The following is a 47,639-nucleotide window of genomic DNA, read 5'->3' as shown; positions in this document are numbered from 1 at the left end:
ATGTTAATGGTGAATATCAATCCAATTTATTTTGATTTAGATAAGTCCAACATTCGAGAAGACGCTGCAATTGAGATAGAGAAAGTGATTCGAGTAATGAAAGAATATCCAGAGATTCATATAGATTTAGGATCACATACAGATAGTAGAGCGCCAGAGCAGTATAACTTAAAGTTATCAGAGCGTAGAGCAAAATCATCAAGAGATTGGATGATTGCCAGAGGAATTAGTCCAGAACGTATTACTGCTACAGGTTATGGAGAAAAGCAATTGGTAAATGAATGTTCAGATAATGAAGATTGTACAGAAGCCGAACACCAATTAAACAGAAGAACAGAGTTTGTAATTGTAAACCCTGAAGCTATTAAGTAAAAAAATACCGTATGATATAATTAAAAATCATTTAAAGTCTTGAGCTCTGTTATTCAATTCTTTAAATGATTTTTTTTGTAAATTGTTTTGTTAAACGAAATATAATTGTAATTGAAACGTACTTCAATAATTTTTTATAGTGCCCTTGTTTTGTTCTTTTGTACAAAAGAAACATTCGCTCAAAACTACGATTTAGTTTCGGTATCGGGTGTTGTTTCTGGAGATGAAACAAGTAATGCACTTTTTAAGGCGTATTCTAATACAATCCCTTCGTTAGCTTATATTCGAGCTCAAAAAATTAAAGGGCCGCAAGACGGTGTATTTACGCAAAGTGGCGACAATATTAGGTACACAGCTATTTCTTCAAAAGATGGTATGCCTTCAAATTTAAGTAGTATTCGATTCTGTTTTTTAGAGTCTGATAAAAAAACACTTATTACACCTTCTAATTTTAGGTTTGTTATTAATGATATTGATGGACCAAATAATGAGGCTTTGGCTACTAATTGCACACCTAATCTTAGATTTTTAGGCACATCAAATCCAACCAATTTATCGGTGTTAAATACCGATGAAAATATTATTGCAGCTGGAAGTAGGGAAGAAAGTGATGGACCAACAAGTAGGGTTATGTTTGAGTTTGATGGCGTTGCTATTATTGAATTAGATAACTATGCTAATGATGGTTATTTAAAAGATTTTGACATGAATGGTGATTATTCAATTTCACAACCTGTGTTGGTAAAATGTAAAAAAGAGTCCAATAATTTAATTGTAAAACGAGATACAGTTATTGTTGATAACGATAAAGATTTTAAAAGTGAACGAAATCAGGTTATGATGAACACCAAACCTATTTATTTTGATAAAGATAAATTTAATATTCGTGAAGATGCTGAAGTTGTGTTAAATGAAGTGTTAAATTTATTGATAAAATATCCTGATTTGATTATTGAAATAGGCTCACACACCGATGCTAGAGCAAATGATGACTATAACCTTGAATTATCTAATAACAGGGCGCAATCTTCAATAAAATGGTTTATAAATAAAGGTGTGAAGCCTTCACGAGTAAAAGGAAAAGGTTATGGTGAAACACAGCTTGTAAATAATTGTTCAAACGGTGTTCATTGTACAGATAAAGAACACGAATTAAATAGAAGAACAGAGTTTGTTATAGTAAACCCTGAAGTTTTAGAAGCAAAATAATAGTGCAAAAAAAAGCAGTCATTTTTATTTAAAATGACTGCTTTTTTTATGTATTGATTTGTTTACAATTCAAATCCTAAATCAACACCTAAATTTTTAGCTATTAATTTAGTTATTCTAGATTTTAATTGTGGAATTTTAATTTTTTCTACCACATCATTTCCAAAGGCAAACAACAATAATGCTTTCGCTTCTTTTTTAGGAATACCACGTGATTGCATATAAAATAAAGCACTTTCATCTAATTGACCTATTGTACAACCGTGAGAACACTTTACATCATCAGCAAAAATTTCTAATTGTGGTTTTGCATTAATTGTTGCGCCATCACTAATTAAAATAGTATTGTTTTGTTGAAAAGCATTTGTTTTTTGAGCTGCTTGTTGCACCAATACTTTTCCGTTAAAAACACCTGTAGATTTATCGTCATAAATACCTTTGTACAACTCGTGGCTTTCACAATTTGGATATTTATGATTCACTAAAGTATGATTATCTACGTGCTGTTTATCTTCTAAAATAGAGATTCCGTTTAAGTTTGAAGTAATATGCTCACCTTCATGGTAAAACTCTAAATTATTTCGTGTTATTTTTCCACCAAAAGAATACGTATGTACAGAGGCTACACTTTGTTGTTTTTGCGAAACAAAAGTGCTGTCAATCATAGATGAGTTTTTAGTATCATCTTGAATTTTATAAAAATCAACAATTGCTCTTTTATGAACAAAAACTTCAGTAACAGCGTTTGTTAATGTTGTGTTTTTTGAAAGGTTTTGATGACGTTCAATAATTTGTACATGTGAATTTTCACCAACTATTACTAGGTTTCTTGGTTGAAGCAATACTTCTTTTTCTTTTCCTGTAGAAAAATTTAGTATTTGAATAGGCTTTTGTACAATTGTATTTTTAGGTATGTTTATAAAAGCACCTTCTTTAGTAAAAGCGGTGTTTAACTCTGCTAAACTATTATTTTCTTTTGCAATGGTATTGAAATAATTATCAATAACCATTTTATATTTTGGTCTTGTTAAAGCTGAAGATAATACACAAACATCACAATCGTCATGCGTAGTACTAGATAAAAATGAATTGAAAACACCATCAATAAAAATAAGTGTATACGATTCAATATCATTTAAAATATATTCTTTAATATCTTTAAACCCAATAGATGTGTCTGTTGAAGGAAATAGGCCTAAATCTTTTTTTAAGATAGATTTTAAGCTTGTGTATTTCCATTCTTCATTTTTTTTAGTAGGAAAACCTTCCTTTTCAAAATTTTGAATAGCTTGTAATCTTGTAGCATGTGTTTTAGAGTCTAAATCTAATCCACCTTTGTTTTCAAAAGCTAAAAATGAAGAAACTAATTTTTCTTTTAATTCCATAGTGTTTTATTTCAACCAGTCGTAACCTTTTGCTTCTAATTCTAATGCTAATTCTTTTCCTCCAGATTTTACAATTTTACCATTGTATAAAACGTGTACAAAATCAGGTACAATATAATCTAATAAGCGTTGGTAGTGCGTAATAACAACTACAGCATTGTCTTTGCTTTTTAATTTGTTTACACCGTTTGCAACAATTTTTAGGGCATCAATATCTAGTCCAGAATCAGTTTCATCTAAAATAGCTAATTTAGGTTCTAACATAGCCATTTGAAAAATCTCATTACGTTTTTTTTCACCTCCAGAAAACCCTTCGTTTAATGAACGTGATAAAAACTTACGATCAATTTCTAATAAATCTGCTTTTTCACGAATTAATTTCAGCATATCTTTGGCTGGTAATTCTTCTAAGCCTTTAGCTTTTCTACCTTCGTTGATTGCTGTTTTAATAAAATTTGTAACAGTAACTCCAGGAATTTCCACAGGATATTGAAATGATAAGAAAACACCTTTATGAGCTCTTTCTTCAGGAGCTGAATCTTCTAGGTCTTCACCATTTAAAATAACAGAACCTTCAGTTACTTCATAATCTTCTTTTCCTGCAATAACAGCTGAAAGTGTACTTTTTCCAGAACCATTTGGTCCCATTATCGCATGAACTTCACCTGGTTTAATATCAAGATTTATACCTTTTAAAATCTCTTTATCATTGATACTTGCGTGTAAATTTTTTACTTCTAACATTCTTTATATTTTTTATCCTACGGATCCTTCTAAACTAATTTCTAATAATTTTTGTGCTTCTACAGCAAATTCCATTGGTAATTTATTTAGTACTTCTTTACTAAATCCATTTACAATTAATGCAATTGCTTTTTCAGTATCTATACCTCTTTGGTTGCAATAAAATAGTTGGTCTTCACCAATTTTACTTGTAGTTGCTTCGTGTTCAATTTGAGCAGATTTGTTTTTTACTTCAATATATGGAAATGTATGCGCTCCACATAAATCACCCATTAATAATGAGTCACATTGTGAGAAGTTACGAGCATTTTTTGCTCTTGGTCCAATTTGAACTAAACCTCTATATGAGTTTTGAGAGTGCCCAGCAGAAACTCCTTTTGAAATAATAGTACTTTTTGTGTTTTTACCTAAATGAATCATTTTGGTACCAGTATCTGCTTGCTGGTAATTGTTTGTAACGGCAATTGAGTAAAATTCGCCAACGGAATTATCACCTTTTAAAACACAACTTGGATATTTCCAAGTTACGGCGCTTCCTGTTTCTACTTGTGTCCAAGAAATTTTTGCGTTTTTTTCGCACAAACCACGTTTGGTTACAAAATTATAAACACCACCTTTTCCTTCGGCATCTCCAGGATACCAGTTTTGTACAGTTGAATATTTTATTTCTGCATCATCTAAAGCAATTAGTTCTACTACTGCGGCGTGCAGTTGATTTTCATCACGTGATGGTGCTGTACAGCCTTCTAAATAACTTACATAACTTCCTTCATCAGCAATTACAAGTGTGCGTTCAAATTGCCCGGTACCACCTTCGTTAATTCTAAAATATGTTGACAATTCCATTGGGCAAGTAACGCCTTTTGGTATGTAGCAAAAAGAACCATCAGAAAATACTGCTGAATTTAATGCGGCATAAAAGTTGTCTGTTTTTGGAACAATGGTTCCTATATATTTTTTAACCAACTCAGGATGTTCTTGAATAGCTTCAGAAATAGGCATAAAAATAATACCTTTTTCATTCAATGTTTTTTTGAATGTAGTTGCAACAGAAACCGAGTCAACTACAATATCTACAGCCACGTTAGATAAACGCTTTTGCTCATCAATAGAAATTCCTAGTTTGTCAAAAGTTTTTAATAATTCTGGATCAACTTCATCTAAACTTTGCAATTCTTTTTTTTGAACTGGTGCAGAGTAATAGCTTATATCATCAAATTTTGGCTTTTCATAATTTACGTTTGCCCAGTCTGGTTCTTCCATTTCTTTCCAAATTTGGAAAGCTTCTAATCGCCATTTTGTCATCCAATCTGGCTCATTTTTCTTTTTAGAAATAGCAATTACTACTTCTTCACTTAAACCCACAGGAAATTTATCAGCCTCAATATCAGTGTAAAAACCGTATTCGTACTCTTTAGTTTCGAGTTCTTTCTTTAAATCGTCTTCAGTAAACTTGTTCATACGTTTTATTTAATGATTGAATAAATTTTATGTTTCAATCAGTCTTACTGTAATAATAATTCATAAAAATAAGGAATTACTAAGAATTAGCCTTTGTTTTATGCATTAAATCTATAACAGTTGTTATCTAAAATTTTATTTTTTTATGCTATAATGAAAATGATTCTCCACAACCACAGGTTCTTGTAGCGTTAGGATTGTTGAAAACAAACCCTGTACCATTTAATCCTCCTGAATATTCTAAAGTTGTGCCTACCAAGTATAAAAAGCTTTTTTTGTCTACAATAATTTTAATGCCATTGTCTTCAAAAACTTTATCGTCATCTTTATTTTCTTTGTCGAAATTCAATTCATATGAAAGTCCAGAGCAACCGCCACTTTTAACACCAACTCTAACAAAGTCTACTTCAGCATTAAAACCATCTTCTTTCATAAGCTCAATCACCTTCTTTTTTGCTATGTCAGATACTTTTATCATAATGTTTATATAGATTAATTCTAAATTAGTGCAAATATAAGCACAAAAGTTGATACTTGTAGCTATTTTATAATGAATATATTAAATACTACTATAGTGATTTCTTATTGAAATGTTTGATAGAAACCTATTATCTTTGCAAAATGATAGAAGATAAAAACCAATCACGTACTAGTATTTCAGAATTAGGAGAGTTTAAATTGATTGATCATTTAACTCAAAATTTTAATATAAAGCATGAAACTACCGTAAAAGGTGTTGGTGATGATGCTGCTGTTTTAGAGCAAAAAGATAAGCAAGTATTGGTAACTACTGATTTGTTAATTGAAGGAGTGCACTTTGATTTAAGCTATATGCCTTTAAAACATTTAGGTTATAAAGCGGTGATGGTAAATTTATCAGACGTTTATGCTATGAACGGAAACGCTTCGCAAATTACAGTATCAATTGCTGTTTCAAACCGTTTTCCTTTAGAAGCAGTTGAAGAATTATATGAAGGAATTCATTTAGCTTGTAGAGGCTATAATATTGATTTGGTTGGTGGTGATACCACATCATCTGTAACCGGATTAATTATTAGCATAACTGCTATTGGTGCTGTTGAAAAAGAAAATGTTGTTTATAGAAATACCGCTAAACCAAATGATTTATTAGTGGTAACAGGTGATTTAGGCGCTGCTTATTTAGGCTTACAAGTACTAGAGCGTGAAAAACAAGTGTTTGAAGTAAACCCAAACTCTCAACCAGATTTATCTGAATATTCTTATTTAATTGAGCGTCAATTAAAACCTGAGGCAAGAAAAGATATGGTGAAATTGTTGAGCGATTTAGAAGTGAAACCAACTTCTATGATTGATATTTCTGATGGGCTTTCTTCTGAAATTTTACACCTTAGCAAACAATCAAAGGTTGGGTGTAATGTGTATGAAGAAAAAATTCCATTAGATCCGCAAGTTATTTCGGTATGTGAAGAGTTTGAATTAAATAGTACTACTATTGCCTTAAGTGGTGGTGAAGATTATGAATTGCTATTCACAATTTCACAAGAAGATTTCCCTAAAATTAAAGGAAACCCACACTTAACTGTAATTGGTCATATAACAGATGAAAGTATGGGTGCTAATTTGGTAACAAGAGCTGGCCAACAAATTGAATTGACAGCGCAAGGTTGGAATGCTCTTAAATAAGCATTTTATTTAGTTTCTTTTTTTTCTAAAGCCTTTGTTTTTCCTGAGTAATTCATAACACTTCTGTTATTACTGTTTATAATAATAGTTGTGTTTCCTTCAGCAAAAACTTTGGTTGTTACATCATAATTGTCATTTTCACCATCTACTTTAAATTTTATAGTAGCAGTTTGTTTTTTGTCATTAAAAGTAACTTCATATTCTTTTAACTCATTTTTAAATTCAATTCCGCCACTACCTAAACCGTAACCAGATCCTGAAAAACTTGTGCCAAAAAATGGGAAAAAACCATCACCAGTGGTGTTGTCAATTTTCATGTATGTAGGATTAGACATTAAATTAATTCTTTTCCCTTTGCTTGATGTTGCCCATTCACCAGTAAATTCATACTGTTTAGAATTTATTAATTCTTTAATTTTTAGATAATCTTCTTGCTTTTTTTCAGCTTTAAGTTCTTTTTTAGATTGACTAAAAGTAGGTTGAACCATAAAGGATAAAAGTAAAATTAGAATGCTTAATTTTTTCATGATTTTAGTGTTTTAGAGTTTAAAATTAAATAAAAAAAAGAGATTGAAAGAACACTTTTAAAAAATTAGCATTTTTTTATAAAATTTTTAAATGCTATAATTAGGGCTGTTTTATTTTCAAAATGACTCATATGTCCGTCAGGAAATTCGGTAATTTCAACCGTCGTATTTTTTACTTGTGAAAGTAATGAATCGTAAGCCAATGCAGGATCTTGTTTTCCTATAATTAATTGAATAGGAACGTTTGAATTGGTATAAATACAGGTTAAATCTTCGCGTATTTTCATTCCTTCTAAAGCAGCAATTATTCCTTGTGGTGAAGTTTTTAAAGCTTCATTTGTAACTTGTGTGATTTCAGAAGTAAAAGTTGCTCTATTTTTTTCTGAAAATAACATTGGAATGGCAATTCTTATAAATGTTTTATGGTTTTGTTTTACAGCTTGTATAGCACGATTTCTATTTTCTTTTTTTTCAATACTATCTGGTAAAGCTGTAGAATTCATTAATGAAATTCCTTTTACATTTTTTGGAAAAAGTTTAGCAAAAGCCAACGCCACATAACCGCCCATGCTGTGACCAATTAAAATATATTTCCGAAGTTTTAAATGGTTTAATACAGCTTTAACTAGTTGGGCCTGCATTTCCATAGTATGGATATAACCTAAATTTTCGGTTTTTCCATGTCCCAATAAATCAATGCAAATAACTCTGTTTTTTTTTGAAAGTTCTTCAGAAATAGTGTTCCACATACAACTGTTTTCTATAAAACCGTGCAATAAAACAATTGCTTTTCCTTTACCAGTTTCAGAAAAATGAATGTTTATATTTTTGTAGTTCAACGTATAATTCATAATAGAAAATAACAGATGCAAAAAAGATAATTTTGAAGTTTAATATTCAAAATTATCTTTGGTAGCTATTTTTAAAAAAAAACTAGTTTTTTAATCCTTTTACTGCAGAAAAAGCTTTGTCAACCACGTCGTCTTCTACTAAAATAGTAAACTCATTAGTGGTTGAAACTACTTCATACAATGCAATTCCTTCCCAAGCCAAACGTTTAAAAAATTGGTAGTACAAACCAGCAATTTTTGTATTTTCTTTTGGAAGCCCAATGGTAATTGCAGATAAATTATGTTGTACAGAAGTACAAGTTTCAATTTTGTAATTCTTTTCAATATTGTCTTTTAAAGCCGAAGTAATAAGTATGTTACTTTCGTGTACACCTCGCGTAAATGTGTAAAAAATATGCGGATCATCTTTAATAACTTGCAATGTTTTTAAATGAGCCTGAACCAAACTTGGAGAGTTTTTAAAAGTGTAATCAGATAGGTCTGAACGAACCGTAATATCACCTAAATTTTCAAGGACTTTATTTAATTTAACTTTATTGCCCATTTCTTTTGGCGGACTATAACGTCTTAAAGCCATCATAATAGCTCCAGCTTTTATTGGCTTGCGAAGTAATTTAGAAATAGGTTCTCTTAATTCTTCTGAAAGCGCACTATAGTTTAAAATGTTGCGCGTTAAAGCGTCTTCTAAAAATGGTTGTGAAACTAAAATTTCTTCAACACATGTGGCGATAGTTCTCATATTGTTAAATAGTTAACAGTTTGTGCAATATTAGTATATATTTTTTAAATAATCATTACAAGTTGAAAAACATTTTACATTTGCATTTCTAAAAGCAAAAGTAATGAAAGTTTTAAAATTTGGAGGAACTTCAGTTGGTTCTATAGAAAACATAAAAAGTGTAAAAGAAATTATTACTGATGGAGAAAAGAAAATTGTGGTACTTTCAGCAATGTCTGGTACAACAAATTCTTTAGTTGAAATTTCTGAACAAATAAAAGCAGGAACTGTTGATGCTGCTTTGCAAAGTGTTACTGCTTTATCAAAAAAATATGAAGAAGTAGTAGATGAATTGTTTGAGGTTTCAGCTTTAAAGCAAGAGGTTAGTAATTATATTGATCAAGTATTTGCTTATTTAACTACTTTAACTGCTGAAGATCATACAGAATTATTGTACAATAAAATTGTATCTCAGGGAGAATTAATGTCTACTTATATGTTTACTAAATTCTTAAATCAAGAAGGTGTAAATGCGCGTTTATTGCCAGCTTTAGAATTTATGAGAATAGATAAATTAAATGAGCCTGATGAATTTTATATAAAACAAAACTTACAACGTATAATTGATGAAGCATTGCCTGCTGATATTTATATTACACAAGGATTTATTTGTTTAGATGCTTATGGAAAAACAGCCAATTTACAACGTGGAGGTAGTGATTATACAGCAACTATTATTGGCGCTGTGGTTGAAGCTGACGAAGTTCAAATTTGGACAGATATTGATGGAATGCATAACAACGATCCAAGATTTGTTGAAAACACCCACGCTATTTCAAATTTAAGTTTTGATGAGGCGGCAGAGTTAGCTTACTTTGGTGCAAAAATATTGCATCCGCAAACGGTAATGCCTGCTCGTGAAGCTAATATTCCTGTTCGTTTAAAAAATACCATGGATCCGCCATCATACGGTACTTTAATTTCTCAAGATTATGAAGGAGAAGGAATTAAAGCTATTGCGGCAAAAGATGGAATTACAGCAATAAAAATTAAATCGGCACGTATGTTACAAGCACACGGTTTCTTGAAAAAAGTTTTTGAAATTTTTGAGAAATATGAAACGCCAATTGATATGATTACTACTTCTGAAATTGCAATTTCATTAACTATTGATAATGCTACTAGTTTAAACGCAATTGTTGAAGAACTAGAAAAATTCTCAACTGTTGAAGTTGATAGTGAGCAAAGTATTATTTGTTTGGTTGGGCATTCTGTTGTAAAACATCATGATACGCACCATTTATTTCAAGTGCTACAAGATATTTCAGTTCGAATGATTTCTTATGGTGGAAGTGATAATAATATTTCATTATTGGTAAATACAAATGATAAAATATCAGCATTGCAACATTTAAATACATATATTTTTGAAGGAACTTCAGTTTAAAAACAGCATAAATATTAAAGTACAAAAAAGGCTCGGAAAATAATTCCGAGCCTTTTTTGTGATTACTAATTTTAAATAACTTGAAGTATGCTAGTCAAAAATTAAGTTTATTGAAAGCTTTTAAGCATTCATTAAAGTTTCAATTTCGTCTGCTTCAATAGGAATATCTCTCATTAAATTAAACGGAGCTCCAGTTTCTTGAATCACTACATCATCTTCAATTCGTATTCCCATATTTTCATCAGGAATATAAATTCCAGGCTCAACAGTAAAAACCATACCGGCTTTCATAGGTGTTTTTAACGCTCCGTAATCGTGGGTATCTAATCCCATATGGTGCGAAGTTCCGTGCATAAAATATTTTTTATATGCAGGCCAATTTGGATCTTCATTTTGAACATCGACTTTGGTTATTAATTTTAAATCTAATAATTCTGAAGTCATTATTTTACCAACTTCTTTATGATATTCGGCCCATAAAGTACCAGGAACTAGCATTTTTGTAGCTTCGTTTTTCACTCTTAAAACGGCATCATAAATAGCTCTTTGTCTTTCAGTAAAGCGTCCGTTTACAGGAATAGTACGTGTCATATCACTAGAATAATTTGCATATTCAGCTCCAACATCCATCAACAACATATCACCATCTTTACATTCTTTATTGTTTTCAATATAATGTAAAACGCAAGCGCTATAACCAGAACCTATAATTGGCGTGTAAGCAAAACCTTTAGACCTATTTCTCAAAAATTCGTGCATAAACTCAGCTTCAATTTCAAACTCCATTACGCCAGGTTTAATAAAAGGTAATACTCTTCTAAAACCTTTGTTGGTTATGTTGCAAGCAGTTTGCAAAATTTCAATTTCTTCAGGCTCTTTTACACCTCTAATCTCTTGCATTATTTGTCCGCTTTTTTCCCATTTATGAGCTGGAAAATCTAGTTTGCACTGTTTAATAAAACGGTCTTCACGTGTTTCAATTTCTACAGCTTGACGGTAATGTTCATTTGTGTTGAAATACACAGACTCTGCTTCAGTCATTAAGTCAAAAAACACTTTTTTAAAATCTGAAAGCCAATAAATAGTTTTTATTCCAGAAACTTGTGTTGCTTCTTCTTTTGAATATTTAGCACCATACCAAATTTCAATAAGTTTACTAGTTTCTGTTAAAAATAAAATTTCACGGTGGTTAGGGTCAATGGCATCAGGAAAAAGTAGCAAAATACTTTCTTCTTGATCTGCACCACTTAAATATAATAAATCGCTGCTTTGTTCAAACGGAAGTGTGCTATCTGCACCGGTTGTAAAAACATCGTTTGAGTTAAAAACAGCAATAGACTTTGGTTTCATTTGAGCTGTAAATTTTGCTCTATTTTTAATAAAAAGTTGATTGCTAATAGGATGATATTTCATTGTATATATTATTTAGGTCTTAAAATATGGAAGAAATAAAGGGCTTAAAGTTGTGATATTAAGCGGTGTGCCTCATTCCGAAGATTTTATTACGTTATTTAGTAACAAAGTTATAAATTTGTTGGAAACGAACCCTTTTTAATCTAATATTATTTATGCGAAAGTTAATAGTATCTCTACTTGTTATCTGTTTTTCAACCGTAGTATTTTCACAAAAAAAACCAGCTTACAAGTTGTATAACAAAAAAGGGAAAGTAGTTTCCTATAAAAAAATGATTAAAGCAATGGGTGAAGCAAATGTGGTGCTGTTTGGTGAGCATCACAACAATCCTATTGTGCATTGGTTACAGTATGAAGCTACAGTTGATTTAAGTAAATCGAATAAATTAACATTGGGAGCTGAAATGTTTGAAGCAGATAACCAAACACAGTTAAACCAATATTTAGCAGGGAAAATAGATCATAAAGCATTGGATACTGTGGCTAGGCTTTGGAGCAATTTTACAACAGATTATAAACCGTTGGTTGATTTTGCGAAGGATAATAATTTAAAATTTATAGCAACTAATATTCCAAGGCGTTTTGCCAGTGGTGTTTTTAGAGGTGGTTTTGAAAATTTAGAAACGCTTTCTAACGAAGAGAAAACTTGGGTAGCACCTTTACCAATTAAATACGATGCTTCTTTGCCTGGCTATGTTAAAATGAAAGAAATGATGGGTGGTCACGGAGGTGATAATTTGCCAAAAGCTCAGGCTGTGAAAGATGCAACTATGGGTTATTTTATTCTTAAGAATAGAGAAGAAGGTAAGTTATTTGTTCATTACAATGGTTCCTATCATTCAGATAATTACGAAGGAATTAATTGGTATTTAAATGCAGGTGATCCTAATTTAAAAATTATAACCGTGAGTGTAGTTGAACAAGATGAAATTGAAAAATTCAACTCAGAAGAAAAACTAAAAGCCGACTTTATTATTGTAGTGCCAACAACAATGACCAAGACTTATTAAACATTATTAAATTTTTATTATGAAAAAATTAGCCTTTTTAATTTTGCTGTTTTCAACAGTATTAAGTGCGCAAACATCGTTAGTTCAAAATGTGCCATTTACCAATATTGGACCATCAATTATGAGTGGTCGAGTAGTAGATGTTGATGTGAACCCAAATCAGCCAACAGAATTTTATGTGGCCTATGCTTCAGGTGGTTTGTGGTATACAAATAACAACGGAACAAGTTTTACGCCGATTACTGAACATGCGCCTACACAAAATATGGGAGATATTGCTGTAGATTGGAATAGTGGCACTATTTGGGTAGGTACAGGTGAAAGTAATTCATCACGTTCTTCATATGCTGGGATTGGGATGTTAAAAAGCACTGATAAAGGTAAGACTTGGGAAAATGTTGGGTTGAAAGATTCTCAACATATTGGCCGAATTATTATCAATAAAAAGAATCCAAACGAGGTGGTTGTTGGAGTTGTAGGTCATTTATACACACCAAATGCTGAACGTGGAATTTTTAAAACTACTGATGGTGGAAAAACATGGAAAAACACCTTGTTTATTGATGAAAATACAGGAGTTATTGATGTAAGTGTGTCACCAACAAACTCAAATATTTTATATGCCGCTTCTTGGGAGCGTGATAGAAAAGCGTGGAATTTTAATGGTGATGGTGAAGGCAGTGCAATTTATAAAAGTACAGATGCTGGATCAACTTGGGAGCGAATTACAAATGAGGGCGCTGGTTTTCCAACAGGAAGTGGAGTTGGACGTATTGGCTTGGCTGTATTTAATGATGAGGTTGTATACGCATTGCTAGATAATCAGTTTATGCGACCAGAAAAAAAGAAAAAAAAATCAGAAGGATTGGTGAAAAATGATTTCAAAAAAATGTCAAAAGGTGATTTTTTGAAATTGAATGATAAAGAACTAGATGCTTACTTAGAGAAAAATGATTTTGATATAAAATATTCTGCTAAAAGTGTAAAAACTTTGGTGAAAAAAGAAAAAATTCAACCAAGTGATTTAGCAACATATTTAGAAGATGCCAATTTTGTATTGTTAAATTCTGAAGTGATTGGTGCTGAGGTGTACAAATCTGTAGATGGCGGGAAAACCTGGAATAAAACACATGACAATTATTTAGACGATGTGTATAGTTCGTATGGTTATTATTTTGGAATTATGGCAGTAAATACTTCCAACGAAGAAAAAATTTATGTTGGTGGTGTGCCTTTAATAAAATCAGACGATGGTGGTAAAACATTTACAGCTATGGGAAAAGAAAATGTACATTCAGATCATCAAGCGTTATGGGTGAATCCAAACCTTGAAGGTCACGTTATTAATGGAAATGATGGAGGTGTAAATATTACCTATGATGATGGTGAAAATTGGATAAAAAATAACCAGCCTGCAGTGGGGCAGTTTTATTATATAAATGTAGACAATCAAAAACCGTACAATGTTTTTGGAGGTTTACAAGATAATGGTGTTTGGTACGGGCCAAGTTCTTACAAAGCTTCTAAACGTTGGGAGAGTGATGGAAATTACCCTTACAAAAGTATTGGTGGCGGAGACGGAATGCAAGTGCAAATTGACAGTAGAGATAACAATATTGTGTATTCAGGTTCACAGTTTGGATATTATTATCAGTACAATTTAAAAACAAAAAAGCGTCGCGGTATTCATCCAAAACATGAGTTGGGAAGTTCGCCTTATCGTTACAACTGGCAAGCACCTATTTTATTGTCGCCACACAACCAAGATATTTTATATATGGGCGCTAACAAGTTGTTGCGCTCTATGGATCAAGGAAAATCGTTTGATGAAATTTCAGAAGATTTAACAACTGGTGGAAAAAAAGGAAATGTACCTTACGGAACGTTGACGACTATTTCTGAAAGTCCATTTGAGTTTGGATTTATTTATGTTGGAAGTGATGATGGTTTTGTACAAATTACTGAAAATGGAGGGAATACGTGGACTAAAATTTCAAACAGTTTACCACAAGGTTTGTGGGTGTCAAGAGTTGTTGCTTCTGCACATGAAAAAGACCGTGTGTATGTTTCGTTAAATGGTTATAGAAGTGACGATTTTAAGCCGTACGTATTTGTAAGTGAAGATAAAGGTGCTACCTGGAACCCAATTAATAACGGATTGCCTAATTTCCCAATAAATGTAATTAAAGAAGATCCTGTTGATGAAAATGTATTGTATTTAGGAACAGATAATGAAGTGTATGTTTCTTTTGATAGAGGTGCAACTTGGGAAGTGTTTTCAAACGGAATTCCAAAAGTTGCTGTACACGATTTGGTAATTCAACAAGAAGCAAAAGATTTGGTTATTGGTACACACGGACGCTCTATTTACAAAGCAAATATTGCGGCTTTGCAACAGTACAATTCTGTAAAAAATGATGCGATTACTGTTTTTGAAATTTCACCAATAAAATATTCTTCACGTTGGGGAAGTTCTTGGGGAAAATGGTACGATGCTTTTGAGCCTGAAACAACTATTTCATATTACACCTTAAATTCAGGGAAGGTAACTATTGAAATTTTAACTGAAGATGCTACAAAATTGACAAGTTTTTCTTCGGAAGCTGCTAAAGGTTTTAATTATGTTGAATACGACTTTGCCATACCAGAAAAAGCAGTGAAAAGTTATTTTTCTAAAAAAGAAATTACAGTTAAAAAAGCAAAAAACGGAACGTATTATTTACCAAAAGGAACTTATGTTGTAAAAATTTCAGATGGTAAAAACAGTGCTCAAAAGGAATTAATTATAAAGTAAAAAAGAAAACCTCACAAGTAATTCACTTGTGAGGTTTTTTTTTGGTTAATAAGAAGAATTAATATTTCAATTCTTCAACTTCTTTAAAAGGTGATAACTTTAATTTTTCAACAGACTCCTGGTAGGTAATCCAATCTGTTTTGTAAAATGTATTTATTTTTCCAATAACAGCACTTACTTTAGTATCTGCATTTTTAACTAGTGTAGTTTCAGTTACTCCAGGTTTTTGAAGTAAGTTTCCAACATACCTTCTAGCAATATTTAAGTAAGAAGCTGTACTAGGAAATTCAGTAGCTGTAATTCCTTGCCTTTTATCTTCTTTTCCTAACATATCATCTAACAAGTTGTTTATTTTTTTAAGTGTTTCTTTTTGATATGTTAAAGCATCTTTATAAGTGACTTTATCATCTTGTGCTTTGATTCGTTTTTGATAATCTTGTACAATTTTTTTAGATTGTAATAACTGTTGTGTTGCTTTTCCGGCAATGTCAGTTTTTGTTTCTAGCTCTTTTAACAAATCATATTTTGCCTTTAAAACATCAAAAGGCATTTCTACTCTAGGATCATATGCTACGGTAATTTTTTCGGTAGCAGTTTGATTTCCAAAGTGCATTTTTATGGTATACGTTCCTGGTAAAACTGTAACGCCACTTGGCTCAGAATTGTTCTTTTTTGGAAGCCTTCTTGAAGGACGACTTTTTCCTTTTTCGCGTAGTTGCCAGTACATTCTATGTACACCATTTTCTTTTGGTGCCTTTTTTCGAATACTTCTTATGCGTTCGTTTTGAGCGTTAAATACTTCAAAATAAATAGAATCGAATTTTACAGCTGGTTTTTTACCTTTAACAGCTACTTTTTCTTTGGTTTCTTTTGTTTTAGAACCGCTAGGTTTATTAATGCTATAAGTTATCATAGCTCCATAAGCTCTATTTTCACCATTAAAAATTGCATTGGCTCCAAACCTAGATCCAGATGGTTGTTGGTTTTGTGTAATAAATGCAGCTGGTGGTGTAAAAAGATGTAAAGGTTCATTTAATAATTCGGTTCCATTTTTAGCCAGTGCTCTTAAAGGTCTAATATCATCTAAAACATAAGCGGCTCTACCAAAAGTACCAATAATTAAATCGTGTTCTCTTGGGTGAATAGCCAAATCCATGGTTGAAACTGTAGGATAATCATTCGTCCATTTAGTCCAGTTTTCACCTTCATCAATACTAACATATAAACCAAATTCAGTTCCTAAAAATAGTAGGTTTGGTTCTTCTAAGTCTTGAATAACCGCTAATACATATCCAAAAGTCTCTGGTTTATCTGCTACAATATTCTCCCAAGTTTTTCCATAGTTTCTTGTTCTAAATAAATATGGTTTAAAATCAAATTGACGGTAATTATTAACCACTACATAAGCTTCACCCTTATTAAATTTTGAAGCTCTAATTTGTGCAATCCAAGCTTCTTTAGGCATATTCTTTATGTTTTTAGAAACATTTACCCAACTTTCACCACCATCTTGCGTAAGTTGAATATTTCCATCATCAGTTCCTGCCCAAATTAAGTTTTCGTCTAAAGCACTTGGTTCAATGGCTAAAATGGTACAATGGTTTTCTGCACCTGTGGCATCCATTGTTATCCCACCGCTTTCGTGTTGTTTTTGTTTGTCTTTATTATTAGTGGTTAAATCAGGAGAAATAATTTCCCAGGTATAACCTTGATCTGTTGATTTGTGTACAAATTGACTTCCAAAGTAAATTGTGTGCTCATCAATAGGATTCATAGAAATTGCTGAATTCCAATTGAAACGTAATTTTATTTCAGGGTTTGGGTGTGTTGGTCTAATCATTTTAGAATTTCCGGTAACCCTATCGTATCTACCAACATTTCCTTGTTGAGACATTCCGTAACCGTATCTTGAATTTTTTGGATCTGGAACCACATCAAAACCATCGCCAAACATTAACTCTTGCCAATATGAATTACGAATTCCTTGCGCTTTTAAAACATACGCTGGTCCAATCCAAGATCCGTTGTCTTGCATACCACCATATACGTTATAGGGAAATTCATTATCTACATTTATATGGTAGAATTGAGCAACCGGTAAGTTTTCTACAAAACGCCACGTTTTACCTTTGTCGTGCGTAATATTTAAACCACCATCGTTTCCATCAATCATAAAAGAAGGGTTTGTTGGGTGAATCCACCACGCATGATGATCAGGATGAACTCCGCTGTTAGATCCATACGCAGGCATTAATTGTTTGAACGATTTTCCGCCATCGTCACTCACATTTATATAAGTGAATACAGAATAAATTCTATTTTCATTTAATGGGTCTACATGAATATCTGAATAATAAAATGGTCTGTTACCAATTCCGCCAGAACCACGACCACTAGATTTATCGTTCACCATTTTCCAATTAAAACCACCGTCTTCCGATTTGTACAAGGCATTTTTTTCAGCTTCAATTAAAGCATAAACAATCTTTGGATTGCTTGGAGCTATGGATAGTCCAATACGACCTAAATTTCCTTTAGGCAATCCATCTTCACTTGTCATTTTTTTCCAGTGATCACCACCGTCATAGGTAATGAACATTCCTGAACCTTCTCCTCCAGAATAAAATGTCCAAGGTTTACGGCTGTGTTCCCACATAGCTGCAATTAGTTTATTTGGGTTTGAAGGATCTACCACCAAGTCTGCGCAACCCGTACTTTCATTTACAAACAATGATTTTGTCCAAGTTTTACCACCATCAGTAGTTTTAAAAACACCACGTTCAGGGTGCTCGCCCCAAGGCGAACCAATAGCTCCAACATACACCGTATTAGGATTATTTTTATCAATAATGATACGATGAATATTTCTAGTTTTTTCTAAACCAACTAAATTCCACGTTTTACCAGCATCTAAACTTTTATACAAGCCGTAACCACCAGTTAAGCTGTTTCTAGGGTTTCCTTCACCAGTTCCAGCCCAAATTACATCAGGATTATTTTGTTGAATTGCTACCGCTCCAATAGAAGCTACTGCTTCTTTGTCAAAAATTGGTTTCCAATCTACACCACCACTTTCAGATTTCCACAAACCTCCAGAAGCTGTACCTGCATAAATAATGCTTGGATCTTGCAAAACCACATCAATAGCGGTAACTCTACCACTCATTCCTGCCGGACCAATGGAGCGTGGTTTTAGTTTTTTTAATTTTTCTAAATTAAGTTCTTGACCTTGTATTAAAAAAGGTAAGATAAATACTAATAAAAAGGCTTTTTTCATGAGAAGAATTGTTGATTTTTGTAAATTCTTTGCTAATTTATCAATTTTGGTAGAATAATCTTTTATAATCATTCTAAATAAAGATATCACGTCTATTATTTTTTAATACAAAAAATGAATATGTTATATTTGTTGCTCTAAAAAAAATATTTAAAAAATGAGCGGATTTTTATCTTCATCAATTGCAAGGAAAGTAGCTATGGCATTGTCAGCTCTCTTCCTTATCATTTTCTTAGTTATTCACTTATCGGTTAATTTAATTTCATTATTTAGTGAAGATGCTTTTAACGAAGCTTCACACTTTATGGGAACCAATCCAGTAATTCAGTTTGCAATGCAACCTGTACTTATTTTTGGTGTTGTTTTTCATTTTGTAATGGGTTTTATCTTAGAGATTCGTAATAAAGGAGCAAGAAATGTAAAGTATGCTAAATTTAACGGTGCTGCCACTTCTACTTGGGTTTCAAGAAGTATGATTTACAGTGGTGGAGTAATTTTAGCATTTATTGTATTACACTTTATTGATTTTTGGATTCCAGAAATTAGTCACAAGTATGTTCATGCGTTACCTGAAGATCCAACAAGGTATTACCATGAATTACAAGAAAAGTTTGTTCCAATTTGGAGAGTAGTTGCGTACGTAGTTGCATTTGTTTTATTAGGATTGCATTTAGCGCACGGTTTTCAATCAGCATTTCAATCAATGGGCTTCAATAACAAATACACAAAATGTGTAAAAACAGTAGGTCTTATCTATTCAATAGTTATTCCTTTAGGTTTTATTATTGTTGCATTATGTCACCATTTTAACCATTAATCTAAAAGAACTATGACGACTTTAAATTCAAGAGTACCAGAAGGTCCAATAAAAGATAAATGGACAACTTATAAAGATAATATTAATCTTGTAAACCCTGCGAACAAACGTAATATAGATATTATTGTTGTTGGAACAGGTTTAGCAGGAGGTTCTGCAGCGGCTTCGTTAGCAGAATTAGGATATAACGTAAAAGCTTTTGCTTACCAAGATTCTCCACGTAGAGCGCATTCAATTGCAGCACAAGGAGGAATTAACGCAGCAAAAAATTACCAAAACGATGGTGATTCAAATTATCGTTTATTTTATGACACTGTAAAAGGTGGTGATTACCGTTCACGTGAAGCAAACGTTCACCGTTTAGCTGAGGTGTCTGGCGCAATTATTGATCAATGTGTGGCACAAGGAGTTCCTTTTGCACGTGATTACGGTGGATTGTTAGATAACCGTTCTTTTGGTGGTGTATTGGTTTCAAGAACTTTTTACGCTAAAGGACAAACAGGACAACAATTATTATTAGGATGTTATTCAGCAATGAACCGTCAAATTGCTCGTGGAAAGATTGAAATGTTCAATCGTCACGAAATGTTAGACGTTGTTAAAATTGATGGAAAAGCAAGAGGAATTATTGCACGTAATTTAATTACAGGTGAAATTGAGCGTCATTCTGCTCACGCTGTAGTAATTGCTTCTGGTGGATACGGAAATGTATATTTCTTATCAACTAACGCAATGGGATCTAATGCAACTGCTGCTTGGAAAATTCATAAAAAAGGTGCTTATTTTGCAAATCCTTGTTTTACACAAATTCACCCAACGTGTATTCCACGTTCTGGAGATTACCAATCTAAATTAACGTTAATGTCTGAATCATTACGTAATGATGGTAGAATTTGGGTTCCTGCAAATATTGAAGATGCTAAAGCAATTCAACAAGGTAAATTAAAGCCTACTGAAATTGCTGAAGAAAATAGAGATTATTACTTAGAAAGAAGATATCCTGCATTTGGTAACTTAGTACCACGTGATGTGGCTTCAAGAGCTGCAAAAGAACGTTGTGATGCTGGTTACGGAGTAAATGCAACTGGTGAAGCAGTTTATTTAGATTTTGCTTCAGCTATTCAACGTTACGGTAGCGAAAAAGCTAAGGTACAAGGTTTAGCAAATCCTTCAAAAGAAGAGATTACGAAATTAGGTGAAGGAGTAATTGAAGAGAAATACGGAAACTTATTCCAAATGTATGAGAAAATTGTTGATGACAATCCGTACAAAACACCTATGATGATTTATCCAGCAACGCACTATACAATGGGTGGTGTTTGGGTTGATTATAACTTAATGACAACGGTTGATGGTTTATACTGTATTGGTGAAGCCAACTTCTCTGATCACGGTGCAAATAGACTTGGAGCTTCTGCTTTAATGCAAGGATTAGCCGATGGATATTTTGTATTGCCTTATACTATTGGTGATTACTTATCTAATGACATTAGAACAGGAAAAATTTCAACAGATGCTCCTGAATTTGTAGAAGCGGAAAAAGAAATTAAAGAGAAATTAGAATTCTTTGTAAATAATAAAGGAACACATTCTGTAGATTATTACCACAAAAAACTAGGTTTAGTAATGTGGAATAAAGTTGGAATGGCTCGTAATGAAAAAGGATTGAAAGAAGCAATTCAAGAAATTCAAGAAATTCGTGAAGATTTCTGGAAAAACGTAAAAGTACCAGGTAATTTAAATGAGATGAATACAGAGCTTGAAAAAGCTGGTAGAGTAGCTGATTTCTTAGAATTAGGAGAGTTATTTGCAAAAGACGCCTTAAACAGAAACGAATCTTGTGGAGGTCATTTCCGTGAAGAGTATGTTACTGAAGATGGTGAAGCATTGCGTGATGATAAAAATTATGCATATGTTGCTGCTTGGGAATACACAGGAAAACCAAGTGAAGCTATTTTACATAAAGAAGAATTAGAATTTAAAGATATCGAATTAAAAACTCGTTCATACAAATAAGAAAGATTATGAATTTAACGTTAAAAATTTGGAGACAAAAAGGACCTCAAGATAAAGGTCAAATGGTCGAATATAAAGTAACTGATATTTCAGAACATATGTCTTTCTTAGAAATGATGGATATATTAAACGAAAGTTTAGTTGAGAAAGATGAAGAACCAATAGCTTTTGATCACGATTGTAGAGAAGGTATTTGCGGTATGTGTTCATTACACATTAACGGTGAACCTCACGGTCCAGATAGAGGTATTACTACTTGCCAGTTACACATGAGAACTTTTAAAGATGGTGATACTATTTATATTGAACCTTGGAGAGCAAAAGCATTCCCTGTAATTAAAGATTTAATTGTTGATCGTAATGCTTTTGAGCGCATTCAACAAGCAGGTGGTTATATTTCTGTAAATACTTCAGGAAATACACAAGATGCAAACGCAATTCCAATTCCAAAAGTAGATGCAGATTTATCTATGGATGCTGCCGCTTGTATTGGTTGTGGAGCTTGTGTTGCTAGTTGTAAAAATTCAAGTGCTATGCTATTTGTTTCAGCAAAAGTATCTCAGTTTGCATTGTTACCTCAAGGTAGAGTTGAAGCTGCAGATCGTGTAAGAAATATGGTGAAGCAAATGGATGAAGAAGGATTTGGTAACTGTACTAATACAGGTGCTTGTGAAGTAGAATGTCCTAAAGGAATTTCATTAGAGAACATTGCACGTATGAATCGTGAATATTTAAAAGCAAGTATTATTTAATAATACACTTATAGCATAAAAAAAGCCTGTTTCAATTATGAAACAGGCTTTTTTTGTTGAATAAAATTAAGAAATTGTACATTTAACATCTAATTTAGAAAAAAGAAATGCCAACATACCAATCCAAAATTCAATCAAAATTACCTGAAGTTTCTACTTCAATATTTTCAGTTATGAGTGGCTTGGCTGCAGCGCATCAAGCATTAAATTTATCGCAAGGGTTCCCCGATTTTGAAAGTGATCCTAAATTAATTGCATTGCAGCATAAAGCAATGTTAAGCAATAAAAATCAATATGCACCAATGCCTGGAATTTTTGACTTACGAAAAGAAATTTCAAAAAAAATGGAGTTGCTATATGGTGTTTCGTATCATCCTGAAACAGAAATAACAGTAACAGCTGGTGCAACGCAGGCTATTTTTACAGCTATAGCGGCAACAATTAAAAAAGATGATGAGGTTATTATTTTTAAACCAGCTTATGATAGCTATGAGCCAAGTATTCGTGTTTTTGGAGGGAAGGTAATTTCATATCAAATAGATCCAGAAACTTTTGAAATAAATTGGGTAGAAGTGGAGCAGTTGATCACTTCTAAAACAAAAATGGTGATTATTAATACGCCTCACAATCCTTCAGGACAAATTATGGCTAAAAATGATATGAAGCAATTAGAACGTATTTTAAAAGGTACAAATATTGTTTTGTTAAGTGATGAGGTGTACGAGCATATTATTTTTGATGGAGAACAACACCAAACCGCTGCTTTATTTCCTGCATTGGCGGAACGAACTTTTATTACAGCTTCCTTCGGAAAAACATTTCATAATACAGGTTGGAAAGTAGGATATTGTTTGGCGCCATCAAATTTAATGGCTGAATTTAGAAAAGTACATCAATTTAATGTGTTTAGCGTGCATCATCCAACACAGGTTGCTTTGGCGCAATATTTAAAAACGCCTACCAATTATTTAGAATTAAATAGTTTTTATCAAAAGAAAAGAGATTTATTTTTATCTTTATTGAAGGAAAGCCGATTTAAATTTGTGCCTTCTAAAGGAACGTATTTTCAATTGTTGAATTTTAAAGAAATTACTTCTGAAAGTGATTTTGATTTTGCCATGAGATTGACCAAAGAGCAAAAAATAGCATCAATTCCTATTTCGGTTTTTAACAAACATCATTTAGATACGCATGTGTTACGTTTTTGCTTTGCAAAAACAGATGATACACTTAAAAAAGCCGCAGAAATATTATGCAACATTTAAAATTAGCATTAATTCAAACAGATATTGTTTGGCAAAATGCAGCTCAAAACAGAGCGCTTTACACAAAAAAAATTAATAAAGTACAAGATCAGGTTGATATATTTATCTTACCTGAAATGTTTTCAACAGGTTTTAGTATGCATCCTGAAGGTATTGCAGAAACCATGCAAGGAGAAACGCTTTCTTGGATGAAAAAATTGGCTTTAGAAAAAAATGCCGCTATTTGCGGAAGCATTATTATTTCTGAAGAAAATAAGTATTACAATCGATTTTTATTTGTGAAGCCATCAGGTGAAGTAGAAATTTATGATAAGCGACATTTATTCTCATTAGCAGGAGAAGAAAAAGTATATGCACAAGGAAATGAGAAGTTATTGATTGTTTACAAAGATTGGAAAATTTGCCCATTGGTGTGTTATGATTTACGTTTTCCGGTTTGGTCTAGAAATGTAGAGGATTTTGACGTGCTGGTATACGTTGCCAATTGGCCAAAAATTAGAGTTGTTGCGTGGGATAGTTTATTAAAAGCAAGAGCAATTGAAAATTTATGCTACGTAGTTGGGGTAAATAGAGTAGGAGTTGATGCAAATAACTATGAATATAGTGGACATTCAGCAACCTATAATTGTTTAGGAGAAAAATTAACACATAGTACTCCAAATCATGAAGGAATTGAAATAGTTGAATTACAAAAAGAGCATATTGCTAAAACAAGAAATAAATTAAACTTTTTAAACGATAAGGATTTGTTTGAAGTGAAGAACTGATAAAATGAAACCTAACAGGTTTTTAAAACCTGTTAGGTTTATAAAGTTTTAAGTTAATGGATTCATCCATTTAAAATTATACTTGGTGTCAGGCACTACAATTCGTTCTGTAATTCTATACATGCGATCTGGTAATTTCATTAAATAATCTCTGGCTTTTTCAGCTTCAGAAGTTAAACCTGATATTTTGTCAATTTCCCAAGTAGTATTTAATTTTTTAATAATATCAACATAATCAAACCCTGTGTATACGCCGGCTCTTTGTGCAACTACAGAGAATTGATCAAAAAGAGTTCCTTTTGCTTCGTTAGAATGTCTTAAATGCATAGCAGGCATCACAATTTTATGTTTCATCATATGTTGAAAAGCTAACATCATTTCACTAGGATCGTGTTGAAAAATTTGACGTACAAATTCTGTGTATGCTAAATGGTGACGCATTTCGTCACCCGCAATAATTTTAGACATTTTAGATAAAAGTTTATGTCCGTTTTTACGTGCTATTTTAGCAACGTTGTTATGTGAAATGTAGGTTGCTAATTCTTGAAAACTAGTATATACAAAGTTTTTGTAAGGGTCACGTGCTGTTCCAATATCAAATCCATCAGAAATTAAATGTTGCGTAGTTATTTCAACTTCTCGCATATTTACACGCCCTGATAAATATAAATATTTGTTTAAAACATCTCCGTGACGGTTTTCTTCTCCGGTCCAAGCTCTTATCCATTTTGCCCAACCATTGTCACCCCCATCTTTACTGTGTTGCGTAATTCCTTCAATGTCTAACAGCCAAGATTCATAGGTTGGTAAAGCTTCTTCAGTAATGGTATCTCCAACTAAAACCACCCAAAAGTCGTCATCCATTTCTTTTGAGAGTTCACGAATTTCTTTCACTTCTTCTATAAAAGCTTCGCTTTGAGAATTAGGTAAAAAATCAGTTGGTTGCCAAATTTTTTCGGGAGCAATTAAGAATTTATCTACAAAAGTATCTATATTCTTTTCTAGGGTTAGCATCACTTCTAACCTGATATTGTGTAACGACATGTCTTATTTTTTTAGTAGTAGTATGTCGCTAAACTACGGAATTTTTTACTGTACTTTCAACTTTTTGGAATAAGTCTTCAAATTTCATAGACTTTGCTTCAATAGGTTCGTGAATTTCAAAAGTCACATGAACCCCTATTTGTAAAGGAAACATGCCAAATTTATTCAGCTTCCAGCAGTTGTTAATTGTTACCGGAACTACATAAGCAGATGGAGCAAATTTAGTAAGCATTTTTAATCCGTTTTCTGAAAAACGTTTAGGTTTTCCATTTTTACTTCTTGTTCCTTCAGGATAAATTACAGCAGCATAGTTGTTTTTTTCTATGTATTTTCCAAAGTCTCTAATTGCAGCTAATGATTGCCTAGGGTCTTTTCTATCAATTAAAACAGAGCCTCCTTTTCTTAAATTATAAGAAACACTTGGAATACCTTTTCCTAATTCAATTTTAGAAACAAATTTAGGATGGTGTTTTTTAAAGTGGCAAGCCATTGGACAAATGTCATGCATGCTTTGGTGATTAGAAACAATAATTAAAGGAACGCCTGTAGGAATTTTTTGTTTATTAATGAAAGTAATACTTGTTCCTATAATGTACAGTAAATAGGTTAATGTACAATTCATGATATCTACTATTACTTTATGACCTTTATAACCTCCAATATTGAATCCTAACCATTGAAGCGCATGAAATATTAGTAATAAAAGTCCATAAAAAAAATAGAAAATTATGGAAAAGATATAGTTGAGTATTTTTTTCATAAGTATAAAAAAACCTAAGCAAATAAATGCTTAGGAGATAATATTGTTAGTTTGAAAACCATTGAGACCAAGGAATTCTGCTTAAAATTAGTAATAATGCTATTCCGTAAAATATGGCAATTGTTTTAAATTTAGCCACATTAGTAGTTTTCTTTTTGTGTTTAGAGAAACCAATTGTTATTAATGTAATAGCAATAATTCCTACTATTGGGTGTTCAATTAGTATTTTTCTTAAATCGCTATTTTTCATAACTTCTCCCATTCCTACATCACGCATAGCTTCGTAATAGCTAGATGTGTAAAAGGCTATAAAACCAATTAGCAATTGTATGTGTGATGCGATAAGTGCAAATAATGATATGCGTAAATCTTTATCTTTGAATTCTTTTTTTGAAGTCAATCCCATTATTGCGTTTACCACAGCAAAAATTAAAGTAATTAATACAAAGTAAGCCCAATAAGAATGAATCATTTTTGTCATAATTGATAGTTTTTAGTTGAAGACAAAAATAGGAAAATATAATTGAAATTTAATTTTTAATTAGAGTGTTGTAAAGGTTTTAAATTATTTAGGCTGAATATTATTCACATAATTGTTTTAAGTTCCAAAATAATAATAAGTTTGTAAAATATTAAAATTCTAACTCGTGAAAAAAACACTACTTTCTTTATTACTTATTTTAAGTACAACTATTTATGCTCAAACAATTCCTTCCTATTATAATGGATTGGATTTAACCAAAACTGAAAATGAATTATTTTTGGAGTTATCAGGTAGAGTAATTTCAACACATACAGGAATACCTTACACAGGTTCACCTGTTGATGTTTGGGATGCTTGTAAAGAAGCTGATGAAGATCCTAATAACGCTGCTAATGTGGTGTTAATTTATGGGTACGATGATAATGATGGAATAGTTAGTACGGATAGAACTAGAGACAAAACAGTTCAAGATACAGGAAGTGGCGAATCGGGTGTGTGGAATAGAGAACATGTATTTGCAAAATCTTTGGCAAACCCATCTTTAGGTACAGATGAACCAGGGCCTGGAACAGATGTTCATAATTTAAGGCCAGCAGACCGTGATAGAAATACTGACAGGCTTGCAAAATCTTTTGCCACAGGAAGTGGTGTTGCATCATACACTACAAGTAACGGAGGTTGGTATCCTGGTGATGAATGGAAAGGTGATGTGGCTCGTATTGTTATGTATATGTATTTACGATATAATGGAACGGGAACTCAAGTTTCTGAAACTCAATGTTTACCTAGTGAAGTTGGTATTGGTAGCGTAAATAGTCTTGATGCAAATATGATAGACTTATTTTTACAATGGAATGTTGAAGATCCTGTTTCTGATTTTGAATCAAATAGAAATGAAGTATTAGCTGGTATTCAAGGAAACAGAAACCCTTTTATAGATAATCCTTATTTGGCTACACTTATTTGGGGTGGTTTAGCAGCAGAAGATACTTGGTGGTCTAATGATTCATCTGACACTGAGGTACCAACGGCACCTTTAAATGTAGTGGCAACAAATATTACCGATGAATCTTTTGATTTAAGTTGGGATGCTTCAACAGACAATGTTGAGGTGTATGATTATTCAATTTATTTCAATGGTGTGTATGTATTAACTTCAACAACAACCACAGCTAGTTTTTCAGATTTAGAATCGGGTACAACGTTTGATGTTACTATAAAAGCAAGAGATTTATCTTCAAACATTTCCAATGAAAGTACACTTGTTCAGGTGAAAACTTTAGATGGTCCAAGAATTTTGTTTGAAGAAGATTTTGAAGATTGTGCTAATGTAAAATTTACGGCTTATAACGAAGCTTCAGATAAGGATTGGACGTGTTCTGATACGTTTGGTGAAGATAATTCTGGTTCAATGGGTGCTAACGGATATCTTGAAGATGTTGCTAGTAAAGATTGGTTAATTACAAATACTCCAATTGATTTTGATGCAGAAACAGGAGAGAAAATAAGTTTTTATACAGATGCTGCTTACGGGTCAACTCCATTGGTTTTAGTTTATTCTACAGATTATGATGGAACCGGAAACCCAATTGATTTTACTTGGGTTAACGTACCAAATATTTCAATTCCTATACACACAACAGGAACATTTACTGAAGAAATATACACATTTAGTGATGTTGATATTAGTGCTATAAACGGTACATCGGTTTATTTTGCGTTTAAATATTATTCTGACGGAAGCCCAACGAGATGGACAGTTGATAGTTTTGAAATTATTGCAGATGATTTAAGTCCTGATGTTGATGGTGATGGAGTTTTAAATGAAGTTGACTTATGCCCTAATACGCCAACAGGAGAAACCGTTGATGCCAATGGTTGTTCAAACGGACAATTGGATGATGATAATGATGGGGTTCAAAATAGTGATGATAAATGTGCTGATACTCCAGCAGGAGAAACAGTTAATGTAGATGGTTGCTCAGATAGTCAAATTGATACTGATGGTGATGGTGTTATGGATAATGTTGATACGTGCCCTGATACACCAACAGGAGAGCCAGTTGATGTCAATGGTTGTTCAAACGGACAATTAGATGATGATAATGACGGAGTTCAAAACAGTGATGATAAATGTGCTGATACTCCAGCAGGAGAAACGGTTAATTTAGAAGGTTGTTCAAATAGTCAAATTGATACTGATGGTGATGGTGTTATGGATAATGTTGATAAATGTGCTAATACTCCAACAGGAGAAACGGTTGATTTAGACGGTTGTTCAGCAAGTCAATTAGATGATGATGAAGATGGTGTAATGAATGATGTTGACCAATGTTTAAATACTACAGCTGGAGCTTTAGTAAACGAATTAGGTTGTTTTATTGTAGCGAATACAAATTTTGAGATTGAAACTGTTAGTGAAACGTGTTCAGGGAAAAATAATGGGCAAATAATTATTTCAGCAGTTGATACAAATTTATCATACACAACTGTAATTAACGGAAATAGTTATACGTTTAGTGATACTAAGACTATAGAAAATTTACCTGCTGGAACGTATGATTTTTGTGTTTCAGTTGATGGAGAAAATTATGAGCAATGTTTTACTGTTACTATTGAGGCAGGAGGAAGCATTGCAGGAAAAGCTATTGTTAAATCTAATAAAGCTGAAGTTGTAATTTCAAAAGGTACAGCGCCTTTTATTGTGTTGATAAATGGGGTTGAAATGTTTGAGACAGCTGCTTTAAGTTTTTCAGTAGAAGTTAGTCATGGTGATGTGGTTGAGGTAAAAACAGCTATTGAATGTGAAGGTAAAATTACAAAACAAGTTAATTTGTTTGAAACAGTGTTAGCATATCCTAACCCAACAAAGGGAATGACAGAAATTTCTTTACCAATTTCAGAAAACGAAGTTGTTATTGAAGTTTACAATATGCATTCTCAATTAATTTCTTCAAAAGTATATCCTGTATTATATGGGAAAGTACAGTTAAATTTAGAAGAGAAACCTACTGGAGTTTACATTGCTAAAGTTTTATTGGCAACTCCAGTAACTATTAAAGTTGTGAAAAACTAATACAATTTACATTGTTATAAAAAAAGAGACTATCTGTACAGATAGTCTCTTTTTTTTGATAAGAACTTACGGCTAATTTAAAAAAGGTGCTAATTTAAATTGTATATAAACATTGTTTTTATAAATTTTAACGGCTTTAATTTGATGCTAAAAGTTATTGTGTTATACGAACTAGTTAAGTAAAAGAAAGTGTTGTAATTAAGCTTAATTTATAGTTTTTATCTAGCGAAAGTTTTTGTTAGCTTATATATAATTTGCAAACTCTTGTATTTTGTAAAACATAGAAAGTTTATGTTGAAATAAGAGTTTACCAGCCAACTAATCTAATATAAATGATTGTTTTGAAGAACTAGGGTGATAGTATTCAGCAAAAAAAAAGGCTATCAAAAATTGATAGCCTTTTCTTTATATAAAATTGTTATTTTTTATTGAAGAACATATTCTCCGTTTGTTAAAATAACTTTTAAATTCCAAACTTCATTAATACCAGAATAAACATCGTAGTATACAATAAACTTTTGTCCTTCAGCAGCACCAGGGAAATTAGCTAATAATACAGTATTAATAGCTTCTAAGTGATCTTCAGTGTCTGTGTAGTTTTCTTTTCCTTCACGAACATCAAAATTATCATAATATCCTGGGTAACCATACTCAGTTCCTAAAGAGTCGTAATCTGCAGTTGTAAATGTGTACTTAATAGTATTATCAGGTACCCATTCTGAACCATCATGACCAAACTGTAAAGAAGGAGAATTTGGCATCCAAACACCATCAGTAACTGTATAAGAATTACCACGAACCACTGTAGATCCAATATAGTATTTGTATGTTAAAATAATAGTTTCTTCTTCTAAAGCGTAAGGATTTTTTGCATTTAAGAAAGTTGGTAAATAATCTTCAGGTACAGTAGTGTTACTAAAGTTATTGTATTTTCCAGGTTGTCCTGAAGCTGTTCCCATTGAGTCATAATCTGAAGTGCTTAAGTAGTAAACACCTTCTGAAGGTACCCATTCTCCACCATCATAAACAAAATACATTCCTTTTGAATCTGTATCACCTTCAACACCAGGAAGTTTAATTACAGCGTAATCAATTTGCCAAGTTGGAGCAGTAGCATCTGTAGCTAAATATTTGAATGCTACGTGAATACTTTCACCGTTATAAGCTGAAAAATCAACTAATTCAGATAATACGTAGTCATAATCGTAATTAGCACCTGAAGGAAGTGTTGTAATAGTAATAGTTTCCCAAGTTGCAGCTGTATGATCTCCACCAGTTGTATAATCTTTTGAAACTAAAACAGAAACTAAATCCCAATTTCCTCCAATAAATGGAGATGTTTGATTGATTTGAAAGCTTGCATTTGTTTGATTTGTTAAATCAATTTCTGGAGAAATTAACCAATCTTCGTTTTGACCATTTCCGTAAGCAGACATTTTAGCATATTCAACATCACCATAGCTACTTGCATACCATTCTTTTGTTCCCATTACATTAATAGTTTCAAAAGCTCCTAAATCACCGTTGAAGTCTTCTCTAAAATAGTCAGAGTTTCCTACTACAGGCTCATCAATGTATTGTTTGTAAGTTGCTAATACAATTTTTCCTTCCTCAGGACTGTCAAATTGAGCATCAAGTATCGCTGGGATATAATCAGCAGGATCTTCATTTGGATAAAATCCAATAGCGTTTACTGCTGCTTGAGGGTAATCTTCATTCGCTAAATAGTAACTGTCAGCTTCCGTAAATACATTTACTTCTTCTAAGTTACTAAGTCCATCAGCCATTGTGTAGTTCACTAATGCTGTTGAGTTTTCACCCCAAACTGGGTATAGATCTGAAAGGAATGCTGGTAATAATGTTTTAGCTTCATCTACTGAAGAGAAACCACTTTCATCAACACCTAATTCGTCGTAATCATCACTAGTTAAAACAATTGTAGCATCACCTGTGATGGCTTCACTATTAGTTCCTAACTCTTCGTAAACATCTTCCATTGGGTCACAAGCTGTTGTGAACACTAATGTAAATGCCATTAATAAATAAACTATTTTTTTCATTGTTTTATGTTTTTATTAAAAGTTAATCTTTGCACTTACAGAGAAAGTTCTTCCGTAACCATACCATACTAATGCAGTACTAGCAGTTGAACCTGCACCATCTAATGCATCAGCAATATATTCTGTATCAAAAACATTCATCATTCTACCAGTTATTGTAGTGTCTAATGTTCCTAATTTAAATCCGTAACGTAAACTCATATCAAAAGTTCCGTAGTCTGGAGTTTCCCAAGCTTGAGGTTGACCTTCAGTTCCTCTATCGTTTGGATCGTATTGAGCGTAAAAGTTTGCAAAGTAGTTGTAATCAACTGTGAAATGTGTTTTATCCATAAGTTTCCAGTCTACTCCTAAAGCAGCAGTTGTTTGTGCAGCATCAGATACTTTTAAACCTTCAATGTATAAATCTACAGTGTCCACTAATTCTTGATCTTCATCGTAAATTTCAACACCTAAAACGTTGTTTGCCCATTCCCAGTTACCTAAAGATAACATACCTGTTAAGGTAATTGCTTCCATTGGTCTGTAAACAAAATCTAATTCAATACCGTTATGTATTGCATTTACACCTAAAATGTTAGCTGTGCTATTTGTTCCGTCAGGGTTTTGTACGTTTTGTGTTAACGTTCTGTCATTCCAATAAGTACTGTAAAGGTTCACATTAGCTGTTAACTTTTCAGTTCTGTAACCATATCCAATTTCAAAACTTGAGATTTTTTGGTTTTCAGCATCAGCATTAATGTGCTCGTTGTCATAGTTTAAGAAAACAGCATTCATATTAGCTGCTTTTTCAAAGTATCCTAAGTTAGCAAAAACGTTATGTTTGTCGTTAATTCTGTAGTTAGCACCACCTTTTGCACTAAATCCAAAGAAGTTGTATTTGTCTGTAGTTTGAAGGTCATCACCATCTAAATAATTAAAGTAGTCAACTCTTCTGTAAGAAGTGTTAGATGCTGATAAAGAAACGAAAGCAGAAATTTTATCTTCGTCATACTCTAATTGACCAAATACACCTTGCCAACCTACTTCACCGTCATTGTAGTAATCACGTTTATCACCAACTTTTAAAGCTGCATTTGGGTTGTTTACGTTTCCGTTGTCTAAAGCATAGCTACCACCTAATAAATCAGTTACTTCAGAGAAGTGTTCACCTGTATATGTTCTTAAATCTATACCAGCAGTTAATTTTAAGCTTTCGCTTAAATCTCTATCATATGTTGAAAGAATTCCATACCAGCTGTGGTCATTTCTAGAGGCTCTTAAATAAGCTTCTGAACCTAAACCTTGTTCACCATTTGCACGGTTAATTTCTACAATGTTGTCTAGATCTACAGGTTGATCGTCTCCACCCATTCTAACTTTGAATAAGTCACGGTTGTCACCTGCAGTACCACCACCACCACCTCGTCCCCAAGATGCGTATATTGCTGTAGATAAGTTAGACTTATCATTAATTGTCCAATAGTGATTTAAAGAAGTTTGAGATTTGTGGTAGAAGTTATCTTCAATGTGTACCACATTTCCACCTTGTAATCCCCAATCTGGGTTAAATTTTGTTCCGCTTTGAGCGTTTTGGTATGTTTCAATTGTACTTCTATTTTGTCTTTGTCCGTGTCTTTGTGGAGCTCCAAAAGAAGTTAAAGCAATTTTATGATTTTCGTTAATTTGGTAAGATAAATTTACAAAGTAGTTTGCACCTTTAAATTCAGTACCATCAACAAAACCATCACCTGTTGTTTTAGCAGCAGAAATAGTAGCAGCAAAACCACTTTCTAATAATCCTGTTGAAACAGTTGCTCCAACTTTAAAATAGTTGTCATTACCAAAAGTAGTACCAGCGCTTCCACCAGCTTCAATATCTGTACTTTTTGATAAAATGTTTACAGTACCACCAATTGAAGGTACAGCTAGTTTAGATGCTCCTAAACCTCTTTGAACCTGCATTGCACTAGTAACGTCTGATAAACCAGCCCAGTTACTCCAGTAAACTTTACCGTTTTCCATATCATTAACAGGAACCCCGTTAATTGTTACCGCAACGTTTTCAGAGTCAAAACCTCTAACAGTTAATCTACCATCTCCAAATCCACCACCTGATTTAGTAGCGTATACACCTGGTGTAGATTTTAAAATTTCAGGAAATTCTTGTGTTCCTAATTTGTTTTCAATTAAACTTGCTTTAATTGTTGAAACTGCTACTGGTGTTTTTCTGTCAATAGCGAATGAAGTTTGCGTAATTACAATTTCATCAAGTGATTCAGCTGAAGGAGCTAAAGCAATTGTTCCAAGGTCACCAGCACTGCTGAATGAAACAGATTTTGCTTGGTATCCAATGAATGAAACAATAAGTTCTCCACTTTCAATTGAAGTTTCAAAACTAAAGTTTCCGTCAAAATCAGTAGAAGCACCAATTTTTGAACCTTGAATTACTACCGTTGCGCCTGGTAACGGTTGATTAATTTCATCCACTACTTTACCGCTAAGTACAGTTTGTGAAAAAACAGTAACTGATGTGATTAACATAACTACTGTTAGCCAATTTTTTAAATTTCTCATTACTAAATAATTATTTGAATTAAATGTTTTACAAAAATGCTAACTTTTACTGAGCCTATCATTACTAAATTGTTAAAGTTTTTAACAAATTTGCGTTGAAAACTGTCTTTTTTTAACAAATAATTAAGATGCACATCAATATCAGGCAACACTAAAAGTGCTTGTGACCTAAATTAGGTTGCAAGCACTTTTGATAAGATGTTGGTATATTGTAAAGGTTGCTTTGTTTAAAGCCTTAATTTACTATTATTTAGCTAGGTTTTTTTGAGCCAATTCTTTTCCTAATTCTACTCCAAATTGATCGAAACTATAAATATTCCAAATTACACCTTGAATAAATATTTTATGTTCGTAAAAAGCAATTAAGCTTCCTAGTGTTTTAGGTGTTAACTTTTCAATTAAAATAGAAGTGCTAGGTTTGTTTCCTTCAAAAACTTTGTATGGTAATAATGTTTCTATTTCATTTAATTTACCTTGTGTTTTTAAATCTAAATGCGCTTCTTCTTTTGTTTTTCCTTCTGCCAATGCTTGCATTTGTGCAAAGTAGTTTGCCATTAATTTTTCATGGTGATCAACATCACCATATAAAGATTGTTTGAACCCAATAAAATCAGCAGGAATTAATTTAGTTCCTTGGTGTAATAATTGCATAAAAGCATGTTGAGAATTTGAACCTGGAGCTCCCCAAATAATATTACCTGTTTGGTAATTTACACGGTTTCCATTTCTGTCAACACTTTTACCATTACTTTCCATAATTGCTTGTTGTAAGTAAGGTGCAAGTTTGCTTAAATACTGAGCGTATGGTAAAATTACTTCACTTTCAGCTTCAAAAAAGTTGGTGTACCAAATACCAATTAAGCTTAAAATTACCGGAGCATTTTTTTCAAATGGTGTGTTTTTAAAATGTTCATCCATTTCAAAAGCTCCAATTAATAATTCTTTAAAATTTGGGTAACCAACAGCTAAACTAATTGATAAACCTACGGCGCTCCATAAAGAAAAACGACCTCCAACCCAATCCCACATTGGGAAAATATTGTCTGAAGCAATTCCAAATCCTTCAACTTTTTCTAAATTGGTTGATACAGCAACAAAGTGTTGTGCTACATCCGATTTAGAAGCAGTTTCTAAAAACCATTTTTTTATAGTAGTTGCATTGGTAAGTGTTTCTTGTGTTGTAAATGTTTTTGAAACAATAACAAAAAGTGTTGTTTCTGGGTTTAAGTTTTTAATTACTTCTTGTACATGGTCTCCGTCAATGTTTGATACAAAATGTACGTTTAGGTGGTTTTTATAATATTTTAACGATTCAACAACCATATCAGGTCCTAAGTCAGAACCACCAATACCAATATTTACAACATCAGTAATTGCTTTGTTTGTATATCCTTTCCAGTCTCCAGAAACTACTTTGTTTGTGAAGGCTTCAATTTTTGCAAGCGCAGCTTGAATTTCGGGTTTTACATTTATCCCGTCAACATAAACAGGATTGTTTGTTGGGTTTCTTAATGCAGTATGAAGTACAGCTCTTTTTTCAGTTTGATTAATTTCTTCACCTGAGAAATATGCGTCCATCGCACTTTTTAAATCAACTTCATTTGCTAATTGCACTAATAAATCAAGAGTTTCTTGTGTAAGTCTGTTTTTTGAATAGTCAAATTCAAAATCATTTACGTTTAGTGTAAATTCATTTTTACGATTTTTGTTTTCATTAAAAAGTGTTTTTAACTCAACATTTTTAATGTCATTAAAATGAGCTGTTAGTTTTTTCCAAGCGGTAGTTTCGGTAGGGTTTACATTTTTCATTGCCATAATCTAAGAGTTTATTTCTTCTTCAGAAATATTAATTTCATTGTTTGTAATTGGATAGTTGATGTTATCTAAATCTTCTTTTAAAGGTTTAATAAAATCAAAATATAGTGGTTTTGTAGTTTCTTTCATTGGCTCAGCAGCTGGTAATTTTTGTTTTAAAGGGTCAACTTGTTTGCCATTTTTCCAAAAACGATAACAAACATGTGGTCCTGCTGTATTTCCTGTCATTCCTATATAACCAATGGTTTGCCCTTGTTTTACAACATCACCTACTTTTACAGCTCTTTTGCTCATATGCAAATACTGTGTGCTATAGGTGCTGTTGTGTCTAACTTTTACATAATTTCCGTTTCCGCCTTTGTATCTAGACTCTATCACGGTTCCATTTGCGGTACTCATAATTGGAGTTCCTATTGGAGCTGCAAAATCGGTTCCTCTATGAGGGCGAATTTTGTTTCCGTAGTATGCAATTCTACGGCGTAAATTGTAACGAGATGAAATACGACTAAATTTTACCGGCATTTTTAAAAACTGACGACGTAAGTTTTTGGCTTCATCATCAAAATAATCGGGTACGCCAAGAATAGAATCTGCAACGAATTTGAAGGCGTAAAAAGGTTTTCCTCCGTGTTCAAAATAAGAAGCTTTTACTTCTCCAATTCCTACGGGAACTGTGTCGTTTATATAAAGCTGTTCGTAAATTATTTTGAATTTATCATTTTTTTGAAGTCTCGAAAAATCAATCGTCCAAGCATAAATATCATCAGCCATTTTTGATGTTAAAAAGGAGTTTAGTCCTAAATCATCCATTGTTTGTGATAAGTTACTTGTAATTATTCCTGAAGCAGTTTTGGTTACACGTGTAACAGGTTTTTTAGCATTAAAAGCAGTAATTATAGAATCTTTAAAGTCTACAACGGTATATCTTACTTTAGAGTGTTTGTAAATAAATACTTGTGCTTTTTCTGTTGAATCATTTTTCGCTAAAATAGTATACGGAATACCACTTTTAATTCTTCGAACATTAAAAGTATCTTTAATTTTATTTACAATTTGTAATACTTTTGGGTATTCAACGTGGTGCCTGTCTAAAATTTCACTAAAATTTTCACCTTTTTGAATGGTGTCATGAATAATTTTAAAATCATTTAAATTATAGCCATATTCAAAAACAACTTCTGGTTCTGGAATAATTGCAGCTATTTGCTCTCCTTTTTTATCATCTTTACAAGCGGTAAATACTGTAATAATAAGTAATAAAAGTAGTTTCTTCAAGGGCTTGGTGTTTACAGGTTAATGAAGTGAAAAATTTTAAAAGGCAAAAATACAATTTAATTGTTAAAAATAATGTTAAAAGGGTGTGCTAAACCTTTAAAGCCATCTAAATCTGCTCGTAAGGATCCAACAGCTAGTGTTGCCTTTATTTTTAGAGGTACTTTATTTTTGTCATCACTTACCCAAATGGTAACACTTTCTTCTTCTTTAAATACGCGACCCGACTGTACAATGGGTCTAAATTTTAACGAATTTATAGCTCCAAATTTAGTTTTTAAAACTTCTTTCCCTAAAAATCGAAGTTTAAATTTGTAAGTTTCTTGATCAAAAAATAATTTTAATTCAATTTCTTCATTGATTTCTAAGCTGCCTAAATCTTGATTTCTTAAGTAGTACAGCGCTGACAGCATATCTTGAATATCATTGTCAATACTAAATGATTTTTCTGTATTGTGTTTGAAGTCTTTTACAAGAGCTTTGTTTGTGTTGTAATTAAATAAAATCTCTTTATTTTTTGTGTAGCCACCTTCATTTATTTTTCGAATAAAACGGTATGGTTTCAACGATTCTTTATAGATATAAGTTTGATAATTATCCTTTACTTTAAAGAATAAACCTACTAAACCTGATGTTTTTCCGTCGCCTAAAATATGAAATGCCGCTTTATTGTTTTTTTTAGAATTTTTTATTTTAAGTGTTGCGTATCCGGCGTTTAGAAAATTACTGTAACTCATTCTGTATTGCAGCCATTCTCCTTTTTGAAAAGCGTATTTAGGAGATTGGTTGTTGTTTATGTTGGTTTGTCCAAACAATACAACGTTGGTAAAAAAAAGAAATAAGACAATGAGTTTTCTCATAAATTACTTAACGTTAAGTTCTTTTACATATTACAATTATTATTCCAAAAATAATAAAAGCTTAACAATTTTTGTTAAGCTTTTATAGTAATTATTTCATTATTTAAAATGAGTATTTTTGTGATGTTAAAATTTAATTCCGTTAATTTCAATTACACGTTTAATTTGAGGTGCGTGTCTTTTAATAGTTGCTTCAACACCATTTTTTAATGTCATTTGATTAACAGAACATCCTAAACAAGCACCTTCAAGTTGAACGCTAACAGTGTCGTTTGTAATTTCTACTAAAGAAATATTACCGCCATCAGCTTCAAGATATGGTCTTATTTCCTGCAATGCAGTTTCTACACTAATTCTTAATTCTTGTTCATTCATATGTTAGAATTATTAAGAACTACATCCGCTCATAGTTGTAATTCTTACAACTTCAGTTGGAGGTAAATCATCGTTTCTTTTCACTAATTGTGAAAGTGTATTTTTTGTAATATCATTAAAAGCTTTTTCTAATGTTGTGTTTTCTTGTAATGCAACAGGATGACCAACATCACCAGCTTCTCTAATACTTTGCACTAGTGGAACTTCACCCAAAAATGCAGTGTCAATATCTTCGGCTAAGTTTTTAGCACCATCTTTTCCAAAAATATAATATTTATTGTCTGGAAGTTCGGCAGGAGTAAAGTAGCTCATGTTTTCAACAATTCCTAAAACAGGTACATTAATAGTTTCCTGTTTAAACATTGCAACTCCTTTTTTAGCATCAGCCAATGCAATATTTTGAGGAGTACTTACAATTACAGCTCCCGTAATTGGCACAGCTTGTACAATTGATAAGTGAATATCTCCAGTTCCAGGAGGTAAATCAATTAATAAAAAATCTAATTCTCCCCAATGTGCATCAAAAATCATTTGATTTAATGCTTTAGAAGCCATAGCGCCTCTCCAAATTACTGCCTGATTAGCATCCGTAAAGAAACCTAAAGACAATATTTTTACACCATAACTTTCTACTGGTTGCATTTTTGAACGTCCATCAATTTCTACTGATAAAGGTTTTGCATTTGCAACATCAAACATTAAGTGTGTTGATGGACCGTAAATATCGGCATCTAAAATACCCACTTTGAATCCCATTTTTTGTAATGAAATTGCCAAGTTTGAAGTAATGGTAGATTTTCCTACACCTCCTTTTCCAGAAGCAACAGCAATAATATTTTTAATACCAGGAACTTTTGGTTTTTCTGGTTTAAAAGGCTCATTTTTTGTTTCAGAAGTTACGTTCACTTTTACATCAACTTTTTGGTCAATGTGTTCGTGAATAGCTTTCATTATTTCTACTTCAACTTTCTTTTTTGCTTGTAGTGAAGGGTTTGCTATGGTAACATCAACAATTATTTCTTTGTCAAAAGTTACTATATTTTTTATTGATTCACTTTCAACTAAACTTTTACCTTCTCCTGGTGCGGTAATTGTTTCAAGTGCTTTTTTAATCTCTGTTTTTGAGTATGCCATGTTTGTTTATATAAAATCATTCTAAACAACAAATATACAGAGTTCAAACGGATTTAAAAACTGGATGCTTTAAAAATAAATGTATTTAAAGTTACACTAAAGTGCTAAGTTACTGATCTAATTCAACAACAGGATCCCAAAAAATAGTTTTAAAATTTTGAATTTGATTGTTATTAACAGTGATACCTTCGTTTTCAAGTAGTTGTTGCATTAAATTTGTACCGTCAAAATGTTGTTTTCCAGTAAGTAAGCCAATTCGATTTACTACTCTATGTGCCGGAATTTCAGGATTGTTATGCGAGGCATTCATAGCCCAACCAACCATACGCGCTGAGCGGGCAGCGCCTAAATATTTTGCGATTGATCCGTAGCTTGTAACTCTTCCGTAAGGAATTAACTTTGCAACTTGATATACTCTTTCAAAAAAGCTGTCGTTAGACTTCATTTGTTAAAAATATAAATTAATAACGAATTTTAAATTTTATGTAAGTAATAGGTTTTCCAATTTCTAAATATTGGCTTTCGTAGAAGGTTTGCGTTGATAGTACCTCTTCTGGTGAATGTGCGTTTTTGTAAATGTTGTGATGCGCATACAGCACTTCGTGTCCTGCACCGTGTAACAACCCTAAAGTGTAACCATGCATAAATTCGCTGTCTGTTTTTAAATTTACAACACCTTCAGGTTTTAAAACTGTATGGTATTTTTTTAAAAAATCAGCGTTTGTTAATCTATGTTTTGTACGGGTGTATTTTATTTGAGGATCTGGGAAAGTTATCCAAATTTCATCTACTTCATTTTCAGCAAAAAGCAAATCTATTAATTCAATTTGCGTTCTAATAAAAGCAACATTGGTTAAATTTTCTTCTAAAGCGGTTTTTGCACCACGCCAAAAACGCGCTCCTTTTAAATCAATACCTATGTAATTTATGTTAGGGTTTTTTCGGGCTAATGCAATGGTGTATTCTCCTTTTCCACAGCCTAATTCTAAAACAATAGGATTGTTGTTGAAATGTGTATGCCATTTTCCTTTTAAAGGAAAGCCGTCTAATATTTCTTTTCGTTCAGGTTGAATTACATTAGAAAATGTATCGTTTTCACGAAATCTTTTGAGTTTGTTTTTGCTTCCCACAGGTAGTTAGTAGTGTGTTTAAAAGAAAAATTGAATGAGTGCTGTTTGAAATTATTCGTTTCCTGCTTTTTTGTATTTTCTAAGTTCTCCTAGCCAATAGAAAAATGCAATAAATGTGATTAAAATAAACAACCAACTAACAGTGCTTTGCAACCACCAGTTGTCCATAAAACGAATACTGTCAAATGGGCTCATTAAAACATTTGTAAAAAAATCACCAATAGCCTTAAAAATATTGTTTGCAATCATATCTTAATTATATTTACAGGCAAAAGTATAAAATATAGTAATGATAGCCAATTTTTTTAATAAAACTAAACCAATAGTATTTTTTATACTTGCCTCATTGTTATTTGTATATTACATTTTAGCGATTGCTAATTTTAAATTTGAAGCATTTTCTTTTCTTTGGTTAGCGCAGCAATTTGGGTTTTTTGTTTTGATTATTGGCTTTTTATTAATTTCTAGTTTTATAATAAAAAAGAATACATTAACTCAAAATAATTCCTATGCATTATTATTGTTAGTGTTATTGTTAGGTACATTTTATGAAGCAATGTTTGATGTGCCAATTGTTATTGCAAATGTTTTTTTGCTTTTAGGGTTTAGAAAAGTTTATAGTTTAAGAACAATTTCAGCAACAAAATTAAAATTGTTTGATGCAGGGTTTTGGTTTGGGGTAGCAGCTTTGTTTTATGCTTGGAGCATTATATTTGTACTACTTATTTATGTAGCCTTAATTATTTTTGAACGAATTAATGTAAAAAACTTAATTAGGCCAATTGTTGGTGTGATTACTCCAATTTTCATTTATTTTATTTATTGTTTTGCCTTTGGTAGTGTAAACGATTTTTACAATTGTTGGGAGTTCAATTTTAATGTAAACTATACGTCGTATAATAATTTAAAGTTATTGTTACCAATAAGCGTATCGTTGGCAGCTGTTATTTGGAGTATTGTTACACTTACACCAAAAGTTTCGGTAAGTGGAATACATATAAAACGTGCTTGGAGAATTGTGTTAAACCATCTTATTTTTGCTGCAATAATTATTGCTTTTGCACCAATTAAAAATGGATCTGAAATGCTTTTTATGATATTTCCTTTTAGCGTAATTATTACCAACTATTTAAGAATAAGTCCTTCAGAAAACTTTAAAAATTTATTATTGTATTTGTTTTTAATACTATCAATAAGTGTTTACTTTTTATAGTTTTTGGCCATAGCATAAATCTCCAGCATCACCTAAGCCAGGAACTATATAGCCTTTTTCATTTAAAGAATCATCAACGGTAGCAATCCATAAAGTAGTATTTTCTGGAAAATGTTTTTTAATATATTCCACACCTTCTTTAGAGCCAATAACGCAAGCCACGTGAATTTCTTTTGGGTTTCCATGTTTTTCCAATCCATTGTAAACAGTTGCTAAGCTGTGTCCTGTAGCAAGCATAGGGTCGGCTAAAATTAGAGTTTTATTATGTAAGCTAGGTGAAGCAAAATATTCAACAATAATTTCAAACTCAGTTTCAGAAGTGTGTTTTCTGTATGCTGAAATAAAAGCATTTTCAGCATCGTCAAAATAGTTTAGTAATCCAGTATGTAAAGGTAAACCAGCTCTTAAAATAGAGCATAACACCACATCTTTTTTAGGTACTGGAACTATTTTTGTTCCTAAAGGAGTGGTTACGGCTTCACTATTAAAGTCTAATTGTTGACTTATTTCATACGCAATTATTTCTCCAATTCGTTCAATATTACGTCTAAAACGCATAGTATCTTTTTGAATTGTTTCACTTCTAATTTCGGCAATAAATTTATTTAAAATAGAGTTTTTAGAATCTAAAATACGAATGTTCATAGTGTCCAGGTTTTATGCAAAAATAGAATTTTAAAATGATAATTTGTAGAGATTTTTATGGTTTAATTTTCGTATATTTCGGTTTGGAATAAACAAGAATTATTAATTAAAAAAAAGAGAAATTATGGGGTTATTTTCATTTATTAAAAATGCAGGAGCAAACGTCTTTGGAATTGGTAAAACTACCGAAGAAGAAGCTGCTGAGGTTGCTGAAAAAGCAGCTGAACTAGCAAAAGAAAAAGCAAGTAAACTAACAACAGCAGTTGAAACGTTAGGGTTTGAAGTGTTAGATCTAAATATTGAAGTTGAAGGTGATAATGTAATCGTTTGGGGACAAGCAAATTCACAAGAAACTCGCGAGAAAGTAATATTGGTACTTGGAAACACAGAAGGTATTGCAACAGTTGATGATAGAATGACAGTTGTTGTAGAAGAACCACAAGCACAATTTCATACAGTTGTAAAAGGTGAATATTTAAGTAAAATTGCTAAAAAATATTATGGAAACGCTATGAAATATCCAGTTATTTTTGAAGCAAACAAACCAATGTTAACTGATCCAGATAAGATTTATCCAGGACAAGTTTTAAGAATTCCTGCTTTAGATTAGTAAAAAGTAAAGAGTAACTTACAAGGCTATCTAAAAAAGTGAGAAATTAGAAAGGTATAATTTTCACTTTTTTAGGTGGCTTTTTTGTTTAGAATAGGTATGAATTAGCCAACTGCTTTTTTAAAATAGCCCTCTTATTATAAAATGCTTAAATTTGCTTAAATTTTCTAGATAAATGATACATTCTATGACGGGATACGGAAAAACCGTATTACAACTTCCTACTAAAAAAATTACGATTGAATTAAAATCGTTAAACAGTAAAAACTTAGATTTAAATGTTCGAATTCCTTCTTATTATAGAGAAAAAGAATTGAATATTCGTAAAATGTTAGCTGCAGCTTTGGTAAGAGGTAAAATTGATTTTTCAATTTATATTGAAAATAATGGTGGTGAAACGTCTTCAAAAGTAAATGAAAATGTAGTGAAAGAATATATGGGTCAACTTAGAAATATAGTAGACTCTAATGAAGTTGAGTTGTTGAAAATGGCGGTGCGTTTACCAGATGCTTTAAAGACAGAAAGAGAAGAGTTAGACCCTGAAGAATGGGCACAAATTGAAACTGGAATTAAAAATGCAATACTTGAAATTAGCAAGTACCGATCAGATGAAGGTGCTGCATTGTATAATGATTTTGTGGTGCGTATTTCAAATATTGAACGTTTGTTAAGTGAAGTTATTGAAATGGATCCACAGCGTATGGAGCAAGTGAAAGAAAGATTAAGTAAAGGTGTTGAAGAACTTGCTGCCAAAGTAGATCAAAATAGGTTTGAACAAGAACTTATTTATTATATTGAAAAGTTAGATATTACTGAAGAAAAAGTACGTTTAAAAAACCATTTAGAATATTTTAAAAAGTCATTAAAATCAGACGATTCTAATGGAAAAAAATTAGGATTTATAACCCAAGAAATGGGGCGTGAAATTAATACAATTGGATCTAAATCAAACTTTGCAGAAATGCAAAAACTAGTTGTTCAAATGAAAGATGAATTAGAGAAAATTAAAGAACAAAACCTAAACGTATTATAAATTTTGGGAAAAGAAGGGAAATTATTGGTTTTTTCAGCTCCTTCAGGATCAGGTAAAACAACCATTGTACATCATCTATTAAAGCAAGAAAAATTAAATTTAGACTTTTCAATTTCTGCAACTTCGCGTGATGCGCGCGGACAAGAAATTCACGGAAAAGATTACTATTTTATTTCAGCCGAAGAATTTCAACAACATATAAATAACGACGACTTTATTGAATATGAAGAAGTGTACACAAATAATTTTTACGGAACTTTAAAAAAGGAAGTAGAACGAATTTGGAGTTTAGGAAAGCATGTAATTTTTGATATTGACGTTATTGGTGGTTTAAATATTAAAGAAAAATTTCCTGATAAAACCTTGGCAATATTTGTACAGCCGCCTTCAATTGAAGAGATGGAGCGCAGGCTTAGAGATAGAAAAACTGATAGCGAAGAAAAAATTAAAGAACGTGTTTTAAAGGCTGAAAAAGAGTTGAAATATGCCAAAGATTTTGATGTAATTCTAATCAATGATAATTTAGAAGACGCAAAAGAAGATGCTATAAACTTGGTTCAAAATTTTATTAGTTAAATGAAAGTAGGATTGTTTTTTGGAACCTTTAATCCCATACATGTTGGACATTTAATTATAGCCAATTATATGGCAGAGTTTTCAGATTTAGATGAGGTTTGGTTTGTGGTTACTCCGCTATCTCCGTTCAAGAAAAAAAGTTCGTTATTAGATAATCATCACCGTTTGGCAATTACCAATATTGCTATTGAAGACTATCCAAAATTAAAGGCTTCAGATATAGAATTTAAGCTTTCACAACCAAATTACACCGTAAATTCATTAGTGCATTTAGAAGAAAAATATCCAATGCATGAATTTTGTTTAATTATGGGCGAAGATAATTTGAAAGGTTTTCATAAATGGAAAAATTACGAAACTATTCTTCAAAATTATGAATTGTATGTATATCCAAGAATTTCTGAAGGAAGTACAGAAAACAAACTTTTAAAACACCCAAAAATTCATCAAGTAAACGCACCAATAGTTCAAGTTTCATCAACATTTATTCGAAAATCTATAAAAGAAAAAAAGGATATTAGAGCTATGTTAACACCAAGTGTTTGGAAATATATTGATGAAATGAATTTTTATAAGCATTAACTTTTAGCGTAGTTTTAACACTTTTTAGCAACCCAATTGAAATTATTGAAACAAATTTTCGTTGTATATTTGTTTTATTCAAAGTATGGCAAAAGAACAGAAAGATAAAGGAAAATTTAGGCGTAAATTAATTAATAAATATCGTTTGGTAATTATTAATGAAGACACCTTTGAAGAGCGATTGACATTTAGATTAACACGATTAAATGTGTTTATTTTTGGAACCCTTTTTTCAATTATATTAATTACAGGTACTATTTTTTTAATTGCATTTACTCCTTTAAGAGAATATATTCCAGGTTATTCTTCAACAAAATTAAAACGAGAAGCCACACAATTAGTTTATAAAGTAGATTCTTTAGAACAAGTTTTAGAGGTTAATAATTTATATATTGATAAAGTAAGAGAGTTGCTAACAGGTAAAATTTCTGAAGTGCAATTTGATAAAGATTCTGTTTTAGAAACCATTCATTACGATAAGGATTCTATGAATTTAAATCCAAGTGAAGCAGATTTAGATTTTAGATCAGATATTGAAAGTGAAGATAGATATAGTATTTTTAATGAAGCTACGAAAGATGTAGATATTGTGTTTTTTGCACCAGTTTCAGGAACTTTAACAGATAGATACAATCCTAAAAAAAAGCATTTTGCTGTAGATATTGCAGTTGAAACCAATACGCCAGTAAAAAGTGTAGCTGATGGTACTGTTATTTTTGCTGAGTGGACCGCCCAAACAGGTCATGTAATAATTGTTGAACACACCGGAGGTTTTATTTCTATTTACAAGCACAATACGGCGTTGCATAAACAGCAAGGAGATTTGGTAAAATCTGGTGAAGTAATTGCTTCAGCAGGTGATACAGGTGAATTAAGTACAGGGCCACATTTGCATTTTGAATTATGGAATGAAGGATACCCTGTAAATCCAATTAATTATATTGATTTTGAATAATGAATATTAAATCAATTTTAGCAAAACCATTTGCAAAAACAGTTGTTGCAAAAATTTACAGACAAAGTAACAATGCTGTAAAAGTGCAACAAAATTTAATGCAAAAGTTACTGTCTCAAGCAGCACATACTGCTTTTGGTAAAGATCATAATTTTAGTGAAATAAAATCATACGAAGACTTTAAAAAGGAAGTGCCTATTTGTGATTATGAAGCTTTAAAACCTTATGTAGAAAGAGTTGTAAACGGAGAAAAAGATGTGTTATGGAAAGGGCAACCTTTGTATTTTGCAAAAACATCAGGTACCACTTCAGGTATAAAGTATATTCCGTTAACCAAAGAATCTATGCCAACGCATATTTCGGGAGCTAAAAATGCATTATTACATTATATTGATGAAACACAAAACGCCGATTTTTTAGGCGGAAAAATGATTTTTTTACAAGGAAGTCCTGAATTAGGTGATACAAATGGAATTAAAACAGGGAGACTTTCAGGAATTTCAGCACATTACGTACCTAAGTATTTAATGAAAAACCGTTTGCCAAGCTGGGAAACCAACTGCATTGAAGATTGGGAAACTAAAGTTGAAGCTGTTATTGATGAAACCATTCATGAAAATATGACCTTAATAGGTGGAATTCCATCTTGGGTTCAAATGTATTTTGAACGCATTGTAGAACGCACAGGGAAAAAGGTTGGAGAAGTTTTTCCAAACTTTAATTTGTTTGTGTACGGTGGTGTAAATTATGAACCATATCGTAATAAATTTGAAGATTTAATAGGGAGAAAAGTAGATGCTATTGAATTGTATCCAGCTTCAGAAGGTTTTATCTCATATCAAGATTCACAAGATGAAAATGGTATGTTATTGCTGGTAAATAATGGTATTTTCTATGAATTTATTCCTTCCGAAGAATTTTTTGATGAAAACCCAACACGTATTTCAATAGCAAATGTTGAGGTTGGTGTAA

42 protein-coding genes (1 of these 42 running past the window's edge) are annotated in these 47,639 nt (G+C 32.0%); 19 read left to right on the top strand and 23 right to left on the bottom strand.

From position 1 onward, the window contains the following. On the top strand, window positions 1-372 hold a 372-nt coding region (locus tag ACFQ5N_RS14035), incomplete at its 5' end, for an OmpA family protein (protein ID WP_386810394.1). A gap of 111 nt (window positions 373-483) precedes the next feature. After that, window positions 484-1,581: an OmpA family protein gene (locus ACFQ5N_RS14030; protein ID WP_386810393.1), complete on the top strand. Its 1,098-nt coding sequence runs from the start codon at window positions 484-486 to the stop codon at window positions 1,579-1,581. A 62-nt stretch (window positions 1,582-1,643) separates the two neighbouring features. Here ACFQ5N_RS14030 and sufD read toward each other — a convergent pair whose 3' ends face one another. The 4 genes from sufD to ACFQ5N_RS14010 all read right to left on the bottom strand — a co-directional run bounded on the left by sufD (window position 1,644) and on the right by ACFQ5N_RS14010 (window position 5,649). Beyond that, complete coding sequence (gene sufD / locus ACFQ5N_RS14025) at window positions 1,644-2,966, bottom strand: Fe-S cluster assembly protein SufD (protein WP_386810391.1); 1,323 nt, start codon at window positions 2,964-2,966, stop codon at window positions 1,644-1,646. Between the two features lie 6 nt (window positions 2,967-2,972). Next, window positions 2,973-3,710, bottom strand: coding sequence for a Fe-S cluster assembly ATPase SufC (gene sufC / locus ACFQ5N_RS14020; RefSeq protein WP_386810389.1), 738 nt, complete (start codon window positions 3,708-3,710; stop codon window positions 2,973-2,975). A gap of 12 nt (window positions 3,711-3,722) precedes the next feature. After that, window positions 3,723-5,171 (bottom strand): Fe-S cluster assembly protein SufB, encoded by a 1,449-nt coding sequence (gene sufB / locus ACFQ5N_RS14015; protein WP_386810387.1) that lies wholly within the window; start codon window positions 5,169-5,171, stop codon window positions 3,723-3,725. A gap of 148 nt (window positions 5,172-5,319) precedes the next feature. Beyond that, the gene (locus ACFQ5N_RS14010) at window positions 5,320-5,649 is read right to left on the bottom strand and encodes a HesB/IscA family protein (RefSeq protein WP_386810385.1); all 330 of its coding nucleotides are present in this window, start codon (window positions 5,647-5,649) and stop codon (window positions 5,320-5,322) included. A gap of 143 nt (window positions 5,650-5,792) precedes the next feature. Here ACFQ5N_RS14010 and thiL point away from each other — a divergent pair, with 143 nt between their 5' ends. Beyond that, the gene (gene thiL, locus ACFQ5N_RS14005) at window positions 5,793-6,836 is read left to right on the top strand and encodes a thiamine-phosphate kinase (protein WP_386810383.1); all 1,044 of its coding nucleotides are present in this window, start codon (window positions 5,793-5,795) and stop codon (window positions 6,834-6,836) included. Window positions 6,837-6,841: 5 nt separating this feature from the next. Here thiL and ACFQ5N_RS14000 read toward each other — a convergent pair whose 3' ends face one another. The 3 genes from ACFQ5N_RS14000 to ACFQ5N_RS13990 form a co-directional block, all read right to left on the bottom strand. Continuing rightward, entirely contained in the window at window positions 6,842-7,363 is a 522-nt protein-coding gene (locus ACFQ5N_RS14000; protein ID WP_386810382.1) for a DUF4251 domain-containing protein, read from the bottom strand. Between the two features lie 65 nt (window positions 7,364-7,428). Continuing rightward, entirely contained in the window at window positions 7,429-8,214 is a 786-nt protein-coding gene (locus ACFQ5N_RS13995; RefSeq protein ID WP_386810380.1) for an alpha/beta fold hydrolase, read from the bottom strand. An 82-nt stretch (window positions 8,215-8,296) separates the two neighbouring features. Then, window positions 8,297-8,953, bottom strand: coding sequence for a hypothetical protein (locus tag ACFQ5N_RS13990; protein ID WP_386810379.1), 657 nt, complete (start codon window positions 8,951-8,953; stop codon window positions 8,297-8,299). 103 nt (window positions 8,954-9,056) lie between these two features. Between ACFQ5N_RS13990 and ACFQ5N_RS13985 the strand changes: the two genes are divergently transcribed. Continuing rightward, a complete protein-coding gene (locus ACFQ5N_RS13985) occupies window positions 9,057-10,379 on the top strand; it encodes an aspartate kinase (protein ID WP_386810378.1) in 1,323 nt (440 codons plus the stop codon). Window positions 10,380-10,499: 120 nt separating this feature from the next. Here the strand turns inward: ACFQ5N_RS13985 and ACFQ5N_RS13980 are convergent, their stop codons facing one another. Next, window positions 10,500-11,792: an aminopeptidase P family protein gene (locus ACFQ5N_RS13980; protein ID WP_386810377.1), complete on the bottom strand. Its 1,293-nt coding sequence runs from the start codon at window positions 11,790-11,792 to the stop codon at window positions 10,500-10,502. A gap of 272 nt (window positions 11,793-12,064) precedes the next feature. On the opposite strand from ACFQ5N_RS13980, the gene ACFQ5N_RS13975 reads away from it, so the two are divergent. Then, window positions 12,065-12,802, top strand: coding sequence for a ChaN family lipoprotein (locus tag ACFQ5N_RS13975; RefSeq protein ID WP_386810376.1), 738 nt, complete (start codon window positions 12,065-12,067; stop codon window positions 12,800-12,802). Between the two features lie 19 nt (window positions 12,803-12,821). Further along, complete coding sequence (locus tag ACFQ5N_RS13970; protein WP_386810375.1) at window positions 12,822-15,596, top strand: VPS10 domain-containing protein; 2,775 nt, start codon at window positions 12,822-12,824, stop codon at window positions 15,594-15,596. 58 nt (window positions 15,597-15,654) lie between these two features. Here the strand turns inward: ACFQ5N_RS13970 and ACFQ5N_RS13965 are convergent, their stop codons facing one another. After that, window positions 15,655-18,873 carry a VPS10 domain-containing protein gene (locus ACFQ5N_RS13965; RefSeq protein WP_386810374.1) on the bottom strand — a complete coding sequence of 1,073 codons (3,219 nt, stop codon included), beginning with the start codon at window positions 18,871-18,873 and terminating at the stop codon, window positions 15,655-15,657. A 157-nt stretch (window positions 18,874-19,030) separates the two neighbouring features. Here ACFQ5N_RS13965 and ACFQ5N_RS13960 point away from each other — a divergent pair, with 157 nt between their 5' ends. From ACFQ5N_RS13960 to ACFQ5N_RS13940, 5 genes are all read left to right on the top strand, one after another. After that, window positions 19,031-19,690, top strand: coding sequence for a succinate dehydrogenase cytochrome b subunit (locus ACFQ5N_RS13960; protein ID WP_386810372.1), 660 nt, complete (start codon window positions 19,031-19,033; stop codon window positions 19,688-19,690). A 12-nt stretch (window positions 19,691-19,702) separates the two neighbouring features. After that, entirely contained in the window at window positions 19,703-21,706 is a 2,004-nt protein-coding gene (locus ACFQ5N_RS13955) for a fumarate reductase/succinate dehydrogenase flavoprotein subunit (RefSeq protein WP_386810370.1), read from the top strand. A gap of 8 nt (window positions 21,707-21,714) precedes the next feature. Next, the gene (locus ACFQ5N_RS13950; RefSeq protein WP_386810368.1) at window positions 21,715-22,458 is read left to right on the top strand and encodes a succinate dehydrogenase/fumarate reductase iron-sulfur subunit; all 744 of its coding nucleotides are present in this window, start codon (window positions 21,715-21,717) and stop codon (window positions 22,456-22,458) included. Window positions 22,459-22,565: 107 nt separating this feature from the next. After that, window positions 22,566-23,723, top strand: coding sequence for a methionine aminotransferase (locus ACFQ5N_RS13945; protein WP_386810366.1), 1,158 nt, complete (start codon window positions 22,566-22,568; stop codon window positions 23,721-23,723). Beyond that, a complete protein-coding gene (locus ACFQ5N_RS13940) occupies window positions 23,711-24,490 on the top strand; it encodes an amidohydrolase (protein WP_386810365.1) in 780 nt (259 codons plus the stop codon). Before ACFQ5N_RS13945 ends, ACFQ5N_RS13940 begins: the two co-directional genes overlap by 13 nt. A gap of 48 nt (window positions 24,491-24,538) precedes the next feature. Here the strand turns inward: ACFQ5N_RS13940 and ACFQ5N_RS13935 are convergent, their stop codons facing one another. From ACFQ5N_RS13935 to ACFQ5N_RS13925, 3 genes are read right to left on the bottom strand one after another with little or no spacing between them, the layout of a single operon-like run. Beyond that, window positions 24,539-25,534 carry an acyl-ACP desaturase gene (locus ACFQ5N_RS13935; protein WP_386810364.1) on the bottom strand — a complete coding sequence of 332 codons (996 nt, stop codon included), beginning with the start codon at window positions 25,532-25,534 and terminating at the stop codon, window positions 24,539-24,541. A gap of 28 nt (window positions 25,535-25,562) precedes the next feature. Continuing rightward, the gene (locus ACFQ5N_RS13930) at window positions 25,563-26,294 is read right to left on the bottom strand and encodes a lysophospholipid acyltransferase family protein (protein ID WP_386810363.1); all 732 of its coding nucleotides are present in this window, start codon (window positions 26,292-26,294) and stop codon (window positions 25,563-25,565) included. A 46-nt stretch (window positions 26,295-26,340) separates the two neighbouring features. Next, entirely contained in the window at window positions 26,341-26,775 is a 435-nt protein-coding gene (locus tag ACFQ5N_RS13925; protein WP_386810362.1) for a hypothetical protein, read from the bottom strand. Between the two features lie 166 nt (window positions 26,776-26,941). Here ACFQ5N_RS13925 and ACFQ5N_RS13920 point away from each other — a divergent pair, with 166 nt between their 5' ends. Next, complete coding sequence (locus ACFQ5N_RS13920; protein ID WP_386810360.1) at window positions 26,942-29,854, top strand: endonuclease; 2,913 nt, start codon at window positions 26,942-26,944, stop codon at window positions 29,852-29,854. Between the two features lie 425 nt (window positions 29,855-30,279). Here the strand turns inward: ACFQ5N_RS13920 and ACFQ5N_RS13915 are convergent, their stop codons facing one another. The 10 genes from ACFQ5N_RS13915 to ACFQ5N_RS13870 all read right to left on the bottom strand — a co-directional run bounded on the left by ACFQ5N_RS13915 (window position 30,280) and on the right by ACFQ5N_RS13870 (window position 41,302). Next, the gene (locus ACFQ5N_RS13915; protein ID WP_386810358.1) at window positions 30,280-31,914 is read right to left on the bottom strand and encodes a choice-of-anchor J domain-containing protein; all 1,635 of its coding nucleotides are present in this window, start codon (window positions 31,912-31,914) and stop codon (window positions 30,280-30,282) included. Between the two features lie 15 nt (window positions 31,915-31,929). After that, window positions 31,930-34,467, bottom strand: coding sequence for a TonB-dependent receptor (locus ACFQ5N_RS13910; protein WP_386810356.1), 2,538 nt, complete (start codon window positions 34,465-34,467; stop codon window positions 31,930-31,932). 246 nt (window positions 34,468-34,713) lie between these two features. Continuing rightward, entirely contained in the window at window positions 34,714-36,282 is a 1,569-nt protein-coding gene (gene pgi / locus ACFQ5N_RS13905; protein ID WP_386810353.1) for a glucose-6-phosphate isomerase, read from the bottom strand. 3 nt (window positions 36,283-36,285) lie between these two features. Next, the gene (locus tag ACFQ5N_RS13900; protein ID WP_386810351.1) at window positions 36,286-37,557 is read right to left on the bottom strand and encodes a peptidoglycan DD-metalloendopeptidase family protein; all 1,272 of its coding nucleotides are present in this window, start codon (window positions 37,555-37,557) and stop codon (window positions 36,286-36,288) included. A gap of 56 nt (window positions 37,558-37,613) precedes the next feature. Then, a complete protein-coding gene (locus ACFQ5N_RS13895) occupies window positions 37,614-38,414 on the bottom strand; it encodes a DUF3108 domain-containing protein (protein ID WP_386810349.1) in 801 nt (266 codons plus the stop codon). A 126-nt stretch (window positions 38,415-38,540) separates the two neighbouring features. Next, window positions 38,541-38,789 (bottom strand): NifU family protein, encoded by a 249-nt coding sequence (locus ACFQ5N_RS13890; protein WP_386810347.1) that lies wholly within the window; start codon window positions 38,787-38,789, stop codon window positions 38,541-38,543. A 12-nt stretch (window positions 38,790-38,801) separates the two neighbouring features. Next, the gene (locus ACFQ5N_RS13885; RefSeq protein WP_386810345.1) at window positions 38,802-39,923 is read right to left on the bottom strand and encodes an Mrp/NBP35 family ATP-binding protein; all 1,122 of its coding nucleotides are present in this window, start codon (window positions 39,921-39,923) and stop codon (window positions 38,802-38,804) included. A 109-nt stretch (window positions 39,924-40,032) separates the two neighbouring features. Next, window positions 40,033-40,368 (bottom strand): MGMT family protein, encoded by a 336-nt coding sequence (locus tag ACFQ5N_RS13880; RefSeq protein ID WP_386810343.1) that lies wholly within the window; start codon window positions 40,366-40,368, stop codon window positions 40,033-40,035. Window positions 40,369-40,384: 16 nt separating this feature from the next. Next, a complete protein-coding gene (trmB, locus tag ACFQ5N_RS13875) occupies window positions 40,385-41,053 on the bottom strand; it encodes a tRNA (guanosine(46)-N7)-methyltransferase TrmB (RefSeq protein ID WP_386810341.1) in 669 nt (222 codons plus the stop codon). A gap of 51 nt (window positions 41,054-41,104) precedes the next feature. Further along, window positions 41,105-41,302 carry a DUF6341 family protein gene (locus tag ACFQ5N_RS13870; protein WP_386810339.1) on the bottom strand — a complete coding sequence of 66 codons (198 nt, stop codon included), beginning with the start codon at window positions 41,300-41,302 and terminating at the stop codon, window positions 41,105-41,107. A 40-nt stretch (window positions 41,303-41,342) separates the two neighbouring features. On the opposite strand from ACFQ5N_RS13870, the gene ACFQ5N_RS13865 reads away from it, so the two are divergent. Continuing rightward, window positions 41,343-42,266: a DUF6427 family protein gene (locus ACFQ5N_RS13865; RefSeq protein ID WP_386810338.1), complete on the top strand. Its 924-nt coding sequence runs from the start codon at window positions 41,343-41,345 to the stop codon at window positions 42,264-42,266. Here ACFQ5N_RS13865 and upp read toward each other — a convergent pair. Beyond that, entirely contained in the window at window positions 42,261-42,911 is a 651-nt protein-coding gene (upp, locus tag ACFQ5N_RS13860; RefSeq protein ID WP_386810336.1) for a uracil phosphoribosyltransferase, read from the bottom strand. The genes ACFQ5N_RS13865 and upp overlap by 6 nt on opposite strands. Before the next feature lie 124 nt (window positions 42,912-43,035). Here upp and lysM point away from each other — a divergent pair, with 124 nt between their 5' ends. From lysM to ACFQ5N_RS13830, 6 genes are all read left to right on the top strand, one after another. Next, on the top strand, window positions 43,036-43,521 hold the full coding sequence (lysM, locus tag ACFQ5N_RS13855) for a peptidoglycan-binding protein LysM (RefSeq protein ID WP_386810334.1): 486 nt from the start codon (window positions 43,036-43,038) through the stop codon (window positions 43,519-43,521). 175 nt (window positions 43,522-43,696) lie between these two features. Next, the gene (locus ACFQ5N_RS13850; RefSeq protein WP_386810332.1) at window positions 43,697-44,554 is read left to right on the top strand and encodes a YicC/YloC family endoribonuclease; all 858 of its coding nucleotides are present in this window, start codon (window positions 43,697-43,699) and stop codon (window positions 44,552-44,554) included. 3 nt (window positions 44,555-44,557) lie between these two features. Next, window positions 44,558-45,130: a guanylate kinase gene (gmk, locus tag ACFQ5N_RS13845; protein ID WP_386810331.1), complete on the top strand. Its 573-nt coding sequence runs from the start codon at window positions 44,558-44,560 to the stop codon at window positions 45,128-45,130. Then, window positions 45,131-45,712: a nicotinate (nicotinamide) nucleotide adenylyltransferase gene (nadD, locus tag ACFQ5N_RS13840; protein WP_386810329.1), complete on the top strand. Its 582-nt coding sequence runs from the start codon at window positions 45,131-45,133 to the stop codon at window positions 45,710-45,712. Window positions 45,713-45,797: 85 nt separating this feature from the next. Next, window positions 45,798-46,667 carry a M23 family metallopeptidase gene (locus ACFQ5N_RS13835; RefSeq protein ID WP_386810327.1) on the top strand — a complete coding sequence of 290 codons (870 nt, stop codon included), beginning with the start codon at window positions 45,798-45,800 and terminating at the stop codon, window positions 46,665-46,667. Further along, on the top strand, window positions 46,667-47,639 hold the 5' portion of the coding sequence (locus ACFQ5N_RS13830) for a GH3 auxin-responsive promoter family protein (RefSeq protein WP_386810326.1). 524 nt of this gene lie beyond the right edge of the window; only the first 973 of its 1,497 coding nucleotides appear in the window; it begins with the start codon at window positions 46,667-46,669; its stop codon lies off the right edge, out of view. Before ACFQ5N_RS13835 ends, ACFQ5N_RS13830 begins: the two co-directional genes overlap by 1 nt.

It is taken from the genome of Lutibacter holmesii (genome assembly GCF_042679665.1).
GTDB lineage: Bacteria > Bacteroidota > Bacteroidia > Flavobacteriales > Flavobacteriaceae > Lutibacter > Lutibacter holmesii.
This window is presented reverse-complemented; position numbering and strand designations above follow the sequence as displayed.

Bases quoted from the DNA above. Each gene is read 5' to 3' on its own strand.
- sufD (WP_386810391.1), bottom strand. From the start codon at position 2,966: ATGGAATTAAAAGAAAAATTAGTTTCTTCATTTTTAGCTTTTGAAAAC.
- sufC (WP_386810389.1), bottom strand. From the start codon at position 3,710: ATGTTAGAAGTAAAAAATTTACACGCAAGTATCAATGATAAAGAGATT.
- sufB (WP_386810387.1), bottom strand. From the start codon at position 5,171: ATGAACAAGTTTACTGAAGACGATTTAAAGAAAGAACTCGAAACTAAA.
- ACFQ5N_RS14010 (WP_386810385.1), bottom strand. From the start codon at position 5,649: ATGATAAAAGTATCTGACATAGCAAAAAAGAAGGTGATTGAGCTTATG.
- thiL (WP_386810383.1), top strand. From the start codon at position 5,793: ATGATAGAAGATAAAAACCAATCACGTACTAGTATTTCAGAATTAGGA.
- ACFQ5N_RS14000 (WP_386810382.1), bottom strand. From the start codon at position 7,363: ATGAAAAAATTAAGCATTCTAATTTTACTTTTATCCTTTATGGTTCAA.
- ACFQ5N_RS13995 (WP_386810380.1), bottom strand. From the start codon at position 8,214: ATGAATTATACGTTGAACTACAAAAATATAAACATTCATTTTTCTGAA.
- ACFQ5N_RS13990 (WP_386810379.1), bottom strand. From the start codon at position 8,953: ATGAGAACTATCGCCACATGTGTTGAAGAAATTTTAGTTTCACAACCA.
- ACFQ5N_RS13985 (WP_386810378.1), top strand. From the start codon at position 9,057: ATGAAAGTTTTAAAATTTGGAGGAACTTCAGTTGGTTCTATAGAAAAC.
- ACFQ5N_RS13980 (WP_386810377.1), bottom strand. From the start codon at position 11,792: ATGAAATATCATCCTATTAGCAATCAACTTTTTATTAAAAATAGAGCA.
- ACFQ5N_RS13975 (WP_386810376.1), top strand. From the start codon at position 12,065: ATGATTAAAGCAATGGGTGAAGCAAATGTGGTGCTGTTTGGTGAGCAT.
- ACFQ5N_RS13970 (WP_386810375.1), top strand. From the start codon at position 12,822: ATGAAAAAATTAGCCTTTTTAATTTTGCTGTTTTCAACAGTATTAAGT.
- ACFQ5N_RS13965 (WP_386810374.1), bottom strand. From the start codon at position 18,873: ATGAAAAAAGCCTTTTTATTAGTATTTATCTTACCTTTTTTAATACAA.
- ACFQ5N_RS13960 (WP_386810372.1), top strand. From the start codon at position 19,031: ATGAGCGGATTTTTATCTTCATCAATTGCAAGGAAAGTAGCTATGGCA.
- ACFQ5N_RS13955 (WP_386810370.1), top strand. From the start codon at position 19,703: ATGACGACTTTAAATTCAAGAGTACCAGAAGGTCCAATAAAAGATAAA.
- ACFQ5N_RS13950 (WP_386810368.1), top strand. From the start codon at position 21,715: ATGAATTTAACGTTAAAAATTTGGAGACAAAAAGGACCTCAAGATAAA.
- ACFQ5N_RS13945 (WP_386810366.1), top strand. From the start codon at position 22,566: ATGCCAACATACCAATCCAAAATTCAATCAAAATTACCTGAAGTTTCT.
- ACFQ5N_RS13940 (WP_386810365.1), top strand. From the start codon at position 23,711: ATGCAACATTTAAAATTAGCATTAATTCAAACAGATATTGTTTGGCAA.
- ACFQ5N_RS13935 (WP_386810364.1), bottom strand. From the start codon at position 25,534: ATGTCGTTACACAATATCAGGTTAGAAGTGATGCTAACCCTAGAAAAG.
- ACFQ5N_RS13930 (WP_386810363.1), bottom strand. From the start codon at position 26,294: ATGAAAAAAATACTCAACTATATCTTTTCCATAATTTTCTATTTTTTT.
- ACFQ5N_RS13925 (WP_386810362.1), bottom strand. From the start codon at position 26,775: ATGACAAAAATGATTCATTCTTATTGGGCTTACTTTGTATTAATTACT.
- ACFQ5N_RS13915 (WP_386810358.1), bottom strand. From the start codon at position 31,914: ATGAAAAAAATAGTTTATTTATTAATGGCATTTACATTAGTGTTCACA.
- ACFQ5N_RS13910 (WP_386810356.1), bottom strand. From the start codon at position 34,467: ATGAGAAATTTAAAAAATTGGCTAACAGTAGTTATGTTAATCACATCA.
- pgi (WP_386810353.1), bottom strand. From the start codon at position 36,282: ATGGCAATGAAAAATGTAAACCCTACCGAAACTACCGCTTGGAAAAAA.
- ACFQ5N_RS13895 (WP_386810349.1), bottom strand. From the start codon at position 38,414: ATGAGAAAACTCATTGTCTTATTTCTTTTTTTTACCAACGTTGTATTG.
- ACFQ5N_RS13890 (WP_386810347.1), bottom strand. From the start codon at position 38,789: ATGAATGAACAAGAATTAAGAATTAGTGTAGAAACTGCATTGCAGGAA.
- ACFQ5N_RS13885 (WP_386810345.1), bottom strand. From the start codon at position 39,923: ATGGCATACTCAAAAACAGAGATTAAAAAAGCACTTGAAACAATTACC.
- ACFQ5N_RS13880 (WP_386810343.1), bottom strand. From the start codon at position 40,368: ATGAAGTCTAACGACAGCTTTTTTGAAAGAGTATATCAAGTTGCAAAG.
- ACFQ5N_RS13870 (WP_386810339.1), bottom strand. From the start codon at position 41,302: ATGATTGCAAACAATATTTTTAAGGCTATTGGTGATTTTTTTACAAAT.
- ACFQ5N_RS13865 (WP_386810338.1), top strand. From the start codon at position 41,343: ATGATAGCCAATTTTTTTAATAAAACTAAACCAATAGTATTTTTTATA.
- upp (WP_386810336.1), bottom strand. From the start codon at position 42,911: ATGAACATTCGTATTTTAGATTCTAAAAACTCTATTTTAAATAAATTT.
- lysM (WP_386810334.1), top strand. From the start codon at position 43,036: ATGGGGTTATTTTCATTTATTAAAAATGCAGGAGCAAACGTCTTTGGA.
- ACFQ5N_RS13850 (WP_386810332.1), top strand. From the start codon at position 43,697: ATGATACATTCTATGACGGGATACGGAAAAACCGTATTACAACTTCCT.
- nadD (WP_386810329.1), top strand. From the start codon at position 45,131: ATGAAAGTAGGATTGTTTTTTGGAACCTTTAATCCCATACATGTTGGA.
- ACFQ5N_RS13835 (WP_386810327.1), top strand. From the start codon at position 45,798: ATGGCAAAAGAACAGAAAGATAAAGGAAAATTTAGGCGTAAATTAATT.